Here is a 56,969-nt window from a genome sequence, read left to right on the forward strand (position 1 = left end):
GACGCCGTCCACGTGCTGGCGGGTGAGGTACTCGTCGAGGGGACCGCGGCGCTCCGACGCCTGGGCGAGCAGCAGGACGAGCTGGCGGCCGGCATCGGCCAGCGCGGCGCCGATGCCGCGGATGATCCCCGCGAAGAACGGCTCGCCGAAGACCCGCTCCTCCGACTCCGCGATCACCAGCGCGACGGCGTCGGTCCGCCGGGTGACCAGGGCGCGGGCGTTCGCGTTCGGGACGTAGCCGAGCTCGGCGATCGCGTCCTCGACGGCCTGCCGCGCACGCTCGGAGACCTTCTCGCCGCCGTTGATGACCCGCGACGCCGTACCGCGGCCGACGCCCGCGCGCGCGGCGACCTCCTCGAGGGTCGGTCGGGGGCGCGGGGTGCGGTTCATGGGCGTCAGTATGCCGTCGGCGGGGCGGCGGGAGGGGCGAAGGCGGACGAGGTGCGGAGATCGAACGACGGGCCCGGGACGTCGAGGATCTCCCGGGCCCGCCGCACGGATGGGCCCGCCGCCGAACCGCCGTTCGGGGCGGGTGCTCCCGGGCCTTCCGTCGAGACCATCGCGCGGTCCACTCCTCGGCGGAAGGTCGGTCGTGGGAGCGTTCCCACCGCTCACTCTGGATCCTGCCACGACCCCTGTCAAGCACCAGGACCGCGATGTCCGTACGGGAGGTCCGCGCGCAGCCCGAGCGCCGCGAGCACCGACGGCAGCAGCGCCTTGGCCGTGCGCTTGTAGCCGACGCCGCTCGGGTGGAACCGGTCGAGGCTGAACATCTCGTCGGGATTGGTGATGAAGAACGGCCCGACCACCTGGGCCAGCGACACCGCGTGGGCGCCGGCGCGCACCGCAGCCGCCTCCTGCGCCAGCGCGAGCTGGCGCGAGGCGCGGGACCCGAGCGCGCGCAGCGGCTGGGGCACCGGCGTGAGGGCACCGAGGTCGGGGCAGGTCCCCACCACGACGCCGGCGCCCCGCTCGCGCAGCTCGGTCACCGCCGCCTCGAGGTGCTTGACCGCGTCGACGACCGGGACCCGGTGCGTCACGTCGTTGCCGCCCACGACGATCACCGCGACGTCCGGCCGGTACGCCGGCGGCAGCAGCGCCAGCTGCTCGCCGAGCATCGACGACTCGGCGCCGACGCGCGCCGCGGTCCGCAGCCGCACCGCCCGGTGCGTCTCCTGGGCCAGGCCGCGGGCGAGCCGGCCGCCGAGGGTGTCCTTGGGCCGGTCGGCGCCGAGCCCGGCCGCGATCGAGTCACCGACGAGGAGCAGCTCGATCGGCGCGCCGTACTTCTTCTTCCAGGTCCGGTCTGCGTCCGGGGCGACCTCGCCGAACGGCTTGCCGATGAGCCCGCGCGCGTGCGCGGCCTGGCGGTGCAGGAGCATTCGGACCGCCGCGGCCCCCGCCACCGTGCCGGCCGCCGTGACCGCGATCGTGCGTCTCATGGGTCCGTTGAAGCACGGGCCGGTGAACGGTCGTCGCCCCGGCGCAGAAGCCGGGGCGACGACCGGGACAACGGGCCGTCAGCCCGCCGTCCTCACCGCGAGGCCGTCAACCCGGACCACGGCGTGGCGCGACAGGACCACGATCCGCACGGTCCCGGTCCGCGGTGCGTCGAAGCCACGCAGCGGCACGACCGCGCGCTGGCGCTCCACGGACCCGAGGTCGACGGTCCCCACCCGGTCGCGGCCGAGGTACACCGCGACCCGCCCGGAGGCCCGGGCGACGACGAGCGCCAGCCCGGTGGCGTCCTCGACCCGAGCAGTCAGCGTCGCGCCGCGGGTCGAGGTCTGCGTGAGCGTCCCCTGGAAGGCCGCGTCGCTGCTGCGGCGCTTCCAGTCCCGGCCGCCGGCGAGCGCGCGGTCGTCGCGCGGCACCGTCCAGGTCGCCACCGCGGGCGTCGGGTCCACGTCGCCGTCCGCGTCTCGCGCCGCGACGGTGAACGTGTGCGTCCCGGGCCGCAGACCGGTCAGCCCCGTGCCCGCGCCGTCGCAGTCGCGGGCCACCCCGTCGAGCTCGCAGACGTACGTCGCTCCCGTCGCCGCCCACGCGATCCGGGCGGCCCGGCTCGTGACGAACCCGGCCGGAGCCGTCACCAGCACGGTGTCGGGCGCGTCCGCGGTCGGCACCACGGTGTTCGACGGCGCGCTCACCGGGCTGCTGCCGACCTCGTTGCGCGCGGTCACCGTGAACGAGTACGCCGTGCCCGCCGTCAGCCCGTCGACCTCGGTCGACGTCGCGTCGGCACCGACGGTCACCTGCCGCCCGCTGGGCTGGACGGTGACGACGTAGTCGATGAGCTCGGCACCGTTGTCCGCCGGCGCGACCCACGACACCGAGGCCATCCGCTCCCCGGCCTCGGCGGTCACGTCGACCGGCGCGTCCGGGACCTTGGCGACCGGGCCACCGGGGCCTCCGCCGCCGCGCACCGGCACGGTCAGCGACACGGCGTACGGCGCGGCCATCAGGCGGCCGCTGTAGTCCGCGACCCCGTCGACGGTCACCGTCACCCGGCTGCCCGCCGCCAGTGCGCGGGTCGGGGTGAACACCACCCCGCGCTGGAGCGCGGCCGCGTCGTCACCGGTGGTCGCGCCGACGGCGCTCCACGCACCGGGCACCTCGACGCCCTCGGCGTCGACCACCGACAGCGAGCGCGCGGCGATGCCGCTGCGCACCAGCCGGTCGAAGGTGATCTCGAGCCGCCCGTCGCGCACGACCGATCCGGTCACGTGCGGGAAGCCCTCCTTGACCATCGACACGTCGACGTCGAGGTGGGGCGGCAGCACGCGCAGCACCCGGCTCGACGCCGGACGGTAGCCCGGCTTGGAGTAGACGACCTTCCACCAGCCCTCCGGGACGTCCCAGCCGTAGCGGCCGGCGTCGTCGGTGGTCTGCGGGTTGATCTGCCCGAACCACTCGGCGTCCCACGTCGTCCACGGACCGTCCGCGGTCGGCGCGGTCAGCAGGGTCGCGGTGACGCCCGGGACCCGGACCGACCGGGCGCCCTCGTAGACGTAGCCGCTGGGGTCGTAGATCCAGACGGGGTCGGCTACCGGCTCGGGGAGGTCGTCCTTGTCGTCATCGTCGTCGTCCTTCTCGTCGTCCTTGCAGTCGTCGTCGAACTCGATGTCGGCGGCGAGCATCTCGGTCTGCCACTCGATCTCGTGGCCGATCGCCTTGTCGAGGCCCCACGCGATCATGCCGACCGCGAGGGTGCCGAGACCCATCGTCGCCGGCGCCAGCGCGGCGGCGCCGATGTTGAGCGCCAGCAGCGCGACCTCGGCCGCCATCGCCGCGTTGGCGAGGTTCCGGGCCCGGTCGACGTACTGAGCTGCCTTCGCCGGCGAGCAGCCGCCAGCGGCGGCGACGACCTTCGACAGCGCCTCGTACTTGTCCCCGGACCCGAGGGCGGACAGGATCCCGTCGAGCCCCTGGGCGCCGGTGAAGGCGAGCTGGTAGCCCACCCGGGCGACGCCGAGCGTGACCCCCACGGCGCCGGCCCTCGCCGGCACCGCCTCCGGGCCGATCGCGTTGCGCAGCATCGTGGCGAGCGTCCGGCCCATCTCGGTGCCGTCGGCCTCGGCCCGCGCCGCCAACCCCGGGATCGCCGAGAGCGGGATCGCCGCACTGACGTTCACCGTGTTGCCCGAGCGGGTCACCTTCGCGTCGTACATCGGGGAGCCCGTCGCCCGTTCCATGCGGATGTCCTCGGCGGTGGGCGTGTACGTCGTCCGGGTGACGGTCATCGTCGCGCGCATCGAGCCGCCGGGCACCGATGGGATGCTCGACGTGAACGCGCCGACCTTCGGTCCCGATCCGGAGGGGTCGGGCTGCTGGACGTCGCTGATCTCGAAGTCGCGGAACACCGGCGGCAGGTTGTCGCGGACCTCTGCCTCCGACTGCTCCGGCTGGGTCAGGTCCAGCGGCTTCGCGATCGCCTCGTAGTCGACCCGGATCGGGCCGCTGAGGTACCGGTCCGTCATCACCGCCCGGAACATGCCGCTGGTCTGCCGGATCGCGGTGAACCGCTGCGACCCGACGATGACGGTCGCGCTGGAGACCAGGCTCGGCTCGTCGAAGGTGACCTCGACGACCGTGGCCTGCCCCGGCACGAAGACGAACGGGAACCGCGCCATGCCCCGCCGCGGGTCGAAGTCGAAGCGCCGGCCGTTCGGGAAGGCGCCGTCGCGCTGGTAGAGCGAGATCCCGATCGGCACCGGACGGGTCGCGTCGACCTCGACGACGTGCTCGGCGAAGACCCGCTGGTCCTCCACGACCGTCTCGACGGTGACCCGGTGCTCGGTGCGCCCGCGCAGCTGCTCGACGAGGGTGACGGTGGACGACCAGAACCCGCCCGGTCCGACCAGCGCCTGTCCGACGGGGACGCCGCCGTCGAGGATCGCGACGACGTGCCCGATCGGCCCACGGCCGCTGAGGGGTACGACGTGCGAGCTGGTGGCTGCGGGCCCGGTGACGGTGACGCCCTGGACGGTGACGGTCGCCGGCCGGAGCGACTCCGAGACCCGGCTGGCGGGCGGGCCGTACCGGAGCTCGACCTCACCGACCACCCGGCCGGCCAGGTCGTCGTCGGCCCGCAGCTGGTAGCGCAGCGCTCCGGTGGCACGGCCGGCCAGGGTGCCGAGCGGGACCTCGACGTACGCCCCCACGGGCGTGCCGGTGACGGGTCGACCGTCGAGGATCAGGCTGCCCGCGACCAGCGTCGTACCGGCGGGGATCCCGATCCGGGCCACGACGTTCTCCGCCGGGGTGCTCTGGTTGCGCCAGGCGGCGCGCAGCTCGACGACGCCACCGGGGAGCACGGTGTCGCGGCTCGCGGTCACGACGTTGTCGGTGCCTGCGAACTGGGTGCGCCGGCGCAGGACCACGCCCTCGACGCTGAGCTCGGTGTCGGTCGGCGCCACGCTGAACTCGCGCTGCCCGAACCGATCGCCGGCGCTCGCCTCGATCACGTAGGTTCCCGGCCCGGGCACCTTGTGGTCGACGGTCGCGCCCCAGCGGCGCTGGGACGACACCAGCTCACGCCGGCCGTCGACCAGCCGGAAGACCTCGCTGGCGATGCTGCCGAGGTCCATGGCGTCCGCGAACCCGACCCGCACGGGCACCGGCGCGCTGGCGTGCAGCTCGATGACGGGCGTCACGTCGTTGGTGAGCGTGATCTTCGCGCAGGTGCGGGCGAGCCCGGCGCTGTAGCCGTGCACGCACCACTCCACCTCCTGGCCGAAGGCACCGTCGATCGAGAAGAGGGCCGAGCCGTCCTCCGCGGTCGGCGGGGTGGTGAACCCCTGGGACTGGCCGTCGACCCGGACCGACATCCCGACGTCCACGAAGGTGCGCCAGTCCAGCGGGATCGGCCCGACCTCGGTGGGGGTGCCCGGGGCGCGGGTGAAGAACCGCATCCGGAGCTGGTAGGTCTGCGGCCCGGTCAGGGTGGCGTCACGCGTCACCGGGCCGTTGCTCAGATCCACGTCGTGCCCGGCACGCAGCCGCCCCGACGTGATCGACAGCTGCCCGGGCCGGGCGAGCCCCTCGACCGTGTACCGGCCGGAGGCGTCGGTGCGCGCCTGGAACCCGAAGCTCCGCGTGCCGTGCTCCTGGGAGAGCGTGACCTGGGCGCCGACGACCGGGCTGCCGTCCTGGTAGCGCACGGTCCCGGAGACGCTGGCCCGCGCCAACGGCTGGGCGACCAGGTCGAGCCGGTTGGCGCCGGGCTCGAGCGTGATCGGTTCCGGGCGGTTGTCCTCGAGCGTGTCCTCGGCCCGGTAGCGCACCCGCACCTGGACCTGCTGGTCCTCCTGCAGCCCGACGAAGGTGGCGCTGTTGCCGGTGTCGAGGCTCTGGGTGCCGATGACCTGGTCGGTCCGGACGTCACGCAGCTCCGCCGAGGCGTTCCAGATGGGGCCGCCGCCGGTGCGGCCGACGACGACAGTGAGGCTGGCCGGCAGCACCGGGCGCAGGGTGAGCGCCGTCGCGAGGCCGTTGCGGACCGCGACCTCGGTCCGCTCGGCAGTGACCCGCCCACGCTCGTCCATGACCCGCGCGACGAAGTCGTCCCCCTGGAGGAGGTGGTCGTAGGTGACGACGTCCGCGCCCTGGACGCCCCGCGAGGCCCACTCGCCGGTGGACTGGCTGGTCAGCTGCAGGTAGCCGCCGGGCAGCGACTCGGCCGGGGCGTCGACGGTGACCACGACTCGGCTGCTGACGCGGATCGGTCCACGGGTGCTGGCCCGCTCCAGCTGGTGGCCGTGGCCGTCGGCGACGGTGCCGACCATCTCGTCGATGCGGGCGACACCGTCGACGAGCTCGAAGCCGCCGGTGTAGGTGCCGGGCGTGGCCGACTCGGCGAGCTGGACGATCGACGTCACGGACCTCGGGGTGTCCAGGAAGCGGTGCTCGTCGTCGTACCAGGACAGGTGCCGGACCGCCACGCTCACCTGGCGTCCGGGGTCGGCGACCGCGGTGATGGTCGCGGTGCTGCCCCGCTCGGCGACGTCCGGCCGGATCGTCGGGACGGTCCAGGTCAGTGACGAGAACGTCAGCGCCGGCGTGGTCGCCCCGGCGCGCTCGGTGAACGGACGCACGGTCTCGCCCGTGCGGACGAAGACCTGGAACGTGTACGCCGTCTCGGCGGCCAGGCCGCGGAGCTGGGCGCTGGTCGCGGTGCCGGCCAGCGTCCGCTCGTCGACCTGGGTCTCCCCGAGGTAGGTGCGCACCAGGAGCTCGCTGGCGCCGGTGGCGGCCTCCCAGGTCAGGTCGACGCCGCCGGGCCGGACGGTCGACCGCAGCGGACGGAGCTCGGTCGAGTCCTCCGGCAGCGTCCGCACGGTCGCGCTCGGGCCGTCGGTCGAGAGGCTGCCGCGACCGTCCACGGCCTGGACCGTGAACGTGTACGACGTGTCGGGGGTCAGGCCGGAGAGGTCGAGCCGCCGGGTGGCGGCGTTCGTGGCGCCGACCAGCGTGGCGCCCTGGTAGACCCGGTAGCCGGTGACGGCGGCGTTGTCGGTGGCCTCGCTCCACTGGAGCCGCAGGGTGCGGGCGCCGATGCCGCCGGCCGGTGCGCCGAGGGTGGCGTCGTCCGGCCACTCGGGCGGGACGACCTCGCCGAGCGCGAGCGCGACGAAGTCCCGGTCCCCGCCGCTGTGGACCTCGGTGTCGACCTCGAGGGCGAGGATCGAGAAGTCGGACGGCGCCGAGATCTCGTTGATCCCATCGGCAGCCGGCCGCCCCGCGGCGTCGCGCGAGACCAGCTCGGCACTGTCGTCGTCGAGGTCGACGAGCCAGGCCTGGTCCCGGTCCTCCTCCGGATGCCCCCCGGGACTCAGGACCAGCAGGGACTGCCCGTCGCCGGAGATCTCGAGCTGCTCGACGCCGGCGCCCTCGGGACCGCCGGCGTCCGAGAAGAGATCGACGCGCCGGTCGGTGCCGGCGCTCCGGTCGGCCACCCGCACACCCGCGTTGAGGTAGTAGCCGCTCTCGGTGTACGTGACGTCGCCGTAGGCCACGAACCGGCCGTCGTCGCTGAGCGACGGGTGGTCGACGACGCCGTCGAACACGTCGACCCCGTCGCTGAACGGTCGCACCTCGTCCTCGGCGCCGCTGGCGAGGTCGAGGACGTGCAGGCCCCAGGCCCCGAGCTCGAACTCGCTCCATGCCAGGGTGCTGCCGTCGGCGCTGAGGCCGAGCAGCGTGCGCGACTGCGACTTGACGTCGATGACCTCGCGCGAGAGCTCCGCGCCGGTGTCGCCGAGCTCGACGACGGCGATGTCGAAGTAGACGACGTTCTCCTCGTCAGCGCCCTGCTGGGCGAGCGCGAGCCGCGAGCCGTCGGCCGAGAGCGCCAGGCTGTCGGTGGTGAAGCGCGGATCGAACATCCCGGACCACGGCCGGCGATCGGGCTGCGCGAGGCGGTGCAACGTGTTGCTGGGCCGGTCGAGCACGAACGCGTCGAGGTCGTAGTCGTCGTCGCCCTCGACCAGACCGCCCTGGGTCGTGAGGAAGGCGACCCGCTGGCCGTCCCCGCTCAGCGCGAGCATCCAGGTGTCGATCACCTCACCGTTGGGCGCGATCAGCGGCTCGTCCTCGCCGGTCACGTTGTCGTGCAGCACGATGCCGGCGAAGTCGCCCGGGGGGTCCGTGGGCGCGGCCGACGGGCCGTCGCTGCGCTCCTCCTCGCAGTCGCACCCGGCCTCGGTGTGAGCGCGCAGCGCCACGACGGTGCCGTCGGAGCTGATGACCGGGAGGCTGCTGCGGACGGCGGGACGCCCGTCGACGGACACGTCGAGCGGGACGACGTCGTACGACGCCGGGGTCGGGCGGTCGACGACGATCTCGACCTCGGCGACCCCGTCGCCGCTGGGCACGTCGACCGGGCGACCGGTGCGGATGCCGTCCGGGAAGCCGGGCGGCGGGTCGGCGACCACCCGCTGGGTGGTGCCCTGGTCGAGCAACAGGCCGAAGCGGCCCTGCCGGTCCGTGGACGCGTAGCGCACCACGTCGGGACGCGCCTCGGACCCGTACGCGCGGACGTCGGCGCCGCGGACCGGGAGCCCGTCGGCGGTGACGACCCGGCCGACGACGTTGGGGCGCGCGAAGACCAGGTCGGTCTCGAACGGCACCTCGGGCACGTCGATCGCGTAGGACGTGTCGAGGTACGACGCCTGCGGCGTCGGCGCGTAGAGGTAGACCTGGACCTCCCCGGGGGGCAGGTCGAAGCCGAAGCGGCCCTCGGCGTCGGCGCGGACGTCGGCGGACCCGTGCGCCTCGGAGTACGCCTGGACCCGCGCCCGCGGCACCGGGTCGCCGTCGGGGGTGCGCACGACGCCGGTGACGGTGGGCCCACCCAGGGACACGTCGGCGATCGCGGGCGCGCCGGGCGTGTGCTCGGCGGTGACCTCGACACCGTCCTCGACGGCGCCGACCCAGCCGTCGGCGTTGGCGTCGACCGGCGGGTCGACGGCGATCCGGAACGTGCCCGGCGCGACGCGGAAGCCGAAGCTGCCGTCGCTGCGGCTGGTCATCTGCAGGTCGGCCAGGGACTGCCCGGACATGTTGATCGCGCGCACGGTCGCGCCGGCCACGCCGGTCGTGCCGTCGGGGGCGAGCACGCGGCCCCGCAGGTTGGGCTGGGCGAGCTCGAGGTCGGCGGTCGTGACCCCGGACTCGGTGGTCTCGACCGTCCGTGCCCGGGGCACGTCGAGGGCCGGGTTCACCTCCGGCGGCGACACCCAGAGCCGGACGTCCCAGCCGGCCGGAACGGCGAGCCGGTACGTGCCGTCCGGGTAGGTCCACGCCTCCTGGTGGCCGCGGGCGGTGCTGATGACCCGCGCGCCGGCGGCCGGGCTGCCGTCGGATCGAGACACGACGCCGCGGAGGTTGCTGACCTGGAGCGCGAGGTCGAGCACCTCGTCGGCACCGCGGACCGAGACCTGCTGGAACGCGGTCGCGAGCAGCTGCGGGTCGTCGACAGGCGGTGTGGCCAGCACGCCGTAGTCGCCCTCGGCGAGATCGGCGACGGCGTACTCGCCCTCGGCGTCGGTCGTCGCGGTCGCGACGACGACGTCCCGGTCGGCGTCGCGCACGGTGACGACGACCCCAGCGACGCCGGCGCCACCGGTGGTCACGACCCGGCCGCTCAGCGGCATGCCCGGCGTACCCGCCGTCGCCGGTGCCGTGCCGGTCAGGGCCGGGAGGCCGAGCCCGAGGACCAGGGCGAGCGCGAGGGCGCGGACGAGCAGGCGGAACGAGAGCGACGGCATGATGGGTCTCCCAGGACGGTCGCGGCAGGTGGCCCGCTGACCTTCACAGGCCCGCTGTCCCAGGCACCTGAGCCGGATGTCCTGGATGTGCGGGACATCTTCACCGGCGCTGGTTCACCGGCGCTGTCGATCTCGGGGCTGCTCGCCCGTCATCGCGGTGTCAGACTCATCCGCACGACGAGAGGAACCCCCCCATGACCACGTATGTCGTCCTGCTGCCCGGCGACGAGTCCGTCTGGGAGAACGCGACCGAGGAGCACCGGTCCGCGGTCTACGCCCGGCACGGCGAGTTCTCCCGGGCGCTCGAGGAGCGCGGCCACACGATCACCGGTGGCGCCGAGCTGGAGCACTCCCGCGAGGCGAAGGTGGTGCGGCGTACGGCGTCCGGCACCGTCGTGACCGACGGGCCGTACGCCGAGACCGTCGAGCAGCTCAGCGGTTACTACGTCGTGGAGACCGACGACCTCGACGACCTGCTCGAGGTGTGCGGGATCCTCGCCGACGGCGACGGTCCGGTCGAGGTGCGCGCGTGCCTCGGCGGCGCGGACGGGCCGACGTCGTGAAGTTCGTGCTGCTGATGGCCGAGCAGGACCACTTCGACAAGTGGGACGCTGCGGACCAGGCCCTGCGCGACCGGGTGGTCGCCGACTTCCAGGCGTTCGACGCCGCGGTCGCCGAGCGCGGCTCGGTGGTCGGTGGTGACGCGCTCGGTCGTCCCGAGACCGCGCGCACCGTGCGGCCGGGCGCGGACCGGGCGGTCACCGATGGCCCGTTCGCGGAGACGGTCGAGCAGATCGGCGGGTTCTACGTCATCGACGTCGAGTCCATCGACGTCGCCGTCGAGCTCGCGGCGCTGCTGCCCCAGGAGTACACCGTCGAGGTCCGGCCCGTCCTCGAGGTCGACCTCTGACCTCGCTCGAGTCGCTCCTGCGCGAGGAGTGGGGCCGGCTGCTGGCCCTGCTCGTCGCGCAGTTCCGGCGGCTCGACCTGGCCGAGGACGGCCTGGCCGACGCGTTCGAGGCCGCCGCGCGCACCTGGGACGTCGTCCCCGACAACCCGCCGGCGTGGCTGCTGACCGCCGCGCGCCGGCGGATCGTGGACCGGCTCAGGTCCGAGGCGGTCGCGGCCCGGAAGCTGCCGCTGCTCGCGGTCGACGCGTCCCTGCAGGAGGAGGCGCAGTCGTTCATGGCGTCGTCCGGGGAACCGCTGCTCGACGAACGGCTGCGGCTGGTGCTGCTGTGCGCGCACCCCGTCCTCGCGCCGGAGTCCGCTGCGGCGCTGACGCTGCGGCTGGTGCTCGGTGTCGCGACCGAGGACGTCGCGCGGCTGTTCCTCGTCCCGACCCCGACGATGGCGGCGCGGTTGACCCGGGCGCGCAAGAAGCTGGCCGGGGCGTCGTTCGAGGTCCCCGCCGACCTGTCGTCGCGGGTGGCCGTGGTGGCCGACGTCGCCTACCTGGCGTTCACCGCCGGCTACGCGCCCGGGTCGGGTCCGGACGTCGTGCGGACCGAGGTCGCGGGCGAGGCGATCCGGCTCGCCCGGGTGCTGCGCGCGGTCGTCCCGACCACGGACGTCGAGCTCGACGCGCTGCTGGCGCTGATGCTGCTGCAGCACTCCCGCCGCGATGCGCGCGTCGTCGACGGGCGGCTGGTGCTGCTGCCGGACCAGGACCGGTCGCGGTGGCGCGTGGACGAGATCTCCGAGGCGCTGTCCCTGCTTCGGCCGTGGACCGGCGCACCGCCCTCGCCGTACCTGCTGCAGGCGCTGATCGCCGCCGAGCACGCGATCGCGCCGTCGTCGGAGGCGACCGCGTGGGACCGGATCGCGCTGCGCTACGAGGAGCTCGAGTCGCTGACCGGCTCGCCGGTCGTCCGGCTCAACCGCGCGGTCGCCGTCGCCGAGGCGTCCGGTCCGGCCGCCGGCCTGGCGCTGCTCGACGGCCTGGTGCTGCCCGGCCACCGGCTGCCCGCCACCCGCGCCGAGCTGCTGGCCCGCTGCGGCCGCCTCGACGACGCGCGCACGTCGTACGACGAGGCGATCGGCCGCTGCGCCAACCTCGCCGAGAGGGCTCACCTGGTCGAGCGCCGCGCCAGCTTGTAACGCGGGGTTATGACCTCTGGTGACCCCGAAATTTCAGGGTTACCAGAGGGCGTAACCCCGCGTTACAAGCGGGATCAGCAGCCGCCGGCGACCGCCGGGATCACCGAGATCTGGGTGCCGTCGGGGGTGGGGGTCGCCAGGTTGTCGAGGAACCGCACGTCGTCGTTGCCGACGTACACGTTGACGAAGCGGCGCAGCTCGCCACCCTCGTCGAGGATCCGGCCCTTGATGCCGCTGTAGCTCGCGTCCAGGTCGTCGAGCACCTCGGCGAGGGTGGCGCCCGAGGCGGACACCTCGGACGCGCCCTCGGTGTAGGTGCGCAGGATGGTCGGGATCCGGACCGAGACAGACATTGCAGGGCTCCTCGAGAAGGGTCAGGCCAGGCTGGTGGCGGCGAAGGCGGCGTACGTCGGCGCGATGGTCGCGACCGGGCCGACCCGGCCGGAGACGGCGTCGAGGGTCTTCAGCCCGTGGCCGGTGTTGATCACCACGGTCTCCAGCGAGGTGTCGAGCTGGCCCGTCTTCACGAGCTTCTTCAGCACCGCGACGGTGGTGCCGCCGGCGGTCTCGGTGAAGATGCCCTCGGTGCGGGCGAGCAGCACGATGCCGTCGCGGACCTCGTCGTCGGTGACGTCCTCGACCGCGCCGCCGGTCTCGCGGCAGATGTCGAGCACGTAGATGCCGTCGGCGGGGTTGCCGATGGCGAGGCTCTTGGCGATGGTGTCCGGCTTGACCGGGCGGATCGCGTCGACGCCGGCCTTGTAGGCGACCGAGACCGGGGAGCAGCCCTCGGCCTGGGCACCGAAGACGCGGTACGGCTTGTCCTCGACGAGGCCGAGCTTGATCAGCTCCTGGAACGCCTTGTGCACCTTGGTCAGCTGCGAGCCGCTCGCGACCGGGATCACGATCTGGTCGGGCAGCCGCCAGCCGAGCTGCTCGGCGATCTCGTAGCCCAGGGTCTTGGAGCCCTCGGCGTAGTACGGACGGACGTTGACATTCACGAACGCCCAGCCGTCCTCCTCGCCCGCGATCTCCGAGGCGAGCTTGTTCACGTCGTCGTAGTTGCCGTCGACGGCGACCAGGGACTCGGTGAAGATCGCGGAGTTCACCTGCTTGGGCTGCTCGAGGTTGCTCGGGATGAACACGACCGTCTTGATGCCGGCACGGGCGCCGGCCGCGGCGACGGCGTTGGCGAGGTTGCCGGTCGACGGGCAGGCGAAGACCTTCGACCCGAACTCGCGGGCAGCGCTCAGCGCGCACGCCACGACGCGGTCCTTGAAGGAGTTGGTGGGGTTGGTCGAGTCGTCCTTCACCCACAGGTTGTCGATGCCGAGCTCGGCGCCGAGGTTGTGGGCCTTGAGCAGCCGGGTGAAGCCGGGCTCGGTGTTGGGCGACGTCTCGATGTCGGCCGGCACCGGCAGCAGCGCCTTGTAGCGCCAGATGTTGCGCGGGCCGGACTCGATCTCCTCGCGGGTGACCGCGGGGAAGTCGTAGGCGATCTCCAGCGGGCCGAAGCACTCCGGACACGCGTAGTGCGGCCCGAGCTCGACCTGGTGGCCGCACTCGCGGCACGACAGGCCGGTGGCGTTGCCGAAGGCACCGGCTCGCAGGCTGGGCTTCTCGATGACAGGTGCGCTCATGGAGTCCTCCTCATCTTTCCGACGCGACCTTCGCGCCGGACGGATTTGGCACCGGGCCCGCACGCGGGTGCGTGCGGCGGTTGCCGGGACTTCACAGGGCCGTATCCCTCAGTCCCTCTGGATGAGCTGAGAAAGACTGTACGTCGCCCGTCTCACCATGTGCACATCGGTTCCGCGATGTGGGACATGAGCAAGACGGGCGACGTACGTCGTGGTCGCCGAGGGATCAGGCGGCGGCGGTCGCGGCGCTCTCCTGGACGAGGGCACCCCGGACGACGTCCAGGACGTCACCGACCACGTGCACGGTGAGCGACTCGAGCACGTCGGCGGGGACGTCGTCGAGGTCGGGCTCGTTGCGCAGCGGCACGAACACGTCGGTGAGGCCGGCCCGCTGGGCGGCGAGCAGCTTCTGCTTCAGCCCGCCGATCGGCAGCACCCGCCCGTTCAGCGTCACCTCACCGGTCATGCCCACGTCGGAGCGGACCGGGCGACCGGTGAACAGCGACGTGAGCGCGGTGACCATCGTGATGCCCGCGGACGGGCCGTCCTTGGGCGTCGCGCCGGCCGGCACGTGCACGTGCACGGCCCGGTCGAACGCCGACGGGTCGATGCCGAGCTCGGCCGCGTGGGACCGGACGAACGAGAGCGCGATCTGCGCGGACTCCTTCATCACGTCGCCGAGCTGACCGGTCAGCGTCAGACCCGCGGTGCCGTCGGCCGCCGACGCCTCGATGAAGAGCACGTCGCCGCCGAGGCCGGTGACCGCGAGACCGGTCGCGACACCCGGGACCGACGTGCGCTCCGCCGACTCGGGCGTGAAGCGCGGCCGGCCCACCAGCTCCTTGAGGTCGGGCTCGTCGATGCCGACGTGCTCGGCCCCGGTCGCGAGCCGGGTCGCGGCCTTGCGCAGCGCCTTGGCGAGCAGCCGCTCGAGCTGGCGTACGCCGGCCTCGCGGGTGTAGTTCGCCGCGAGCTCGCGCAGCGCGGCCTCGGAGACCGTGACCTCGTCGGGCGTCAGCGCGGCCCGCTCCAGCTGCCGCGGCAGCAGGAAGTCGCGGGCGATCGCGACCTTGTCGTCCTCGGTGTAGCCGTCGAGCGTGACCAGCTCCATCCGGTCCAGCAGCGCCGACGGGATCTGCTCGACGACGTTCGCGGTCGCGATGAACAGCACGTCGGACAGGTCCAGGTCGAGCTCGAGGTAGTGGTCGCGGAACGTGTGATTCTGCGCGGGGTCCAGCACCTCGAGCAGCGCCGCGGCCGGGTCTCCCCGGTAGTCGGAGCCGACCTTGTCGACCTCGTCGAGCAGCACGACCGGGTTCATCGACCCGGCCTCCTTGACCGCCCGCACGATGCGGCCGGGCAGCGCGCCGACGTAGGTACGCCGGTGGCCGCGGATCTCGGCCTCGTCCCGCACGCCGCCGAGGGCGACGCGGACGAACTTCCGGCCGAGGGCGCGCGCGACGGACTCGCCGAGCGACGTCTTGCCGACTCCCGGAGGACCGGCGAGCAGCACCACGGCGCCCGAGCCCCGGCCCCCGATCACCTGCAGGCCGCGCTCGGCGCGGCGGGCGCGGACGGCGAGGTACTCCACGATCCGCTCCTTGACCTCGTCGAGGCCGTGGTGGTCGGCGTCGAGCACGGCGCGGGCCGCGACGACGTCGTTCGAGTCCGCGGTGGTGACGTTCCAGGGCAGCTCGAGCACGGTGTCGAGCCAGGTGCGGATCCAGGCGGCGTCGGGCGCCTGCTCGCTGGAGCGCTCGAGCTTGTCGACCTCCTTGAGCGCTGCCTCGCGGACCTTCTCGGGCAGGTCGGCGGCCTCGACGCGGGCGCGGTAGTCGTCGGCGCCCTCGGGCTCGCCCTCGCCGAGCTCCTTGCGGATCGCGGCGAGCTGCTGGCGCAGCAGGTACTCGCGCTGCTGCTTCTCCATGCCCTCGCGGACGTCCTCGCCGATCTTGTCGGTGAGCTCGGCCTCGGCCAGGTAGTCGCGGGTCCAGCCGATGACGCGCAGCAGCCGCGACTCGACGTCCGGGTCCTCGAGCAGCTCGCGCTTGCGGTCGGTCGACAGGTACGGCGCGTAGCCCGCGGTGTCCGCGATCGCGCTCGGGTCGGTCAGCTGGTGGACCTGGTCGACGACCTGCCAGGCCTCGCGTCGCTGGAGCACGGCGACCACGAGCCGCTTGTACTCCTCGGCGAGCTCGCGGGCGCGCGGCGTGACCACGTCCTCGACCGGCTCGACCTCGACCCACAGGGCCGCGCCGGGACCGGTGACGCCGCTGCCGATGGCGGCCCGGGAGCCGGCCTTGAGGACCGCGGCCGGGGAGCCGCCGGAGAAGCGGCCGACGCGCTCGATGGTCGCGACCACGCCGTACGACGCATAGCGGTCGTCGAGGCGCGGGGCCACGAGGACCTTCGACTCACTGCCGGCGCGCGCTGCGTCGATCGCGGCCTGCGAGGACTCGTCCAGCTCCAGGGGCACGACCATGCCGGGGAGCACGACGACGTCGGTGACGAAGAGGACGGGGAGCTTCAGTGACATGCCTCCAGAACGTCCCGCACCGGGGCGGTGTTCCGGAGAGGGCCTCCTGTTCGCTCAGGACGAACGCGCGTCGGCGATCAGCGTCCGGAGCAGCTCGAGCACGCCGTCCGGTCCGTGCACCACGACGTCGGACAGCGGGACCAGCGCGCTCTCCTCCGCCGACGCCGAGCACACCAGCAGCGTCGGCATGCCGTCCTTGGCGAGCCGCTGCACCGCCTCGAAGGCCTCGACGTCGCCGAGGTCGTCGCCCGCGAACAGGAACCCGCCGGCGCCGGTCTCCGCGACCAGCCTCTCGACCGCCTTGCCCTTGTCCATGCCCGGTGAGCGCACCTCGATGACGTGGCGGCCGGGCTCGAGCACGAGCCCGTTGCGCTGGGCGAGCTCGCGCAGCGGCGGCAGCAGCCGCGTGAACGCGGCGTCCGGGTCCGGCAGCCGCCGCGTGTGCACGGCGTGCGCGAGCCCCTTGTCCTCGACCCACGCGTCGGCGGCGTCGGCGTTGCGCAGCGCCCGCGGCAGGTCGCGCAGGAATGTCGCCAGCCCGTGCGGCGGCCGCGGCGAGACGATCCGGTGCTGGGTCGAGCTCCAGCGCTCGTTGCCGTACTGGCCGAAGAGGTACAGCTCCTTGCCCGCGTCGCCGATCGCGTTCCCGACCTCCTCGAGACCCCCGAGGTCGAGGGCCTGGCGGGCCGGGCGGCCGGTGATCACCGCGACCGCGGCGACCACGTCCGCGAGGTCGACGAGCACCTCACCTGCGTCGGGGTGGATGTGCGCCTGCTCCGGGTCGTCGACGATCGGCGAGAGGGTGCCGTCGAAGTCGAACGCGACGACCGCGCGTCGGGCCGCGCGCACGAAGGCGGCGTACTTCTGCTGCCCGTCGGCGGAGGTGAACTCCATGTGTCCACCCAATCACCTGACCCCGGGGGCAGGTAAAGCGTCAGTCCAGCGGTGCGGTGAGGATCACGGTCAGGACCTCGGGCTTCATCGGGTCCACGGACGCTGCCGTGCGCTTGATGCCGAGGTCGAGGGCCAGCTGCTTCCCGGCCTGCTTGAGCTTCGCCGGGTAGTAGACGGTGCTGGCCGGGATGGTGCCGTACCAGTTGTCGGAGCCGACGACCTTCCAGCCCATGCCGCTGGCCCGCTCGGCCACGTCGCCGGCCAGACCGGTGATGCCGGAGTTGTTGTAGACCTCGACCTGCACGCTGCCGCGCTTGACCGCGGGCGGCTCCGGCTTGGGCTTGGGGGTCCGGGTGGGCGTCGCGCTCGGCGACTGGCTCGGCTGGGAGACCGGGGTGACCTCGCGCTCGGTCGGCTCGCCGCCGCGGGTCGCGACGAACGCGATCCCGGCCATCGCCACGGCGATCACGCTGAGCATCACCACCGGGGAGGGGTACGCCGCACCCCGCTGGTCGCGCGTCGGCATCTCAGACCTCGAAGCCGAGACGACGCGCCGAGCGCTGCCGCTGCCGGGCCGAACGCAGCCGGCGCAGCCTGCGCACCAGCAGCGGGTCGGCCTCCAGGGCCTCCGGGCGGTCGATGAGCGCGTTGAGGACCTGGTAGTACCGCGTCGACGACATGTCGAACTTCTCGCGGACCGCGGTCTCCTTGGCGCCGGCGTACTTCCACCACTGGCGCTCGAAGTCGAGGATCTCGCGGTCGCGCTCGCTCAGGCTCGGCGTGGCCTCAGAGGCTGCACCAAGTGCGTTCGCGGCGTCCATGGGAGCCATGGTAGGCGACGAACCACAACGATGTCATTCGGTTCCCGGGCGAGTCGCTACTGTCCTCGCATGAGCGACGACATCCGCTGGGGGATCCTGGCGACCGGCAAGATCGCGCACTCCTTCGCCCGGGATCTCGCGCTCGTGCCCGGAGCCCGGGTCACCGCGGTCGGCTCGCGCCGCCTCGAGAGCGCTCAGGCATTCGCGCAGCAGTACGGCGTCGCGGCCGCGCACGGCTCCTACGAGGAGCTGGTGAACGACCCGGACGTCGACGTCGTCTACATCGCCACGCCGCACGCGCTGCACCTCGAGAACGCCCGGATCGCGTTCGAGGCGGGCAAGCACGTCCTCTGCGAGAAGCCGCTCACGCTGCGCACCAGCGATGCCGAGGAGATGGTGCGGCTGGCCAGGCAGCACGACCGGTTCCTGATGGAGGCCATGTGGATGGCCTGCCACCCGGTGATCCGCGAGCTCAAGGACCGGCTCGCCACGGGGGAGTTCGGCACCCCGCGGCACGTACACGCCGAGCTCGGCTTCCGGGTCGACGCCGGACCCGACGACCGCATGTTCGACCCCGCGCTCGGCGCCTCGGCGCTGCTCGACATGGGGATCTACCCGCTGACGTTCGCGCACCTGATGCTCGGCCCGGCCGAGTCGCTGACCTCGGTCGCCGACCTCTCGGACCGTGGCATCGACCAGGACATCGCGATCGCCGCGCGCTACCCCGGCGGCGCGCTGGCGACGATGACCGCGTCGCTCACGGCGTACTCCTCGCGCAAGGCGGAGATCGCCACCCACCTCGGCCGCATCGACCTCGGCGACTTCCACCACCCGCCGAAGGCGGTGTTCGTCCCGCAGGTGCCCGGCGAGGGCAGCTGGGAGCTGGTGCCCGGCGAGCCCGTCGAGATCCTCGGCCGGGAACCGGTCATCGGGCAGGGCTACGGCAACGAGGCCGCCGAGGTCGGCCGCTGCCTGCGCGCGGGGCTGCGCGAGAGCCCGCTGGTGCCGCACGACCAGACGCTGACGCTGATGCGCCAGATGGACGAGCTGCGCGAGCAGGCCGGGGTCACGTTCCAGGACTGAACGCCTCCAGCCCGGCCGGCCCGGCCGACCACGCCGATGTCGAAGCCACCGGGCGTGGCGCGAACCTATGCTGTCGCGGTGGCCGACAGCGCGCGCGACATCGAGAACCTGCTCTACACCTACGCCGAGCGGATCGACGCCGGCGACCTGGACGGCGTCGCCGAGCTCTTCACCCACGGGCGGATCCTCGGCCAGGAGAACGGCCCGCCCGAGACGGTCTTCACCGGCCGGGACGGAGTCCGAGCGCTCTACGAGATGACGACGCGGATCTACGAGGACACCGGCACGCCGAAGACCAAGCACCTCACCACGAACGCGCGCATCGAGGTCGACGAGGACGCCGGCACCGCCACGGCGCGGACGAGCTACCTGGTCACCCAGGCCACGGACGCCCTGCCCCTGCAGGTGATCGTCACCGGGCACTATCACGACACGTTCCACCGCATCGACGGCCGGTGGTGGTTCCAGGACCGCACGATGTTCGTGGACCAGACCGGCGACCTCAGCCACCACCTGACGTTCTAGGCGACCCCTAGGAGCGCTGGAGGTAGCGCACCACGGCCTGCACGCGCCGGTGCGCGGTGTCGTCGTCGGGCGGCAGGCCGAGCTTCGCGAAGATCCGCTGGGTGTGCTTCTCGACGCCGGCGAGCGAGACCGAGAGGCCGTCGGCGATCGCCGCGTTCGACCGGCCCTCTGCCATCAGGCCGAGGACCTCCAGCTCGCGCGGCGTCAGGTCGGCGAGCGGGTCGCGGTTGCGGCCCATCAGCTGGCGCACCACCAGCGGGTCGAGCGCGGTGCCACCGGCCGCGACCGCTTCGAGCGCGCCGAGGAAGTCGTCGAGGTCGCTGACCCGGTCCTTGAGCAGGTACCCGACGCCGCCGTCGCCGGTCGCCAGCAGGTCGTCGGCGTACGAGACCTCGACGTACTGCGACAGGACCATCAGCCGCGAGTCCGGCCACGAACGGCGTACGGCGACCGCCGCGCGCAGCCCCTCGTCGGTGTTGCTCGGCGGCATCCGCACGTCGACGATCCCGATGGCGGGCCGGTGCTCGAGCATCGCCTCGACGAACGACGGACCGTCGCCCACCGAGGCGACCACGTCGTGGCCGGCCTCGGCGAGCAGCAGCTGCAGGCCCTCGCGCAGCAGCATCGAGTCGTCGGCGATCACCACTCTCACAAGGGGATCCTCGCGACGACCGTCGTGCCGGTCCACTCCGGGGAGGTGACCTCGAGCGTGCCGTCGACCGCGGCCAGGCGCTGGCGCAGGCCCGACAGTCCGAGCCCCTTGGACGCGTGGGCGCCCCCGATGCCGTCGTCGGCGACCCGGACCTCGACCACACCGCCGTCGGCGACGACCGAGACCGAGGCGGACTTCGCGGCACTGTGCTTGGCGATGTTCGTGAGCGCCTCGGCGACCACGAAGTACACCGCGGTCTCGACGTGCGGGGGCAGCACCTCGGGCACCTCGACGGTCGACGTCACCGGGACCACGCACTGGCTGAGCATCTCGTCGAGCGCCGCGGCCAGGCCCCGGTCCACCAGCAGCGGCGGCGCGATGCCGCGCGACAGCGAGCGCAGCTCGGCGACGGTCTCCCGGGTCTGGGCCAGGGCCGCATCGATCGTGGCGGCGGCCCGCTCGGGGTCCTGGTCGAGCTGCTTGCGGGCCCGGCCGAGGTCCATGCTCAGCCGCACCAACCGCTGCTGGGGCCCGTCGTGGATGTCGCGCTCGAGCCGGCGCAGCGACTCCGCCTCGGCCATCCGTGCCGCGTCCCGGCTGTCCTGCACGCGGGCGACCTCGGTCTGCAGCTCGGCGCGGCTGCAGAGCAGCACCTGCGCCAGGCTGGCGTGGATCGTGACGACCAGCCGCACCGCGTAGGGAAGCGTCAGCAGCAGGACGACGCCGAGCGCGAGGTTGAGCAGGCTCTCCGTCGTACGGCTCGACCCCAGGCCGAGCAGGGCCGCGAGTCCTTCGTCGTCGTCGCTCTCCGGGACCCAGCGCTGCCAGATCCAGTACGTCAGTCCGGTGCCCATCGCGGCCCACCACACGAGCGTGACCGCGAACGCGAGCGTGCCGGTGACGAGACCGACGATGGCCCACACGACCTCCAGCCACGACTGGGGGTCCCGCAGCGGCGTCAGCGCCCGGCGCCAGAACCCGGAGCCCGCCGGGGCGCAGACGTACGCCGGGGTCGGTGCGGTGCGACCGAGCATGCCGCGCATCCGGATCCGCTCGAGGCGGGCGAACCCGCGCGCCACCATCACCCCGACGCTGATCAGCAGCACGCCGCCGATGAAGATCGCCAGCGCGACCCCGAACGCGAGGTCGACGATCACGACGACGAACGCGACGAGCGCGATCGGGAACGCCGAGAGCGCGTAGCCGCTCTCGTAGAGCACCCGGCGGACGCCGGTCGGGCGCGCCGGGGCCGCGGTCGGCAGCGCACCGGCAGTGGGCATGGTCAGGGTCTCCGTCATGACTGAAACGCTAGGAACTACGGGGCCTCTGCACGATCCTGCCAGCCCGACAGTCCGTGTCGGGCGAGCCCGACACCTGCTGGGCTCACCGGGCTTCACTTAAGGTGGGGCTCGTGGCGAACTCTGGCTCGGCAGACCTGGTCATCGTCGCGAACCGCCTTCCCGTGGACCGCGTGACCAACCCGGACGGCAGCTCCGGCTGGCGGCGCTCGCCCGGCGGTCTGGTGACCGCGGTGGAGCCGGTGATGCGCGCGAACGACGGCATCTGGATCGGCTGGCCGGGCACCGACGAGGACGTCGAGCCGTTCCACGACCAGGGCATGGACCTGGTGCCGATCGCGCTGAGCGAGCTGGAGATCGAGGAGTTCTACGAGGGCTTCGCGAACGCCACCCTCTGGCCGCTCTACCACGACGTGGTCGCCAAGCCGGAGTTCCACCGCGAGTGGTGGGACGCCTACGTCCGGGTGAACCGCCGGTTCGCCGAGCAGGCCGCGAAGTGCGCCGCCGAGGGCGCGACGGTGTGGGTGCACGACTACCAGCTCCAGCTGGTCCCGCAGATGCTGCGCGAGCTGCGCCCGGACCTGCGCATCGGGTTCTTCCTGCACATCCCCTTCCCGCCGGCCGAGCTCTTCCAGCAGCTCCCCTGGCGTCGCCAGCTCCTCGAGGGCCTGCTCGGCGCGGACCTGGTCGGCTTCCAGCTGCCCGGCGCCGCGCAGAACTTCGTGCGGCTGGTCCGCCAGCGGGTCGGCCACAAGACCCACCGCGACCTGGTCTACCTCCCCGACGGCCGCACCGTGCGCGCCGCGGCGTTCCCGATCTCCATCGACGCCGAAGGCTTCGAGACGCTGGCCCGGTCGGAGGAGGTCGAGAAGCGCGCGACCGAGATCCGCGACGCGCTCGGCAACCCGAGCAAGGTCTTCCTCGGCGTCGACCGGCTCGACTACACGAAGGGCATCTACGCCCGGCTGCGTGCGTTCGCCGAGCTGATCGCCGACGGCGAGCTCGACGTCGAGGACGCCGTGTTCGTCCAGGTCGCGACGCCGTCGCGCGAGGAGGTCGAGCAGTACCGCATCCTGCGCGACGAGATCGACCGCCTGGTCGGCCGGATCAACGGCGACCTGGGCCGGATCGGCCGCCCGGCGATCAGCTACCTGCACTCGTCGTACCCGCGCGAGGAGATGGCGGCGCTCTACCGCTGCGCCGACGTGATGGTCGTGACGCCGTACCGCGACGGGATGAACCTGGTCGCGAAGGAGTACGTCGCCTGCCGCTTCGACAACCGCGGCGCGCTGGTGCTGTCGGAGTTCGCGGGCGCGGCCGAGGAGCTGCGCCAGGCCTGGCTGGTGAACCCCTACGACATCAACGGCATGAAGTCCGCGCTGCTCGAGGCCGGTCGCGCCGAGGACAAGGACGTCGTGCGGCGGATGAAGGCGATGCGCAAGCAGGTGATGGAGAACGACGTGGCCGCGTGGGCGGACTCGTTCCTCGCCGAGCTCGCCGCCGTGCGTCCGGACCACGGCAAGACCGTGCGGCCGGTCAAGCAGCTCTAGGAGCTCGCGCCCGTTCGGGTCGTCACAGGTTCACCAGGTGATCCCGTCGAACCCGCACTTCCCACGGCCTGCACGCCATGGGAAGTGCGGGTTCGGCGTCATACCCTGGTGAACCCGAGGCGGAAACAGTGACGAACGCGACCGTCGACCAGCGACCGCACCTGACGTAGCGTCGCGGCATGGATCTCGTGCCGAAGCCGGACCAGGTGGTCTCGGCGGCCGGCAACGTCGCGCACCTGCTGCTGTACGGCGGCCTCGCCGACCTGCGCCCGATGCCGCGCACGATGATCGACGAGGACGTGCTGCGCGAGGTCTACCACTACCGCGAGTCACCCACGGTCGGCAGCAGCGGCGACCCGGTCCTGCTGGTGACGCCCCTCGCCGCCCCGGCGATCTGCTTCGACCTGCGCCGCGGCTGCTCGTTGGTCGAGCACCTCGTCGACGCCGGCCGACCGACGTACCTGGTCGAGTACGGCAACGTGTCGTTCCGCGACCGCAACCTCGGCATCGAGCACTGGGTGGAGGAGGTCGTGCCGGCCGCGGTCCGCACGGTGTCCGAGCACGCCGGCGGTCGGCCGGTGCACGTGGTCGGCTGGAGCCTGGGCGGGATCTTCACGCTGCTCGCCGCCGCCGACTCCCCCGACCTGCCGATCGCGTCGCTGTCGGTGGTCGGCGCGCCGGTCGACGTCACGCGGGTGCCGCTCGTGGCGCCGCTGCGGCCGCTGCTCGACCTGACCCGCGGCCACGGCCTGGTGACCCGCGCCTACCGCGCCGCGGGCGGGGCGCCGACCCCGCTGGTGCGCTGGGCGTTCCAGCTCTCGTCGTTCCAGAAGCTGGTGACCAAGCCGCTGGCGATCGCCACCCGCCTCGACGACACCGACTTCCTCGCCCAGCTCGAGGCCGTCGACCGGTTCACGGCCGGGATGACGGCGTACCCGGGGCGCAGCTTCGGGCAGCTATACCACCGCTTCGCCAAGGGCAACGCGCTCGCCGGCGGGACCCTCGAGATCGACGGCCGCGAGGTGTCGCTGTCCTCGATCAGCGCACCGGTGCTGGTGTTCGCCGGCGCGAACGACGGCATCGCCCCGGTCGAGTCGGTGCGGGCGGTCGTTCCGCTGCTGACCGGCTCGCCGGAGGTGCAGTTCGAGATCGTGCCCGGCGGCCATCTCGGCATGCTGACCGGCCGGGCCGCGCGGGCCACGACCTGGCAGGCGCTCGACGAGTGGCTGGACCGGTGGAAGAGCAAGCCGAAGCCGGCCCGCAAGCGCGCACCCGCGAAGAAGGCGTCTGCCGCGGACAAGATCGGCACGAACCCGAACCGCCGCCACAAGTCTTCGAGCTCACGGGCGCTGTCCGAGCGCTAGCCTGCGCGCATGCCCGCCAGCGACCGTCTCCCCCGCAGCGTCCGGATCGGCTACGGGTCCGGGTCGGTCGCGACCGGGGCGTTCGGCACCGTGCCCGGCCTGATGCTGCTGCCGTACCTCACCGACAGCCTCGGGATCGCCGCGCTGCTGGCCGGCTTCATCGTGTTCCTGCCGAAGGCGTGGGACGTGATCCTCAACCCGATCGCGGGCCGGATCAGCGACCGCACCGAGGACCCGCGCGGACCGCGCCGACCCTGGCTGCTCAAGGCCGGGCTCGCGCTCGCGGCGACGTTCGCGCTGCTGTTCGCCGCGCCCGAGATGGCGACCTGGCTGGAGGCGCTCTGGGTGCTGGTGGTGTTCCTGGCGTGCGCGTCGGCGTACGCGTTCTTCCAGGTGCCGTACGTCGCGATGCCCGCGGAGCTGACGTCGTCGTACGACGAGCGCACCCGGCTGATGACCTGGCGGGTCGCACTGCTCGCGTTCACGATCATGCTCGCCGGTGCGACCGCGCCCGCGATCCGCGACGCGGTCGGCGGGCGCGACGGGTACCGCGTGATGGGCCTGGCGATGGCCGCGATCATCCTGGTCGGCGTTCTCAGCGCGTACGTCGGCACCCGCCGGGCGCCCGTGCACGCACCGCTGCCCGGCGCGGGGAGCCTGCGCGACCAGCTGCGGATCGTCGCGACCGCCCACGACTTCCGCTGGCTGCTGACCTGCTTCGTCATCCAGGCCCTGGCGACCGGGTGCATCCTGGCCGGCGTCGACTACCTGGCCTCCGACGTGCTCGGCAAGGACGGCGCGACCACGATCCTGTTCGTCTGCTTCGTCGGCCCGGCCCTCGTGCTGACGCCCGCATGGGCGGCCGTCGGCACCCGGATCGGCAAGAAGCGCGGCTACACCTACGCGTCGCTCATCCTGGCCGCGGGCGCGCTGCTGATCGTCTCCGCGCAGTCGGTGCCCGCGGCCGCGGTGTACCTCGCGGTCGGGCTGGTCGGCGTCGGGTACGCCGGCTGCCAGGTGTTCCCGATGGCGATGCTGCCCGACGCGGCCGCCGTGGACGCGCGGCGTACCGGCTCGAACCGCGCCGGTGTGTACACCGGCGTGTGGACCGCGGCGGAGACGCTCGGACTCGCGCTCGGGCCTGGGGTGTTCGCGCTGGTGCTCGCGATCGGCGGCTACCGGTCCTCCACCGACGGCGACGTCGCGCAGCCGGACTCGGCGCTGACCGCGATCACGCTCGGCATCTCGGTGCTGCCCGCGGTGCTGATCCTGCTGAGCCTGGTCTGGCTGCGCAGGTACACGCTCGACGCGGCCGAGGTGGATGAGACAGTTTCGGCATGACTGACGCGCTCGACCGCCTGCGGACCATGCAGGAGGCAGACCTGCCGGTGCACGGCGGCCGCACGCTCGCCTACGTCTTCGACTCCGGGCTCGACGAGGTGGACCGGGTCGGCCGCGAGGCGGTGGCGGCCTTCGCCGCCTCCAACGGCCTCGACCCCACGTCGTTCCCGAGCCTGCTGCAGATGGAGAACGACCTGATCGGCTTCGCCGCCGACCTGCTCGACGCACCCGCGGGGGCGGTCGGGACGGTCACCTCCGGCGGCACCGAGTCCTGCCTGCTCGCCGTCCAGGGTGCGCGCGACAGCCGCCCCGAGATCGACCGGCCGCGGATGGTGGTGCCGTCCACCGTGCACGCGGCGTTCCTCAAGGCCGCCAAGTACTTCCGCGTCGAGGCCGTGATCGTCCCGGTCGGACCGGACTTCCGCGCCGACCCGGCCGCGATGGTCGCCGCGATCGAGGAGGACCCGGACCGCACCGTGCTCGTCGTGGTCTCGGCGCCGTCGTACGCCCACGGCGTCATCGACCCCGTGGCCCCGGTCGCGGCAGCGGCTGCCGAGCGCGGGATCCGCTGCCACGTCGACGCCTGCATCGGCGGCTGGGTGCTGCCGTTCGCGCAGCGGATCGGCCGCACCGTGCCGCCGTGGACGTTCGCGGTCGAGGGCGTCACGTCGATCTCCGCGGACCTGCACAAGTACGGCTACGCCCCCAAGGGCACGTCCGTGCTGCTGCACCGCTCGGCCGAGCTGCGGCGGCCGCAGTACTTCGCCTACGCCGACTGGCCGGGCTACACGATGATCAACACCACCCTGCAGTCCACGAAGTCCGGCGGCCCGCTGGCCGGTGCCTGGGCGGTCGTCGAGACCCTCGGCCTCGACGGCTACGACCGGCTCGCCCGCGACGTCTTCGAGGCGACCGACCGGATCGTCGAGGCGATCGGCGCGATCCCGGCCCTCGCGGTGGTCGCGCCACCCGACTCGACGCTGGTCGCGTTCCGCACCGACGGCAGCTGCGACGCGTTCACGTTGGCCGACGAGATGGCCGCGCGCGGGTGGCACATCCAGCCGCAGATGTCGTACGCCGACCAGCCCGTCACCATCCACCTCTCGGTCAGCGCGGGCACGCTCGCGCACCTGGAGGAGTTCGTCAGCGCGCTCACCGAGGCGGTCGCGGCGGCGGTGGCCGCCGGTCCGGTCGTCGTCGACCCCGAGATCGCGGCGTTCATCGCCGCGCTGGACCCGGCCGCCCTGACCGACGACGACTTCGACGGCCTGCTGGCCGCGGCCGGTCTCGGTGGCGGCGAGGGCCTCGCGGTGCCGGAGCGGATGGCCCCGGTCAACGCGATGATCGACCTCGCGTCGCCGCGGATGCGCGAGGCGCTGCTGACGGCCTTCATGGACCGCCTGCAGCGGCCGAACCGGGGCTAGCCCGCGAGCGCGACCACGGTGTCGAGGTCGTAGGAGCCTGCATCGGTGCCGAGGCCCTGAGCCACCTGGGCGGCGGTCGCGCAGCCGAGCCGGGCGGCGGCGCGCAGGTCCCGGCCGAGGGACAGCCCGCGCAGGAAGCCGGCGGAGAAGGCATCGCCGCAGCCGGTGGTGTCCACGAGCCGGTCGGGCTCGATCGGGTACGCCGGCACCTCGATCACCTCGTCGGCGGTGACGACCAGCGCGCCCTTCGCGCCCTGGGTCACCGCGACGCAGCCGGCGCCGGCGTCGACCAGCGCGCGGGCGCCGTCGGCGAGCGACGAGGCGCCGGTGAAGCCGAACACCTGCTCGTCGTTCGGCAGCAGGTAGTCGGTGTGCGGGAGCGCGCCGGCGATCCACGCCAGCATGTCCGGGTCACCCGGCGCGAGGACGTCGAGCGACGTCGTCGCGCCGATCGAGCGGGCGTGGGCGAGCAGCTCCCCGGCCGCCTCGCCGCCGAGGAACTCCGGGCCGCCGAGGTGCAGGTGGGTGATGCCGTCCAGCGCCGCGCGGTCGAGGTCGTCGAGGGTGAACGCGCCGTTCGCGCCGATGCAGTGCCAGGCGGGGCGGTCGCCGTTGGGACGGACCGGGATCACCGACGCCGACGTCTGCTGGTCGTCCTTGCGCACGAGCCCGGACGTGTCGACGCCCTCGCGGGCGAGCAGGGCCAGCAGGGTGTCCCCGATCGGGTCACTGCCGACGGCGCCGAAGGACAGCACCTCGGCACCGATCCGGCTGAGCACGAGCGCCGTACCGCCGGCCGTACCCGCAGCCGACATCCGGATCGTCTCGACGAGCTGGCCGTCGGACCCACCCGGGATCGACTCGATCCCGATCACGTGCGTGTCGAGGACGTGCACCCCGACGGTGGCGATCTTCATTCATGCTCCTGGGTGCTTCCGTAGTTGGTGGTGAGTGCCTGGGTGATGACGTCGAGCTGCTGCGCCTCGGTGAGGGCGCGTGGGGTGCCGAGCGCGCTGGCCCGGTGGTGCAGCGTTGCGAGCCACTCGAGGAGCAGCGCGTTCTCAACCGCCTTCTCGAGCGACGGCCCGACCGCCACCGAGCCGTGGTTGGCCATCAGCGCGGCCTGGCGGCCGTCGAGGGCGGCCACGGTGGCGGCGGCGAGCTCGGGGGTGCCGAAGGTGGCGTACGGCGCGACCCGCACCGCGCCGCCGAGCGCGAGCTGCTGGTAGTGCAGCACCGGGAGCTCGTCGAGCACGCAGGCGATCGCGGTGGAGTACGGCGCATGCGTGTGCACCACGGCTGCGGCGACGGAGCCGGCGTACACGCCGAGGTGGAGACCGAGCTCCGTCGAGGGCACCAGCGCTCCTTCGAGCACCCGCCCGTCCGGCGCCACGACCGTGACGTCCTCGGGCGTGCAGGCGGCGAGGACGACGCCGGTGCCGGTGACCGCGACCCGGTCACCGTCGCGGGCCGAGACGTTGCCGGCGGTGCCGATCAGGAGACCCTCGGCCGCCAGCCGGCGGGCGGCGGCCGCCACCTCGTCGCGGATGCTCATCGGCGGATCCCCTGCAGGCCCTCGGGGGTGGCGTACCGCTCGAGGTAGGCCGCGACCAGGACCATCCCCTCCTCGACGATCTTGCGGTTGCCGGACCGGTCGTGCTCGTAGGCGAGCTGGAAGACCCGGTCGCCGACCTCGACCGCGAGCAGCGCGACGTCGGGGCGCAGGTCGGGCTGGGCGATCCCGGCCTCGACGGCGAAGTCGCGCAGCATCGTGGCGGTCCGGGCGTTGTGCTCGCGGCCGAACCGGTGCACCGCCACGTTGGTACGCCCGCGCAGGTAGATCTCGACGAACGCCGGACGCCGCCGGTAGACCTCGACGTACGCCGACATCGTGGTCCGCACGAGCGTCCACATCGAGAGCGTCTCGAGCGTGGCGAGGTCGGCGGCCACCTGCGTGTCCATCTCGTCCATGTCTCGTTGAGCGAGGGCGAGGAGGAGGTCCTCCTTGTCCGCGAAGTACTGGTAGAGCCCGGCGACGGGGACGCCGGCGGCCTCGGCGATGTCCCGGGTCGTCAGCGCCTCGACCCCGCGCTCGACCACCAGCCGGGCGGCGGCGTCGAGGAGGTCCTCGACGCGGCGCCGGCTGCGCTCCTGGCGCGGGACCCGGCGGGTCGCAGGGCTTGTCAGGGTGGCGGCCACGGGGCGATTCTAGGGCAGAAACCGAAACCTGACACAGATTCAGATACGGAGTTTCCGATGAGCCTGACGCGACGAACGGTGCTCGGCACGGGCCTCGCCCTCGGGGCCGCGCCGCTCCACGAGGCGGTGGCGGCGGGGTCCCGGCAGGGAGCGCTGCCGCGCCGGGTGGACACCGTGGTCGTCGGCGCGGGCATCTCCGGCCTGGTCGCCGCGCGCGAGCTGGCCGACCGCGGCCAGGAGGTGCTGCTGCTCGAGGCCCGCGACCGGGTGGGCGGGCGGGTCCTGAACCACCGGCTGCGCCAGGGCGGCACCATCGAGTCCGGGGGCGCGTTCATCGGCCCGACCCAGGACCACATCGCCGCGCTCGCCGAGGAGCTGGGCGTCCCGACGTTCCCGGAGTACAACGAGGGCAACAGCGTCTACATCTCGTCGCTCACGGGCCGGATCGAGTACTCCGGCACGGTTCCGCCCGACCCGACGATCCTCCCCGACGCGGCCCTCCTGCTGCAGCGCATCGACACGATGGCGGCCGAGATCGACGTCGCCGCCCCGTGGGACCACCCGGACGCCGCCACGTGGGACGCCCAGACCCTCGGCGAGTGGATCCGGGCCAACGCGATCAACGCCGAGGGCGTCGGGAACCTCATCGAGGCCTGGACCCAGCCGGGCTTCGGCGCCGACCCGAACGAGCTGTCGCTGCTCTACGTGCTCTGGTACGTCGCCTGCTCGGGCAACGAGCAGAACGCCGGCACGTTCGCCCGCAACTCCGACACCGCGAACGGCGCCCAGGAGCGCCGCTTCGTCGGCGGCTCACAGCTCATCCCGCTGCGCCTGGCGCGGCGGCTCGGCGACATCGTGACCCTGGGCGCCCCGGTGCGCCGGATCGTGCAGCGCGACGGCCACGTCGTCGTGCACAGCGAGCGTGGCGTCGTCCGCGCCCGGCGCGTGGTCGTCGCCGCTCCCCCGCCCCTGGTGCTCGACATCGACTGGTTCCCGCGGCTGCCGACCCGGCGCCAGCAGCTGCTGCGGCACCTCGACATGGGCCAGCTGATGAAGTGCGACGCGGTCTACGAGAAGCCGTTCTGGCGCGAGGCCGGTCTCAACGGCTTCGGCATCAGCGACAGCGGCGCCGCGCGCGCGGTCTTCGACAACAGCCCCGCGAACGGCGAGCCCGGAGTGCTGCTCGCGTTCGTCGGCGGGTCGACGTGGCGGCAGTACGGCGTGCTCCCGAAGGCCGCGCGTCGCCAGGCCGTGCTGGAGGGGTTCGCCGCGATGTTCGGGGAGCAGGCACTGCACCCGGTCGCGTACGTCGAGCACGACTGGACCGCGGAGCGCTGGACGACCGGAGGCCCGGTCGCGAACTACGCGCCCGGGACGATGGTGCAGTTCGGCTCGGCGATCCGGAGGCCGTTCGGCCGCGTGCACTGGGCCGGCACCGAGACCTCGACGTACTGGACCGGCTACATGGACGGCGCCGTGCGCGCCGGGCAGCGCGCGGCCATCGAGGTGAGCGAGCGATGAGGCGCCTGCTGGCCGCTCTGGCCGCGGTCGTCCTGCTCGCCCCGCCGGCCGCCGCCGAGCCCCGGGAGCGGTGGGACACGGAGGTGTTCTCGCTGGTCCCGGCGCCGGGCTACCCGGCGTACGTCCACGTGCACACCAACGGGCGCGTGTACGCCGGCACCTACGTCGCCTCGGGGAGCACGGTGCCGTCGCGGGTGTTCGAGTGGACCCGGGACGGCACGCTGCTGCGCTCGTGGCGCGTGCCCGGCCAGCCGCTCGACGAGGACCACGGCGTGCAGGTCGCGAACCAGACGCGCGACGGACGGCTCGTGCTGCTCGAGACCTCGACGCGGTCGGTCCTGACCCTCGACGTGCGGACCGGGCGGTTCCGCCGCGTCGCGACGTTCCCCGACGGCGCGGTCCCGAACTACGCGTCATGGGGACCGGGTGGCGCGTTGTACGTCACCGACTACGCCCAGGGCATCATCTGGAGGCTGCCGCGCGGCTCGCGGACGCCGGAGCCGTGGCTCGAGACTCCGGCGCTCGCAGGTGCGCTCGAGTTCGGCACGACCGGCATCCGCTACCGGCCCGGACGGCGCGACTTCCTCATCACCCAGCAGACGGTGAGCGACGGCAGCGGCCTGCCCACCAACGGCGCTCTCTACCGGCTGCCGGTCGGCGCGGACGGGGAGCCCGGCGAGCTCGAGAAGCTCTGGACCTCGCAGCCCGGAGACCTGCCGGACGGCTTCGGCATCGGCGCGTCCGGCCACGTCTACGTCGCGCTCGCGGGCCTGTCCAACCAGCTCGTCGAGCTCACCGCGGACGGCGAGGAGGTCGCGCGCTTCCCCGAGGTCCCGCTGACCGGCGACAACGGCTCCCCGATCCCGTTCGACACCCCGTGCAGCGCGACGTTCCTCGGCAAGCGGGTGCTGGTGGCGAACCAGTCCGCGATCGCCGGCGACGCGAGCCACCAGGCGATCCTCGACGTGTACGTCGGCGAGACGGGGCGGGCGCCGTACCTCCCGAGGGCGGCTCGCTTCCGGAGCTGAGCCGGGGTCAGCTGGCGTCGGGGTCCTCGGGCAGCTCCGGCATGTCCATGCCCTCGGTGATGCAGTCGGTCATCTCCTCGGACTGCACCGACTCGATGGCCTTCTCGTCGTCCTCGCTCGGCTCGTAGTCCTCGTCCTGGTCGACGATCGCCTGCAGCGCCTCGTCGGACAGGTCGGAGTCGTGGAACGCCTCGGCGACGCAGTCGGCGACCTTGGCGTCGACCTCACCGCCCAGCATGTCGCTGTCCTGCAGGCTCTCCGAGATGTCGTCGACGGACGGGCGGCCACCGTCGTCACCGCCACACGCGCTCAGCGTGAGGAGGAGGGCGGAGGACGCGGCCACGGCGGACAGGGTGCGCTGGGTGATAGTCATGTCGACACCTCTTCCCGCCGTCGCACGTCCGTAACCACGCGATCCGGTGGTCGAGACGGGTCGGCGCTCGGGCCGCCGGTCAGCGCGCAGGGGCGGAGGTCTCCTGCCGGGGCTTGACGCCAGGCCCCGGACGCGGCGCGACGTCGCGGCGACCGGGGATCCGGTGGCCGTCCTCGCAGACCAGCTCCGCGTGGACGACCGCTCCGCAGCCGCGGTGGGCGACCTCGACCGGCGGCCCCTCCGGGTCGGCGACGTACTTCGCGCCCCAGTCGGCGATCGCGACGAAGACCGGGTAGAGGTCGAAGCCCTTGGGGGTGAGCCGGTACTCGTGGCGCTCGCGCTGGCCCTCGGGGCGGTAGGGCACGCGGGCGAGGATGTCGTGCTCGACCAGCAGCGCGAGCCGGTCGCTGAGCACCTGGCGCGGGACCCCGCCGTGGGTGCGGATGTCCTCGAAGCGGCGGACCCCGTTGAACACCTCGCGCAGCACCACGAGCACCCAGCGCTCGCCGAGGACCGTCATCGCCCGCTCGACCGTGCAGTTCTCGGTCGACCAGGCCAGCGCGGGGTTCGGTGCGGTGGTGGTCACCCCTCCAGCGTAGGCCAGGCTGGGTCCGGTTGACAGACCCAGCGCGTCCGCGTCACGCTGAGTCCGTGACCCAGACCCAGCCCCACGACCTGGCCGCGATGAGCGGCTACGAGCAGCTGATGGCGATGCGCGACGGGCTGGTCCCGCCGGCGCCGATCGCCGAGACCCTCGGCATGGTCGACTTCGACGGCGAGCCCGGCGCGATCTCGGTCGAGCTCGACCCGGAGCTGCGGCACTACAACCCGCTCGGCACGGTGCACGGCGGCGTGATCTCCACGCTGCTCGACACCGCGGCCGGGTGCTCGGTGCACTCGACGCTGGCGGCGGGCGAGATGTACACCTCGCTCGACCTCACCGTGAAGTTCCTGCGCCCGGCGACCGTCGACTCGGGACGACTGCGCGCCACCGGCAAGGTCATCCAGCGCGGCCGGCGTACCGCCCTCGCCGAGGCGCAGCTGCACGACGCCTCGGGCAAGCTGGTCGCGCACGCCACGTCGAGCTGCATGATCTTCTCCTAGAGTTCCCCCGTGAGCGCGCTCGCGGGACTCGTGGACAAGGGCCTGATGGCCCCGGACTGGGCCGCGGCGCTGGCCCCGGTGGACGACCAGGTCGCCGCGATGGGCCAGTTCCTGCGCGCGGAGATCGCGGCCGGTCGCGACTACCTGCCGGCCGGGGACAAGGTGTTCCGGGCGTTCCAGCGGCCGCTGGCCGACGTTCGCGTGCTGGTCGTGGGCCAGGACCCGTACCCGACGCCGGGCAACCCGATCGGGCTGTCGTTCGCGGTCGACAAGCACGTGCGGCCGCTGCCGCCGAGCCTGGTGAACATCTACCAGGAGCTGGCGAGCGACGTCGGCGTCGTACCGCCGCCGCACGGTGACCTGACGGCGTGGGCGGACCGGGGCGTGATGCTGCTGAACCGCACGCTGACCGTGCAGCCGCGCAGCTCGGGATCGCACCACGGGAAGGGCTGGGAGCCGGTGACCCAGTGCGCGATCGAGGCGCTGGTGCGCCGCGGCGGCCCGTGCGTGGCGATCCTGTGGGGCAGCCACGCCCAGAAGCTCAAGCCGATGCTCGGCGCGATGCCGTCGGTCGAGTCGCCACACCCGTCGCCGCTGTCGGCGTACCGCGGCTTCTTCGGCTCGCGGCCGTTCAGCCGGGTCAACGAGCTGCTCGTCCGGCAGGGCGGCGAACCGGTGGACTGGGCGCTCCCGATGGAATAAAGTTGAATCCTTGACCATTGAGGGGACGTGACCGCGATGACGTCTGCGCGCCTGCCTGCGCTCTACCTCGGCCACGGCGCCCCACCACTCCTCGACGACCCACTGTGGTCGGGCCAGCTGGCGAGCTGGGCGCAGGACCTGCCCCGGCCGAAGGCGATCCTCATCGTCAGCGCGCACTGGGAGTCCGCGCCCGTGTGCCTCAGCGCCAGCCGCGCGCCGCTGGTCTACGACTTCGGCGGCTTCGACCCGAAGTACTACGCGATGACCTACGAGACGCCGGACGCCACGGCACTCGCGCACCAGGTGGCGGCGATGATGCCGTCGTCCGAGCCGGTGCACCAGCACGCCTCGCGCGGCCTCGACCACGGCGCCTGGGTGCCGCTGTCGATCATGTACCCCGAGGCCGACGTCCCCGTGCTGCAGATATCGCTGCCCACCCACGACCCGGTCCGGCTGCTGGCGCTCGGCGAGCGGCTGCGCCCGCTGCGTGACGAGGGCGTGCTGATCGTCGGCTCCGGCTTCCTCACCCACGGGCTGCCGTTCCTCACCTCCTGGCAGATCGACGCGGCGGCCCCCGGCTGGTCGTCGGAGTTCGACGCCTGGGCCGGCGAGGCGCTCGCCCGCGGCGACGTCGACGAGCTCGCGGACTACCGCGCGAAGGCCCCGGGCATGCCCTACGCCCACCCCACCGTGGAGCACTACTCCCCGCTGTTCGTGACCCTCGGCGCGGCCACCGCCGCCGACGTCCCCGGTGAGCAGGTCATCGACGGGTTCTGGATGGGGCTGTCGAAGCGGTCGCTGCAGGTGGCGTGAGCGGTGTCGGTTTCCCCGGTTCACCGGGGAAACCGACCGACGTCAGCCAGCCGTGACCTCGTCCAGCGCCGCCAGGTCCTCGGCCGACGGCACCCAGCGCAGCGCGGCGGCGTTCGCCCGCACCTGGTCCCCCGAGGTCGCACCGGAGATCACCGACGCGACGGCAGGCTGGGCGGCGAGCCCGGCGATCGCCACGTCGAGCGGTGAGAGGTCGCGCGCCGCGGCGTACTGCTCGAACGCCTCGATGCGGTCCCAGTCGGCGTTCGCGAGCCACGACGAGCGGGCCGGGTCGAGGGCGGCTCGGGAGCCGGCGGGGGCGTCCTCGCCGCGGCGGTACTTGCCCGTGAGCAGGCCGTACTCCAACGGGAAGAACGGCAGGATGCCGAGCCCGAACTGCTCGCAGGCGGGAGTCACCTCGGCCTCGACGGTGCGGTCGAGCAGGGAGTAGCGGTTCTGCACCGACACGAACGCCTCGAGCCCCGCGGTGCGCGCGGTCCAGGCGGAGTCGGCGACCTGCCAGCCGTCGAAGTTCGAGCAGCCGACATAGCGGACCTTGCCCTCGCGCACCAGGTCGGTCAGCGCCGAGAGGGTCTCCTCGATCGGGGTGACGCCGTCCGGCTGGTGCAGCTGGTACAGGTCGATGTGGTCCGTGCCGAGCCGCTGCAGCGAGGCCTCGACGGCGCGGCGGACGTAACGACGCGAGGCGCGCGCGCCGAAGTCGTTGCCGAGCGCCCCCTGCATGTCCATGCCGAACTTCGTCGCGACCACGAACTCGTCGCGCTGCCCGCGCAGCGCCTCGCCGAGCAGGCGCTCGCTCTCACCGGGAGGCGCGCCGTAGATGTCCGCGGTGTCGAGCAGGGTCACGCCGGTGTCGCGGGCCGCGGCCAGGATCTCGCGTACGCCGTCGAGGTCGACGCGCCGGCCGAACGCGTTGCAGCCGATGCCGACCGCGCTCACCATCAGTCCCGAGTCGCCCAGCGGGCGATAGGTCATGTCGCTCACGGGGCGACCCTACGGGCGGCTACCTGATGCCGGTCTTGCGCATCATCCGCAGGCCGCCGAGCATCCCCTTGACGTACTTGTCGTAGTCCTGGCCGGGCTTCGCGCCCATGACCTGCTTCTTGAGCACGGCGAGGTTCTGCACGTCGGTGTACTTGAGCAGGCCCTGGTCGCCGTGCCGGGCGCCGACGCCGGACTGCTTCACGCCCCCGGACGGCGTGCCCTTGGAGGCGAACGCCGTGGCCAGGATGTCGTTGACGTTGACGTTGCCCGACTCGATCCGCTTGCCGACCTGGCAGGCGTTCGCGACGTCGCCGCCCCACACCGAGGCGTTGAGGCCGTAGTCGGTGTCGTTGGCCAGCGCGACGGCCTCGTCGACGGTCCGGTACTTGTGCAGCGCCACGACGGGCCCGAACGTCTCGGTCACGCCGGCGAGCATGTCCTTGGTGACGCCCTCGAGGATCGTCGGCTCGAAGAACGCCGGGCCGAGGTCGGGCCGCGCCTTGCCGCCGGTCAGCACGGTCGCGCCCTTCGCGACCGCGTCGTCGACGTGCGCCTGCACCCGGTCCTTGTGGTCGGGCGAGACCAGCGAGCCCATGTCCGGCCCGAAGTCGTACGCCGCGCGCACGTCGAGGGCCTCGGTGGCTGCGACGAACCGGTCGCGGAACTCGTCGTACCGCGACTCCGGGATGTACATCCGCTCGATGTGCATGCAGATCTGGCCGGTGTTGCCGAACGCGCCGAAGATCGCGCCCTGCACGACCTCGTCGAGGTTGGCGTCCTCGAGCACGATCATCGGGTTCTTGCCGCCGAGCTCGAGGCAGGCGCCGATCAGGTTGCGCCCGGCGCGCTCGCCGACGACGCGACCGGTCGCGGTGGAGCCGGTGAACATCACGTAGTTGGCGTTGTCGATCAGCGTCGGGCCGACGTCCGGGCCCTCACCGCACACGACCTGGAAGAGCCCCTTCGGGAGCCCGGCCTCCTCGAGCATCTGGATGCCGTACAGCGGCGACAGCGCGGTCTTGTTGTCCGGCTTCAGCACGATCGCGTTGCCGGCCATCAGCGCCGAGATGGAGTCGGAGATGCCGGTCGCGAACGGGAAGTTCCAGGGCGCGATGATGCCGATGACGCCCTTGGGCTGGCGGATCTCGGTCGACGTGGTGAGCATCGGGACCGGGCCACCGCGCTTCACCGGGGCCAGCAGCTTCGGAGCGCGCTTGAGGTAGTGGCTCATCACCATGACCGGGTCGCAGGTCTCCTCGATCGCCATCCGCCGGTTCTTGCCGCTCTCGACCTGGATCAGGTCGGTCGTGGTCTCGGCGTTGTCGAGGAACAGCGCGTGCGCCCGCTTGAACACCTCGAGCCGCTGCTTGAGGGGGCGTGCCGCCCACTCGACCTGCGCGGCCCGTGCCGTCCGGAACGCCTGCTCGATGTCCTCGGGGGTCGACTGCGGCAGCTCGACCAGCACCTCGCCGGTGTAGACCTCGGTGAGCTTCCAGGTGCCACCGCTGGTGGACGGCACGCGTTGGACCAGCTTCTCGAGGAACGCGTCGGTGATCGATGCGGGTCGCTGCAGGGTCATGGGGTCAGGCCTTCCCGAGCACGAGGTCGGCGCCGCGCTCGCCGATCATGATCGCGGGCGCGTTGGTGTTGCCGCCGGTGATCGACGGCATGATCGAGGCGTCGCAGACGCGCAGCCCCTCGACGCCTCGGACCTTGAGGTCCGGCGTGACGACGGCGAGCTCGTCGACGCCCATCCGGCAGGTGCCGACGCCGTGGTAGACCGAGGTCGCGCGGTTCAGGATCGCGTCGCGCAGCTCCTGGCCCTTGAGGCTCGCGCCGGGGTGGAGCTCGCCCTTCACGGAGCCGCCGAACGCCGCGCCGGCCATGATCTCCCGGGTCATCTCGGAGCCCTCGGCCAGCACCTCGAGGTCACCCGGGTCGGCGAGGTACTGGAAGTCGATCAGCGGCGCCTGCGTCGGGTCGCTGGACGCCAGCCGCAGCGTGCCCCGGCTGCGCGGGTAGATCAGCGTCGACAGGATCGTGATCGCCGGCCGCGGGTCGACGTCGTGGCGGATCGGCTCGTCCTGGTTGGGCGAGACGTACGACCACGGCAGCAGGTGCAGCTGGAGGTCGGGGATGTCGGTCGCCTGGGACGTCTTCAGGAACGCGACGGCCTCGAAGACGGAGTTCGCCAGGAAGCTCTTGCCCGGGCGCACCAGCTCCTTGGCCACGCCCTTGGCGAAGAACGACGCCTTGCCGCGCATCTTCGACGAGGTCGCGTGGAACGTCAGCGCGTGGAACATGTGGTCGTGCAGGTTGTCACCGACCGGCAGGTCGGCGATCACGTCGATCCCGTGGTCGCGCAGGTGCTGCGCGTGCCCGATCCCCGAGAGCATCAGGATCTGCGCGGACCCCACGAACCCGGCCGAGAGGATGACCTCCTTGGCCGCCCGGACCGTGCGCCTCGAGCCGTCCTTGTCGGTGACCTCGACGCCGGTCGCCCGGCCGTTCTCGATGGTCACCTTGCGGACCAGGACCTCGGTCTGCAGCTGCAGGGTGGGGACGTCGAGGTGGTGGATGTAGCCGCGCGAGGCGGAGTACCGCAGCCCGCCGGCGGCGTTCTGCTGCATCCGGCTGACGCCCTCCTGCTCACCGGCGTTGTAGTCGTCGAGGACCTTCGCGCCCAGGGTGTCGGACGCCGCCTGGATGAACTGCAGCGAACCCTCCTGCGGCGTGCGGTTGCGGGTGACCTTGATCGGGCCGCCGGCGCCGCGGTACTCGTTCGCGCCGTCCTCGAAGTCCTCCATGCGCTTGTACGCCGCGTTGACCTCGTCGGCCGACCAGCCGGTGCAACCCTCGGCCGCCCAGGAGTCGTAGTTCGCGCGGTTGCCGCGCACGTAGACCATGCCGTTGATCGAGCTCGAGCCGCCGACGACCTTGCCGCGCGGGACCGGCATCTTGCGGTCGAGGATGTGCTTCTGCGGCGTGGAGTACAGACCCCAGTCGACCCGCTTCTTGATCTCGGGAACCGAGTGCATCGGGCCGATCATGCCCGGCTTCTTGACCAGGAACTGCTCGTCGCTCTTGCCCGCCTCGAGGACGATCACGCTCGCCCCGGACTGGGCCAGCCGGCCGGCGATCGCCGCCCCGGAGCTGCCGGACCCGACCACCACGTAGTCGGCCTCGTTCTGGTACGGCAGGTTCTTCGCCATCTGGTCAACCTCGCTGGAGACATACCGCTGGAATGTGTGCGCGGCCACAACTGTAACGCGTTCTAGTTTGCGGGCAAAGGCCCGTCTCGGAAGGATGCCGAGGGTGAAGATCCTGTCCATCCAGTCCTCGGTGGCCTACGGCCACGTCGGCAACTCCGCGGCGGTGTTCCCGCTCCAGCGGCTCGGCCACGAGGTCTGGCCGGTGCTGACCGTGCACTTCTCCAACCACACCGGGTACGGCGCCTGGCGCGGACCGCTGCTCGCGCCCGAGGACGTGCGCGAGGTGATCGCCGGGATCGGCGACCGCGGCGTGCTCGGCGAGGCGGACGCGGTGCTGTCGGGCTACCAGGGCGACCCCGCCGTCGGCGGGATCATCCTCGACACGGTCGCGCAGGTGAAGGAGCTGAACCCCGCCGCGGTCTACTGCTGCGACCCCGTGATGGGCGACGTCGGCCGCGGCATGTTCGTGCGGCCCGGGATCCCGGAGTTCATGCGCGACACCGTCGTACCCCAGGCCGACATCCTCACGCCCAACCACTTCGAGCTGGACTTCCTCGCCGGCCGCGCGACCTCGACGCTCGCCGAGATCCTCGACGCCGTCGACGAGGTGCGCGAGCGCGGCCCGCGCGACGTGCTGGTCACCAGCGTGCTCCACGGCGACGTCCCCGAGGGGCGGCTCGACGTGGTCGCGGTGTCCGACGAGGGCGCGTGGGCGGTCGAGACGCCGCTGCTGCCGATCACGCCCAACGGGTGCGGCGACGTCACCGCGGCGCTGTACCTCGCGCACCTGCTGTCCACCGGATCGGCCGAGACCGCGCTGTCGCGCACGACGTCGTCGGTGTTCGCGATCCTCGAGAAAACGATCGCGGCGGGCACCCGCGAGATCCAGCTCGTCGCCGCCCAGGACGCGATCGCACACCCACCGGAGACGTTCGCCGTACGCCGGCTGCGCTGAGAGCCGGTGACAGGAGTCGAACCCGCGACATCCTCTTTACAAGAGAGGCGCTCTACCAACTGAGCTACACCGGCAGCGCGCACATGCTACGTGGGGCCGGACGCTCAGCTCATACCGCCGTCGTGGGCGATGACGGCACCGGTGATCATCCGCGCCGCCGGGGACGCGAGCCAGACGATCGTCTCGCCGATCTCGGACGGCGCGATGGCGCCGCCGGGCAGCATCATCATCAGCCGGTCGGCGACCCGGGTGTCCAGGTCGTCGGTCAGCTTGTGGAACACCTGCTCGACGATCGGGGTGTCGACGGTGCCGGGGCAGATCGCATTGACTCGGATCCCCTCGGGCGAGAGCTCGAGCGCGAGCGCCTTGGTGAGCTGGGTGAGCCCGCCCTTGGCGGCGGCGTACGCCGTGGCGTAGGGCTGCGCGACGTTGCCGGCCACCGAGGAGACGTTGACGATCGTGCCCTTGGCGGCGCGGATGTGCGGGAGCGCGGCCTGGATGAGGAAGAACGGGCCCTTGAGGTCGACCGCGTGCACGCGGTCCCACTCGGCCTCGGTGACGGTCTCGATGCGGCCGAACTGCACGATGCCCGCGACGTTCGCGAGCACGTCGATGCGGCCGTGCTCGGCGCACCGCTCGATCGCCGCGTCGACCGCGGCCTTGTCGCCGACGTTGCACTCGACGTACGTCACGCCGTCCGGCACGGTCGGGTTGATGTCGAGGCCGTAGACGACGGCGCCCTGGTCGCGGAACAGCTCGGCGGTGGCGTAGCCGATGCCGGAGGCGGCTCCGGTGATGACGACGACGCGTCCAGTTGGTTCGGTCACAGCGCGGACGGTACCAGCGATCTAGAACACGTTCTAGGTGGTCGCGGGCGATAGTCCCTAACGTTTTGGTGGTCGACACGCCGGTGAACACGACCAAGACGTGAGGGACTATCGCTCCGGACACCCGACTTGAAGGACCGTTGAGGATTCGGCGAGGCTGGGGCCATGACCCTGCTGACGATCGGGCAGCTCGCCGAGCGCGCGGGCGTCGCGACGTCGGCGATCCGGTTCTACGAGGCCGAGGGCCTGCTGACGTCGACGCGGACGGCCGGCAACCAGCGCCGCTACGAGCAGTCCACGCTGCGCCGCATCGCGTTCATCCGTACGGCGCAGCGCGTCGGGCTCAGCCTGGAGGAGATCGGCGCGGCGCTCGCGACCCTGCCGGACGGGCGGGTGCCGACGAAGGCCGACTGGGCCCGCCTCAGCCGGAGCTGGCGGCCGCGCCTCGACGAGCAGATCGCGCGCATCGAGCAGCTGCGCGACCGACTGGACTCCTGCATCGGCTGCGGTTGCCTGAGCCTCAAGACCTGCGCGCTGAGCAACGCCGGCGACGAGATGGCGGCCTACGGGCCGGGCCCGGTGCTCCTCGAGCCCCAGCGAAGGCCGCACGGAAGGCGACCGCGATGACCCTCCTGCACGAGCCCCACCACGACGGCTCCCCGCTGTACGTCGACGACGAGACGCCGGCGACCGGCTGGCCGGTGCAGGTCCGGGTGCGGACCAGCACCGAGGACCCCGTCGACCAGGTCTGGGTGCGGACGACGTACGACGCGGAGCCGACCTACCACCCGTGCGTCGAGATCGCGCGCGACGAGCACACGGTGTGGTGGCAGGGCGACCTGCCGGTGCACAACCCGGTCACGCACTACCGCTTCCTGCTGGTCACCGGCGACCAGCAGCGCTGGCTCACCGGCGCCGGGGTGGTCGACCACGATCCCCCGGACGCGTTCGACTTCCGGATCAGCTCGCACGCGCCGGCGCCGGACTGGGCCCGCGACGCGGTCGTCTACCAGGTGTTCCCGGACCGGTTCGCCCGCTCGGGCGCCGCCGACGCCCGGGAGACCCCGCACTGGGCGGTGCCGGCCGGCTGGGACGACACAGTCGCGTTCGAGCCGCACGACCCGCGCACGCCGCTGCAGCTCTTCGGCGGCGACCTGGACGGCGTCACCGAACACCTCGACCACGTCGCCGGGATCGGGGTGACCGTCGTCTACACGACGCCGGTGTTCCCCGGCGAGAGCAACCACCGCTACAACGCCTCGACGTTCGACCGCGTCGACGACCTGCTCGGCGGTGACGAGGCGTACGTGCGGCTGGTGAGCGCCGTGCACGAGCGCGGCTGGCGGATCCTCGGCGACCTGACCACCAACCACACCGGCGACACCCACGAGTGGTTCACGAACCCGGATACGCACGACTACTACTGCTTCCGGCCCGACGGCACCTACGAGTGCTGGATGGGCCACCACACGCTGCCCAAGCTCGACCACACGAACCCGACCATGCGCGCGGCGATGCTCGAGGGCCCGGACTCCGTGGTCGCGCGCTGGCTGCGGCCGCCGTTCGACCTCGACGGCTGGCGCGTGGACGTCGCCAACATGACCGGCCGGCTCGGCGCGATCGACGTCAACCACGACGTCGCGAGGGCGGTACGCCGCACCGCGACCGCCGAGCGCGCCGACGCGTTCGTGATCGGTGAGCACAACCACGACGCCTCCACCGACCTCGACGGCGACGGCTGGCACGGCACCATGAACTACTCCGGCTTCTCCTGGCCGGTCTGGTCGTGGCTGCGCGACCCCGGGTCCCCGGCGCGCGCGTTCGGTCGCCCGGTTCCGGTGTCGCGGCGTCCGGGAGCGAGCGTCGTGCGGAGCCTGCGCGAGTGGCAGGGCCGCTACGGCTGGCGCGCGACCTCGTCGTCGTGGAACATCCTCGGCTCTCACGACAGCGCGCGCATCCGCACCCTCACCGGCTCGGGTGCGGTGCACCGGGTCGCAGCCGGCCTGCAGTTCACGCTGCCGGGGGTGCCGATGCTGTTCGCCGGCGACGAGATCGGCATGGAGGGCGTGCTCGGCGAGGACTCGCGCCGGCCGTTCCCCTGGCACCGGCGCGAGTCGTGGGACGAGGACACGCTCGCGACGTACGCCGGGCTCGCACGGGTGCGTCACGAGCACCCGGCCCTGCGACGCGGTGGCCTCCGGTGGGCGCACGTCGATGACGACGTGCTGGTGTTCCTGCGGGAGCACCCCGCCGGGTCCGTCCTGGTCGCCGCGCGGCGCGCGGCCGCGCCGGCGGTCGACCTGCCGCTCGGCGACGGCACGCTGCTGCTCACCACCGGAACCGACGGCGACTTCACCGGCACCGTCCCCGCCACGGACGGACCGGCGTTCTCCGTCTGGAGCATCTAGCCTCGAGACATGGCACTGCGCATCGTGGCCGGCCGGCCGGACCCGGCGCTCCTGGGGCTGCCGTGGCACCTGCCCCTGGAGGAGTGGACCGAGCACGTCGTGCCGCTCCCCCGCGGACTGTCGCGGCACGTCGTGCGGATCGTGCGACCCGGTACCAACACCTACGCGGTCAAGGAGACCGTCGAGGAGATCGCGTTCCGCGAGCACCGGATGCTGCGCGACCTGCAGCGGCTGGGACTGCCGGCGGTGCTCCCGCAGGGAGTGGTCACCGGGCGCGTGGACGAGCACGGCGAGGAGCTCCCGGCCGCGCTGCTGACCCAGCACCTGCAGTTCTCGCTGCCGTACCGCAGCCTCTTCGCCCACGGGCTGACCGCTGACAACGTCCCGTCGCTGGTCGACGCCATGGTGGTGCTGCTGGTCCGGCTGCACCTGGCGGACTTCTACTGGGGCGACGTGTCGCTCTCGAACGTGCTGTTCCGGCGCAGCGCGGGCGGCTTCGCGGCGTACCTCGTCGACGCCGAGACCGGCGAGCTGAAGCCGAGCCTGTCCGACCAGCTGCGCGAGCACGACCTGACCGTCGCGACCGAGAACGTCTTCGCCGAGCTGCTCGACCTCCAGGCCAGCCAGTCACTGAACTACGAGGTGCAGGCCCACGAGATCGTCGAGCTGCTCCGCGATCGGTACGACGCGCTGTGGAGCGAGCTGACCGCCGCCGAGGAGTTCTCGACCACGGAGATGTGGCGCATCGAGCGGCGCGTGGAGCGGCTCAACGACCTGGGCTTCGACGTCGACGAGCTCGACATCGTCACCGACTGGGACGGCGACCGGGTGCGGATCCAGCCCAAGGTCGTCGAGCTCGGCCACCACCGTCGCGAGCTGCAGGCGCTCACCGGCATCGACGTCGAGGACGCGCAGGCCCGGCGGATGCTCAACGACATCGCGTCGTTCGCGGCCTACTGGGACCTCGGCCGCGAGGACCGCTCCCTGGTCGCCGCCAAGTGGCTCAACCAGACCTACGAGCCGGTGCTCGCGATGATCCCCACCGACCGCAAGCTCGAGCCGGCCGAGATCTTCCACGAGATCCTCGAGCACCGGTGGTACCTGTCGGAGAACGCCGGCCACGAGGTCGACTTCCTGGAGGCAGCGCGCAGCTACATGGACACCGTGCTCCCGGCGAAGCCGGACGAGAAGGTGGCGGGCGACGAGGACTAGGGCCTGCAGACCCGGCAGGTCGTGAGCGCGCCGTTGTCCTCGCCGACGGGGTGCAGGTCGGTGCGGTGCGCGATCAGCGCGCAGTCGCGGCGGTGGATCGTGGTGCCGTCACCGGCGGTCACCGGGAGCGCCGAGACGTCCACGCCGTCGTCGCGGGTCGTCGCGGCGCGCGAGGTGACGTCGGCGAGCACGAGCAGCGTGTCCGCGAGCCGACGCGACGACTCCTTGCCGTCGGCGGCGATGCGCGCCAGCCAGGCGCCGAAGTACAGGAACCCGCCGGTGAACGTCAGGCCGAGGCCGAGCAGGCCGCCGGAGACGAGGTAGGACAGCTGGTCGTACTGGTACGGCGTGTTCGCGGCGCCGTACCAGCCGAGCACGATCACCACGAGCCCGAGCGGGAGCAGGATCGCGCCCGCCCAGAACAGCACGAGCTGGAGCAGCTGGTAGTGGTTGTCCTTCAACGGCGCGGCACCGGACTGGCTGCCGCGGCTGCTGGCCTTCGGCAGGCCGACCGTGAGCTGGTCCTGGGTGGTCATCGCAGTCATCGTCAGGCCTTTCTGAGATCGGGCAGGCCGCTGTCGAGGCCGTGGGAACAGGAGCCGGTGCCACCGAGGGCGAGGACGCCGGCCTTGCGCAACCAGGTGCCGCCGACGGCGGCGAGGGCGATGCCGGCGATGAGGAGCGCCGCCGGGATCGAGTACAGCGGAGGCAGGCCGGAGCCGGCCAGCTCGGCCGGGGGCAGGTCACCCGTGGTGGCCGGAGCGTCTCCTCCGGCAGCCGCTGCCGGAGCGGCGGCCGTCGGGGCGGAGCCGGACGACGCCACGCCGCCGGAGCCGCCCGCCGCGGCGCCGGGCTCGGTGGTGCCGGGATCGTTGTCGGGCACCTCGGTCGGGATCTCGATGCCCTGGACGGTGTCGACCTGGGTGCTGGCGACGCCCAGCGTCACGACCACGCGCGGCGCGAGCCCGGCGAGCGCCTGCAGGGTGCTCTTCAGCTCCGGCGGGTCGCTGGGCAGCGCGCCGATGATGTCGTCGATCGGCAGCGCGTCGAGCTGCTTGCGCAGCACCGAGGTGTCGATGTCGAGGACGAGCCCGGACACGTCGTTCGAGGCCTTGTCGCCCTTCACCGTCCGCTGCGGCCTGGTGAGCCCGATCTCGACCCCGAGCTGGGCGAGCGCGTCGGTGAGCTGCGCGGGCAGCTCCGGCACCTCGCCGCCCTGGCCGGCGGCGACGACGCCGTCCGGGCCGAAGGAGAACTCCTGCCCGGCCACGGTCATGCCGCCCAGCACGGTCCGCCCGGAGGTGCTGGCCTTCGCGCCGTCGCTGCTGCTGGAGCTGGTGGAGACGAGTCCCTCGAGGGTGACGATGCCGCCGAGCAGCGACACGTCGCCGAGCGCGGACCGCGCCGTCGTGACGACCTTGCCGTCGGAGACGACGTTCTGGCTCGAGGAGGTGTAGCCCTCGAGGTCGACCAGCGCCGCGAGCTCGGGCGGCAGGCCGGGCGTCGGCGTCGGCGCCGGGTCCTCCTCGGCCGCCGTGGTGAGCCCGCCGGTGATCGCCGCGCCGAACTGCTGCAGCAGGTCGGCACCCGGCAGCCCGGGAAGACCGGGTACGCCGGGAGTCTCGCCGCCGCCGTCGCCGCCCTTCTTCTCGGTGCCGTCGCCCACCTGGCCGTCGGGCGAGAAGCCTGCCTGGGCGACGGTCCTGGTCTCGCTGGCGCTGGTCCGCATGACCATGCCGGGGAACGGCTCGTCCGCCTGCTTCTCCTCGCCGGACGGCGAGCTGGAGTTCACCTGCACCGGGTAGCCGTTCTCGCCGAGCTCCTTGGGCAGGCCGAGCTGCTCGACGAACGTCTTCATGCCCTCACCGACCGGGTCGCCCGGCCACAGCCAGCTGGCGCGGCCGGCGGAGCTGCCGGAGTCGGCCTCGACGGTGGTGTAGCCGAGCTCGACCTCGAGCTGCGGGTCCGCCGGGATCGGGATCGTCGGCTCGTAGAGCTCGATCTTCACCGGCGCCGCGACGGCGACCGTGCGGTACCCGCTGAACGCCGGGTCCTCGCTGGCCCCGGCCGAGACCGGCAGCGCGGCGCCGACCAGGGCGGTAGCAGCGAGCGGGACGAGAAGTCTTTTCATGCTGCCCCTCCGAGGATGACGTCGGACATCGTGTCCATGATTTCGCTGGGCTCTCCGGTGGCGACGATGCGGCCGCCGGTCATGACCGCCGCGTAGTCGGAGACCCGGAGCGCGGTGCGGGCGAACTGCTCGATGCAGAGGATCGAGACCCCGCTCTCGGCGATCTGCGCGACGGTGTCGTAGAGCTCGTCGACGATCAGCGGCGCCAGCCCCATCGACAGCTCGTCGAGCAGCAGCAGCGCCGGGTCGGACGCGAGCGCCCGGGACATCGCGAGCATCTGCTGCTCGCCGCCGGACATGGTGCCGGCGAGCTGGTGCCGCCGGTCGTGCAGCCGCGGGAAGTAGGAGTACGCCGTGTCGAGCACGGCGTCGGCCGCGACCCCGGCGTACGACATCAGCGTGAGGTTCTCCTCGACCGTGAGGTTCGGGAACACCGAGCGGCCCTCGGGCACCGTGCACAGCCCGAGGCGGGCGAGCTCCTCGGCGGAGGCGTCCTGCACGTGCACGCCACCGAGGTGGATGTCGCCGGACGTCGGCTTCTTCTGGCCGCTGATGACCTTGACCAGGGTGCTCTTGCCGCCGCCGTTCGGGCCGAGCAGCGCCATCACCGCGCCCTTCGGGACGCTCAGGTCGACGCCGCGCAGGACCTCGATGCGGCCGTACGCCGCGTGCAGGCCGACGATCTCGAGGATGGGAACGCTCATGAGATCGCCTCCAGGACCTGGGTGTCGTCGGACTCGTCGGCGTAGCCGAGGTAGGCCTTCTGGACCGCCGGGTCGGCGCGGATCACGGCCGGCGGGCCGGACGCGATGACCTTGCCGAAGTCGAGCACGTGCAGGTCGTCGCAGACCGACATCACCAGCTCCATGTCGTGCTCGACCATGACGATCCCGCGACCCTCGGCGGCGAGCTCGGCGAGCAGCTCGCCGAAGGCCTGGGTCTCCGACTCGTCGAGGCCGGAGGACGGCTCGTCGAGGAGCAGCAGCTTCGGCTGACCGGCCAGGCAGCGGGCCAGCTCGAGCAGGCGGGCGACGCCGGTGGGGATCGAGTCCGCGCGCTCGTCGGCGTACGCCGCGATCCCGACGCGCTCGAGCAGTCCGTCCACGTCGGTGCCGACCGGCCGGACCAGGCCGGCGATCCCGCGGTGGATGTCGCGGGCGACGCGGACGTTGTCGCGCACCGTCAGCGAACCGAAGGCCTCGAGGCGCTGGAACGTGCGGCCCATCCCGCGTCGCGAGCGGCGGTGCACCGGCAGCCGGGTGATCGCGCGGCCGTCGAAGCGGACCGTCCCGTGGTTGGGCTTCTGGAGGCCCGTGATCACGTTGAAGCAGGTGGTCTTGCCCGCGCCGTTGGGCCCGATCAGGCCGGTGATCCGGCCCGCCTCGGCGGTGAACCCGGCGTGGTCGACGGCGGTCACGCCACCGAACCGGACGACGACGTCCTCAACCTCGAGCAGCGACATGAGCGCCCTCCTTGAGCGGGATGTTGGTCTCGCTGTCGTCCTCGGTGCGAGGCCGGGGCAGCGGCAGCACGGGCACGGCCGTGCGGATCCGGTCGCCGAAGCGGGAGTCGAGCCGGCGGCCGAGGCCGAAGACCAGGTTGGCCAGGCCGTTGGGGTCGCGGCCGAGGGCGACCGCACCGAAGCCGAGGATCGCGAACACCAGCCCGGCGAGCTCGGGCCGCGAGCTCTGCAGCACCGGGAGCAGCATCAGGCCGATCCCGCCGAGCGTCGCCCCGGTCACCGACGTGACGCCGCAGACCACGGCGAGCAGCAGCAGCGGCAGGCTGTTGAAGAGCTGGAAGTCGGCGGCGCCGATGGTGCCACGCAGGCCCGCGAACAGCCCGCCGGCGAGGCCGGCCATCCCGGCGGAGAGCCCGAACAGCGCGACCCGGAACCAGCGCATGTCCAGCCCGAGCGTGCCGCAGGCGGCCGGGCTGTCGCGCATGGCGATCAGCAGCCGGCCGAGCACACCGCGGCGCAGCAGCAGCAGGGCGAGCGACATCAGCACGAAGAACGCCGTCATCACCAGCACGTACCGGCCGGTCGAGGAGAACTCGTAGCCGAGGACCGTGAGCCGCTGGGCGCTCAGGGTGCCGTTGAAACCGAACGCGAAGTCGGCCTGGAAGACCAGCTTGTCCATGAGCACGCCGAACGCGAGCGTCGACAGCGCGAGGTACAGGCCGGTGAGCCGCAGCACGGGCAGCGCGACCAGCGCGCCCACCCCCGCGGCGATCAGCGCGGACATCAGCAGCCCGTAGAGGTTGGGCTCGTCGAGCTTCGCGTACGCGAGCGCACCGACGCCGGCGAACGTGAACTGGGCGAGCGAGACGTGGCCGCCGTACCCGGTGAGGAGGACCAGCGAGAGCATCACCATCGCGTACGTCGCCGCGGTCCCGACGAGCAGCAGGTCGGCGTCCGACATCGAGGCCGCGAGCAGCGCGACCAGGACGAGCAGGGCACCGCCCCAGCCGACGGACTTGGTCATCGACGGCAGCGGTGCGGTGACGATGCCCTTGACCTGCCCGATGCGCAGCTGGGCTTGCGGCATCGCGATGATCACCACGAAGAGGAACAGCGCCGGCACCACCGCGCGCAGCCCCGCGAGGCTGCCCTCGCTGGGGAGGTAGGCGACCGCGAAGGACTGGAGCACGCCGAGCCCCATCGCGCCGACGAACGTCAGCGGCAGGCTCTGCAACCGGCCCAGCATGGCGGCGGCGTAGGCGTTGATGACCAGCAGGGTGAGGTCGTAGTAGGAGAGGCCGATCACCGGCGACAGCAGGATGCCGGCGAGGGCGGCCAGCGAGATCCCGATCGCCCAGGACAGCGACGCGACGTGGTCGGGGTTGCCGCCGAACAGCCGCAGCAGCACCGGGTTGTCGACCGACGCCCGCATGGCGGTGCCGATCCGGGTGCGGTTGAGCAGCAGGTAGAGCAGCAGGGCGACGACGGCCGAGAGCGCGATCGTGATGATCTGGTGCGCGGTGACGTAGGTGTCGCCGATCTGGAGTCCCTTGTCCGGCAGGAACGGCGGCACCGTCCGCGGCTCCGGGGGCCAGATGTACTGCGCCAGGCCGATCAGGCCGACGAAGAGCCCGACGGTCACGACCAGCGAGACGCTGACCGGACCCTCGCCGAGGCCTCGCGTGACGAACCGCTGCACCAGCCAGCCGGTGCCGGGCGCGACCACGCCGAGCACGAGGAACAGCGCCAGCCAGGTGGGCATGCCCTGGCGCTGGCTGAAGTCCCAGAACGTGAAGGCCATGACCATGCCGAACGCACCGTGGGCGATGTTGAAGACCCGGGTCGTCGTGTAGGTCAGCACCAGGCCGCTCGCCGCGATGGCGTACGCCGCTCCGGTGAAGAGGCCGAGGATGGTGAAGGAGATGATCGTGGACATCGTCAGTTCCCGTTCAGGAGCGGGCCGCAGGCGAAGCCGCCAGGGGAGACCTGACGCCACTTGCCGCCGTCGAGCTGGAGCACGGATCCGCAGTTCGACGTGACCTTCGTGCCGACCTGCTGGGGGACGTGGAGGCCGTTGCCGGTCCAGCCCTTGACGCTCTTGATCGCGGCCACGAGCGACGCGCGGCTGAGCTTGCCACCGAGCTGGACCGCCTGCTCGACGAACAACCGGGCCGCGGACCAGGCGTAGAGGCCGAAGTAGTTCGGTGTGGCGCCGGGCTTCACCTGCTCGAGCCACGAGCGGTAGAGCTGCATCTCCTTGACGGAGTAGTCGTCGAAGAGCTCGGTCGTCGACCAGGCGTAGACGCCGTCGCCGTTGTCGCCGGCCTGCTCGACGAAGTTCTGGTCGTAGATGGTCGAGTCCTGGACGAACGCCTCGGGCTCGAAGCCCTGCTGCTGCATGGCATCGAGCAGCTTCACGGTGTTCTGGTACGGGCCGGTGTAGGTCACCAGCTCGATGCCCTTGTCCTTCATCTCCTGGACGTACGGCGCGTAGTTGAACTCGGAGACGTCGATGCCCTTGAAGTAGTCGACCTTCCAGCCCGCGCGGTTGTAGGCGTTGCGGAACATCTCGGCGTTGACGGCGGCCGCGCCGGCGTTGATGTAGAGGACCGCGGCATGCTGCGTGGCGCTCTTGAACTTCGAGAGGAAGTAGCGCGGCATCGACCCGTTGACGGCGCCCGGGTCGACGGCCTGCGCGGCGAAGCAGGTGGCGCAGTCGCGACGCTCGGGCGTGGTGGTGGTCGAGCGGATGTCCGGGAGGCCGCAGTCCTCGGCCGGGCCGGCGCCACCGGAGTCGAACGCCGACATCGACCCGACCGCGGCGAACGCTTCGTCGCAGGCCTTCGTGTAGGCCTGCTGGTCGGCGCCCGCGTCGGCGCGGCTGTCGAGCAGCTGCACCTCGAGCTTGCGGCCGCAGATGTCGTTGGTGGCGTTGAAGTACGCGGCGTACGCCCGCGTCGCCTCCTGCGCCGACTCGAAGATCCCGGGCACCGGGCCCGAGATGTCGGAGATGTTGGCGATCGTGATCGTCTTGTCGGTGATGCCGGTCTGGTTCTTGAAGCCGTCGCAGCTGCCGGCCTTGCCGGCGCCGGCCGCGGCGTTCGCGCCGGTGCCCTCGGTCGCGGGGCCGGCCGCGCCGCCGCTGCTCCCGGTCGTGCCGGTGCTGCCGTCCGAGCCGCCCGTCGTACCGCCCGACCCGCCGTCCGCAGTCAGGCCGGTGCCGCCGTCGACGCCGCCGGCAGCAGTGTCACCGGAGCCCCCGACCGTGGTGCCGTTGACGGCGGCGACCGTGTCGGGGTCGAGCTGGGAGCCACACCCGGCCAGGGCGACCGCGACCGCGACGGCGGCGACGGTGAGCAGTCGGACCCTACGCATGGTTCCCTCCCTGGAGACCGAACGTGATGCTCGTCTCAACGAGGTCCGCACGACTTGGTGACGCCTGTCTGGACATCCGGACGCCGATCACGAGGACGTCGTGCCGCTGCAGAGGTACTTCGTCCCGCCGACCGGGACCCAGCGACCGCCCTTGAGCTGGATGAACCGCCAGCACTCGCCGGTGCGCCGCGGACCCACGTGCTGGGGCGAGTGCATGCCGTTCGCGGTCCAGTTGTCGACCTTGCCGACGTCGGCCAGCAGGCTCTGCCGGCTGAGCCGGCCGCCCAGCGTGATCGAGCGCTCGACGAACAGCCGCGCGGCCGACCAGGAGAACAGCCCGAAGAAGCTCGGCTCAGCGCCGGGCTTCACCTGCTGGAGCCAGCTCATGTAGAGCTGCAGCTCCTTGTTGCTGCTGGCTTCCTCGAACGGCGTGAAGTTGATGAACAGCGTGGTGCCCTCGACCGCGTCACCGCCGTTCTGGACGAACTCGGTGGTGTACGCCGTCGGGTCGAGCATGAACACCTCGGGGTCGAAGCCCTGCTGCTTCATCGCGTCGGCCAGCCGGACGAACTGCGCGGACGCCCCGATCATCTGGACGTACTCGATGCCCTTGCTCTTCATCTCCTGCACGTACGGCGCGTAGTTGAACTCGGAGATGTCGATGCCCTTGACGTAGTCGAAGGTCATGCCGCGGTTCTCCATCGCGGAGACCTGGACCTCGGCGTTCTCCGCCGCGGCCCCGGCGTTGATGTAGAGCATCGCCGCGTTCTTCGCGGCGTCCGGGTGGTTCTTCTTCACGAAGTCGGGCACGGCGTTCTGGAACTCGGTGGCGACGGTCGACTGGGCGCCGTAGCAGGTGGTGCAGTCCTGGCGGTCGAACGTCACCGACGCCGAGCGGATGTCGGGCAGCCCGCAGTCCTGGGCGGTCTTGGCGCCGCCGGAGTCGAACGCCGACATCGAGCCGACCATCGCGAACGTCTCGTCGCAGCCCTTCGCGTAGGCCTGCTGGTCCGCAGCGGCGTCGGTGCGGCTGTCGTACGCCTTCAGCTCGAGCTTGCGGCCGCAGATGTCGCTGGTGGCGTTGAAGTAGGCGACGTAGGCGCGGACGGCGTCCTGGCTGGCCTCGAACAGCCCGGGCACCGGCCCGGACACGTCGGAGGCGTTGCCGATGACGACGGTCTTGTCGGTGATGCCGGTCTGGTTCTTGAAGCCGTTGCAGCTGCCGGCCTTCGCGCCGCCGGTCGCGGAGTTCGCCCCCGTGCCCTCCTGCGCCTCCCCGCTGCCGCCCCCCGTGGACGTCGAGCCTCCGGCCGTCGTCGTGCTCCCTCCGTCCCCGGTGCTGCCCGGCACCGAGCCGTCCGGGCCGGTGACGGTGCCGTCCGCCGCCACCACCTCGCCGTCCGGGCCGACGCTCGTGCCGTTGACGGCCGCGACGGTGTCGGGGTCGAGCTGGGAGCCGCACGCGGCGAGGGAGAGCGCGACCAGCGCACAGACAGGTGCCAGCACGGCACGACGGATCCGGACCACGAGGGCCTCCACGGAGCTAGAACACGTATCAGTTCTGGCTCAACGAGGAGGGCGGCCGGAGGTGACGGTCAACACACGTGGCGCGCTCCCATGGACCTCGAATCGCTCTGACGCGTTGATCCCGCCCAGACAAGTTCAGATGGGATCGCAGGCATCGTCCGTCACGGAAGGCCCGCACTGGACGAGCCCCACAGCGAGATGGATGTCGTGCTCCTTGCCGTCGTCGCCGACAAGCGTCACGTCGATACCTCGGATCTCGGTGTACGCCTCGCCGACCACCTCGAGCCCGACCACCAGACGAACGCCGGCCGCCTGCGCCGAGATCGTCGAACCCACCGCCGGTCCGAGCCCTTCCAACCAGCGCACGACCGGCGGAAACTCGTCGGTGACGTCGAACGTGGGGTTGCCCTCCTGAGTGAGCTGATAGCCGAGGACGGTCAACCCCGTGCCCCGCATCTCGACGGAAACATCCTCGATTCGACCGGCGACAGGAGCCTCCACTGTTCCCAGACCGAACGAGAAGCGTTTCCCGACGGGATACGTAATTTCCGTAACGGCATCGAGTCCGAGCGACATGATCGGGACGTCCGATTGCGGTGGAACTGCGCTATCCCCCGAGCATCCGGCGAGTACGAGAACACTCGCGAAACAGGCCGCACCCACACGAGGAAGCATTGAACGGGCCCTCACGACAGGGCCCTGACGGCTTGCGCGTGCACGCCGGTTCCGTTCAGTCCGAGCATGTGTCGACTTCCTCCCGACGACGAGACACGTGCGCAGATCCTCACAGAAGACCGCTCTCCGGATGTCCGATTGCAGTCAAGAGAGACATCGGGCGCGATGAGCACGCACCCCGAGCGTCACACTGCCCGTGCTGGTCTAGCCGGGCCCTGAGCTACTGCACGGTGAGAGGCGGATAGGTCAGCTCGACGTACGCCCCGACCTCGAAGACCCCGTTGGTCTGGATGTCGACCCACTGGATACCCGCCGGGTGGCCGTCGCGGTAGGTGATCAGGCTGATCTCGGCCTCGTGCTTGGGCTTGCTCCCCAGCGCGATGGCGTACGCCGCTCCGCCCGCGGTGCCGGTCGTGTAGCGGTACCCCGTGGAGCCGTTCTCGCCGACGGTCGGCTCTGGGCCGACCCGGTTGTGCAGGTGGCCGCCGAGCACCAGCTGCACACAGCCGCGGTTGAGCGCCTCGCGGCCGAGGTTCGCGTCGTGGACCAGCATGGTCACCAGCCCGCCCTCGACCTCGCACGCGGCATCGGCCATCCGCTCCTCGACCTCGGCGAACGACAGACCGACCTCGTCGCGCCAGCTGCCGAGGCCGCTGGAGCGCGGGTCGTCGACACCGAGCAGCGTCGTGCCCGCGGGTCCCTCGACCACCTCGCCGTCCAGCATCGTCCAGCCGTGGTCGGACATGTAGTCGCTGACGAAGTCACCGTGGTCGTGGTTGCCGGCGACGCCCCAGCGGTCGAGGCCCGCGAAGGCCGCGCTCACCGAGTCGAGGGAGAACGCCTCCCAGCTGCTGCCCGTCGAGGTGTCGTCGCCGCCGTCGAACACCGCCGTCGCGCCGGCCGCGTCGGCGATCGCGCGGGCGACGGGGTCCATGCCGATGTTGTCGTGCCGGTCGGACACGAAGACCACGACCGTGTCGCCCTCCTCAGGCACCCGCAGGTCCAGGGTGGCCGCGTGCTCCTCCGCCGCCGCGTAGAACTCCTTGCTCGTGTCGTAGGTGTCGACCGCGCTCTCGACCAGTCGGCGGGTCTGGGACGTGGTGACGTCACCGCGCACCTGGACGTCGTCGAGCTCGTCGGGGACCGGGACGTCGGGGCCGAGGAACTCCTGCAGGGACACCCAGTCACCACCGCCCACCGGAGTGGCCGGCTCGCGCCACGGCTGCCAGACCGCGATCCCGAGCACGACGGCCAGGACCACCGCGACCACCCCGGTGCGGAGCTGGAACCGGCCCGCCAGCTCCCGCCGGCGGGTCGGACCGATGAGCAGCCACACCACCACGGGCACCAGGCCGAGCACGGCGCCGCGCACCAGGGCGTCGACCGCCATCGACTCGACGGCATGACCGATCTTGGCCAGCTGGCCTTCGGGCTGGCTGGCGAGCAGGGCGTAGCGCTGGACGAGCTCGTCGGTCGACTTCGCGTCGGTCTTCCCGAGCTGGACGTCGACACCGACGACCCTGCCACTGTCCACACGCACGTCCGGGAGGATCGGCCCGGCGTCCAGCACGGCCTTGCCGGACAGGTCCGGCGAGACGACCGCGTCGTGGCTGGCCAGCTCGACGGTGCGGCTGCTGGTCAGGAACAGCACCAGCCCGACGAGGACGGCACAGAGCAGCCAGACCCCGACGTAGGTCAGGATCCGAGCAGTCCGGCGCACGGTCAGCGGCGCGCCTCGGCGATGGCGTAGAGCGCGACCGAGGCCGCCACCCCCGCGTTCAGCGACTCGAGGCGGTTCGCCATCGGGATGGACACCAGCTGGTCGCAGGTCTCCGACACCAGCCGCGAGAGACCCTCGCCCTCGGAGCCCACCACGACCACGAGCGGGCCGTCGGCCAGGTCGAGGTCCGGCAGGCTCACGTCGCCCTCGGCGGCCAGGCCGACGACCATGCAGCCGGCGTCCTGGTAGGCCTTGAGCTGACGGGTGAGGTTCACGGTCTGCGCGACCGGGATCCGGGCGGCCGCGCCGGCGCTGGTCTTCCACGCCGCGGCGGTCATGCCGGCCGCGCGCCGCTCCGGGATGACCACGCCGTGCGCGCCGAACCCGGCCGCGCTGCGGATGATCGCGCCGAGGTTGCGCGGGTCGGTGATGTGGTCGACCGCGACGATCAGCGGCTTCTCCACGTTCTTCGCGGCCAGGTCGAGGAGGTCGTCGGGGTGGGCGTACTCGTACGCCGGGATCCGCGCGACCAGGCCCTGGTGGACGCCGCCGCCGACCATCCGGTCCATCTCGGTCTTGGTGACCTCGAGCAGCTTGACGCCCTTGTCGGACGCGAGCTGGAACGCCTCGCGCAGCCGCCCGTCGCGCTCGGCGCCCTCGGCGACGTACAGCGCGTTGATCGGCACGCCCTCACGCAGCGACTCGACGACCGGGTTGCGGCCGATGATCCACTCGGCGTCACCGGTCGTGCGCCGCTTCGGCTTGGTGGCGGCTGCCTTCTCGGCGCGCTTCGCGGCCTTGTGCGCCTTGTGGTACTCGCGGTCCTTGGCCTTCGGCGTCGGACCCCGCCCCTCGAGCCCGCGCTTCACGCGGCCACCCGACCCGGCGGTCGGGTTGCCCTTGCCGGACTTCTTGATCGCGCCCTTGCGCTGGCTGTTCCCTGCCATCAGGCAATGCTCCACTTCGGTCCGTCAGGGGTGTCCTCGACCTCGATGCCGGCGGCCTGGATCCGGTCGCGGATCGCATCGGCGGTGGCGAAGTCCTTGTTCGCGCGGGCCTCGGCGCGCTGCTCGAGCAGGCCGGCCACGAGCGCGTCGACTGCGTCCGTGAGCTTCTGGTCGTCGCCGCCCGCGCTGCCCCACGCGGGGTCGGCGGGGTTGACCCCGAGCACGTCCAGCATCGCGACCACCTGGGCGGCGTACGGCGCCGGGTCGTCGGCCTTGTTCCCCTCGCGCACGGTGTCGTAGACGACCGCCACGGCGGCCGGCGTCCCGAGGTCGTCGTCCATCGCGGCAACGAACGCGTCAGGCAGCGCTCCGGCCTCGACGTCGCCGGCCCGCTCCAGGAAGCTCTCGATCCGCCGGAACCCGACGGCCGCCTCGTCGAGCGCCTCGAACGAGAACTCCACGTGGCTGCGGTAGTGCGCGGCGACGATGTAGAAGCGCAGCTCGATGCCGCGGTACTTCTGGAGGACCGACGGGATCGCCAGCGAGTTGCCCAGCGACTTGCTCATCTTCTCGCCGGCGGTGGTGATCCACGCGTTGTGCATCCAGTACGACGCGAACGGGTGGCCGGCCGCACGGGACTGGGCCTGCTCGTTCTCGTGGTGCGGGAAGCGCAGGTCGACGCCGCCGCCGTGGATGTCGAACGCGGTGCCGAGGTACTTGCCCGCCATCGCCGAGCACTCGATGTGCCAGCCCGGGCGGCCGCGGCCCCAGGGGCTCG

Annotated in this window: 49 protein-coding genes, 1 tRNA gene and 1 riboswitch (2 of these 51 cut by a window edge); of the genes, 18 read left to right on the forward strand and 32 right to left on the reverse strand. The window is 72.3% G+C overall.

Going from position 1 to position 56,969, the window contains the following annotated elements:
- The 3 genes from ABD875_RS18965 to ABD875_RS18975 all read right to left on the reverse strand — a co-directional run.
- A protein-coding gene (locus ABD875_RS18965; RefSeq protein ID WP_345181129.1) for a LacI family DNA-binding transcriptional regulator crosses the window boundary here: on the reverse strand, positions 1 to 390 show its 5' end (the start). Its footprint begins 630 nt before the window's first position; 390 of the gene's 1,020 nt are visible here — the first part of the coding sequence; it begins with the start codon at positions 388 to 390; its stop codon lies off the left edge, out of view.
- Positions 391 to 638: 248 nt separating this feature from the next.
- Complete coding sequence (locus tag ABD875_RS18970) at positions 639 to 1,442, reverse strand: SGNH/GDSL hydrolase family protein (RefSeq protein ID WP_345181131.1); 804 nt, start codon at positions 1,440 to 1,442, stop codon at positions 639 to 641.
- Between the two features lie 78 nt (positions 1,443 to 1,520).
- Complete coding sequence (locus ABD875_RS18975; RefSeq protein WP_345181134.1) at positions 1,521 to 9,770, reverse strand: carboxypeptidase regulatory-like domain-containing protein; 8,250 nt, start codon at positions 9,768 to 9,770, stop codon at positions 1,521 to 1,523.
- A 194-nt stretch (positions 9,771 to 9,964) separates the two neighbouring features.
- Between ABD875_RS18975 and ABD875_RS18980 the strand changes: the two genes are divergently transcribed.
- From ABD875_RS18980 to ABD875_RS18990, 3 genes are all read left to right on the forward strand, one after another.
- Complete coding sequence (locus ABD875_RS18980; protein WP_345181136.1) at positions 9,965 to 10,333, forward strand: YciI family protein; 369 nt, start codon at positions 9,965 to 9,967, stop codon at positions 10,331 to 10,333.
- On the forward strand, positions 10,300 to 10,680 hold the full coding sequence (locus tag ABD875_RS18985) for a YciI family protein (protein WP_345181138.1): 381 nt from the start codon (positions 10,300 to 10,302) through the stop codon (positions 10,678 to 10,680). The genes ABD875_RS18980 and ABD875_RS18985 overlap by 34 nt, the downstream gene beginning before the upstream one ends.
- A 185-nt stretch (positions 10,681 to 10,865) precedes the next feature.
- Complete coding sequence (locus ABD875_RS18990) at positions 10,866 to 11,870, forward strand: RNA polymerase sigma factor (RefSeq protein ID WP_345181140.1); 1,005 nt, start codon at positions 10,866 to 10,868, stop codon at positions 11,868 to 11,870.
- Between the two features lie 74 nt (positions 11,871 to 11,944).
- On the opposite strand, the gene ABD875_RS18995 is transcribed toward ABD875_RS18990, so the two are convergent.
- The 6 genes from ABD875_RS18995 to ABD875_RS19020 all read right to left on the reverse strand — a co-directional run bounded on the left by ABD875_RS18995 (position 11,945) and on the right by ABD875_RS19020 (position 17,761).
- Positions 11,945 to 12,223, reverse strand: coding sequence for a MoaD/ThiS family protein (locus ABD875_RS18995; protein WP_345181142.1), 279 nt, complete (start codon positions 12,221 to 12,223; stop codon positions 11,945 to 11,947).
- Positions 12,224 to 12,244: 21 nt separating this feature from the next.
- Positions 12,245 to 13,510, reverse strand: coding sequence for a threonine synthase (thrC, locus tag ABD875_RS19000; RefSeq protein ID WP_345181144.1), 1,266 nt, complete (start codon positions 13,508 to 13,510; stop codon positions 12,245 to 12,247).
- Between the two features lie 7 nt (positions 13,511 to 13,517).
- Positions 13,518 to 13,638: riboswitch (SAM riboswitch) on the reverse strand.
- 98 nt (positions 13,639 to 13,736) lie between these two features.
- On the reverse strand, positions 13,737 to 16,046 hold the full coding sequence (gene lon / locus ABD875_RS19005) for an endopeptidase La (RefSeq protein ID WP_345181146.1): 2,310 nt from the start codon (positions 16,044 to 16,046) through the stop codon (positions 13,737 to 13,739).
- A gap of 54 nt (positions 16,047 to 16,100) precedes the next feature.
- On the reverse strand, positions 16,101 to 16,940 hold the full coding sequence (gene otsB / locus ABD875_RS19010; RefSeq protein ID WP_345181148.1) for a trehalose-phosphatase: 840 nt from the start codon (positions 16,938 to 16,940) through the stop codon (positions 16,101 to 16,103).
- A 40-nt stretch (positions 16,941 to 16,980) separates the two neighbouring features.
- Positions 16,981 to 17,466, reverse strand: coding sequence for a LytR C-terminal domain-containing protein (locus tag ABD875_RS19015; RefSeq protein ID WP_345181150.1), 486 nt, complete (start codon positions 17,464 to 17,466; stop codon positions 16,981 to 16,983).
- A gap of 1 nt (position 17,467) precedes the next feature.
- Positions 17,468 to 17,761 (reverse strand): DUF3263 domain-containing protein, encoded by a 294-nt coding sequence (locus tag ABD875_RS19020; RefSeq protein WP_345181152.1) that lies wholly within the window; start codon positions 17,759 to 17,761, stop codon positions 17,468 to 17,470.
- 69 nt (positions 17,762 to 17,830) lie between these two features.
- On the opposite strand from ABD875_RS19020, the gene ABD875_RS19025 reads away from it, so the two are divergent.
- Entirely contained in the window at positions 17,831 to 18,844 is a 1,014-nt protein-coding gene (locus ABD875_RS19025) for a Gfo/Idh/MocA family protein (RefSeq protein WP_345181153.1), read from the forward strand.
- A gap of 78 nt (positions 18,845 to 18,922) precedes the next feature.
- On the forward strand, positions 18,923 to 19,369 hold the full coding sequence (locus ABD875_RS19030; protein ID WP_345181155.1) for a nuclear transport factor 2 family protein: 447 nt from the start codon (positions 18,923 to 18,925) through the stop codon (positions 19,367 to 19,369).
- Positions 19,370 to 19,376: 7 nt separating this feature from the next.
- Here the strand turns inward: ABD875_RS19030 and ABD875_RS19035 are convergent, their stop codons facing one another.
- Both ABD875_RS19035 and ABD875_RS19040 read right to left on the reverse strand, forming a co-directional pair.
- Entirely contained in the window at positions 19,377 to 20,021 is a 645-nt protein-coding gene (locus ABD875_RS19035) for a LuxR C-terminal-related transcriptional regulator (protein WP_345181157.1), read from the reverse strand.
- A complete protein-coding gene (locus tag ABD875_RS19040; RefSeq protein WP_345181159.1) occupies positions 20,018 to 21,319 on the reverse strand; it encodes a sensor histidine kinase in 1,302 nt (433 codons plus the stop codon). Before ABD875_RS19040 ends, ABD875_RS19035 begins: the two co-directional genes overlap by 4 nt.
- A 113-nt stretch (positions 21,320 to 21,432) precedes the next feature.
- Here ABD875_RS19040 and ABD875_RS19045 point away from each other — a divergent pair, with 113 nt between their 5' ends.
- The 4 genes from ABD875_RS19045 to ABD875_RS19060 all read left to right on the forward strand — a co-directional run bounded on the left by ABD875_RS19045 (position 21,433) and on the right by ABD875_RS19060 (position 26,998).
- A complete protein-coding gene (locus ABD875_RS19045) occupies positions 21,433 to 22,869 on the forward strand; it encodes an alpha,alpha-trehalose-phosphate synthase (UDP-forming) (RefSeq protein WP_345181161.1) in 1,437 nt (478 codons plus the stop codon).
- 179 nt (positions 22,870 to 23,048) lie between these two features.
- Positions 23,049 to 24,233, forward strand: a complete 1,185-nt coding sequence (locus ABD875_RS19050; RefSeq protein WP_345181162.1) for an alpha/beta fold hydrolase — start codon at positions 23,049 to 23,051, stop codon at positions 24,231 to 24,233.
- Positions 24,234 to 24,242: 9 nt separating this feature from the next.
- Positions 24,243 to 25,574: an MFS transporter gene (locus tag ABD875_RS19055; RefSeq protein WP_345181164.1), complete on the forward strand. Its 1,332-nt coding sequence runs from the start codon at positions 24,243 to 24,245 to the stop codon at positions 25,572 to 25,574.
- Entirely contained in the window at positions 25,571 to 26,998 is a 1,428-nt protein-coding gene (locus ABD875_RS19060) for a pyridoxal phosphate-dependent decarboxylase family protein (RefSeq protein WP_345181166.1), read from the forward strand. The genes ABD875_RS19055 and ABD875_RS19060 overlap by 4 nt, the downstream gene beginning before the upstream one ends.
- Here the strand turns inward: ABD875_RS19060 and ABD875_RS19065 are convergent.
- Genes ABD875_RS19065 through ABD875_RS19075 form a run of 3 tightly spaced genes read right to left on the reverse strand, consistent with a single transcriptional unit; the run spans position 26,995 to position 29,197 of the window.
- The gene (locus ABD875_RS19065) at positions 26,995 to 27,915 is read right to left on the reverse strand and encodes a carbohydrate kinase family protein (RefSeq protein WP_345181168.1); all 921 of its coding nucleotides are present in this window, start codon (positions 27,913 to 27,915) and stop codon (positions 26,995 to 26,997) included. The genes ABD875_RS19060 and ABD875_RS19065 overlap by 4 nt on opposite strands.
- The gene (locus ABD875_RS19070) at positions 27,912 to 28,553 is read right to left on the reverse strand and encodes a class II aldolase/adducin family protein (protein WP_345181170.1); all 642 of its coding nucleotides are present in this window, start codon (positions 28,551 to 28,553) and stop codon (positions 27,912 to 27,914) included. The genes ABD875_RS19065 and ABD875_RS19070 overlap by 4 nt, the downstream gene beginning before the upstream one ends.
- Positions 28,550 to 29,197, reverse strand: coding sequence for a TetR/AcrR family transcriptional regulator (locus ABD875_RS19075; RefSeq protein WP_345181172.1), 648 nt, complete (start codon positions 29,195 to 29,197; stop codon positions 28,550 to 28,552). Before ABD875_RS19075 ends, ABD875_RS19070 begins: the two co-directional genes overlap by 4 nt.
- 57 nt (positions 29,198 to 29,254) lie before the next feature.
- Here ABD875_RS19075 and ABD875_RS19080 point away from each other — a divergent pair, with 57 nt between their 5' ends.
- Entirely contained in the window at positions 29,255 to 30,718 is a 1,464-nt protein-coding gene (locus tag ABD875_RS19080; RefSeq protein ID WP_345181174.1) for a flavin monoamine oxidase family protein, read from the forward strand.
- Complete coding sequence (locus ABD875_RS19085; protein WP_345181176.1) at positions 30,715 to 31,746, forward strand: SMP-30/gluconolactonase/LRE family protein; 1,032 nt, start codon at positions 30,715 to 30,717, stop codon at positions 31,744 to 31,746. Before ABD875_RS19080 ends, ABD875_RS19085 begins: the two co-directional genes overlap by 4 nt.
- 7 nt (positions 31,747 to 31,753) lie before the next feature.
- On the opposite strand, the gene ABD875_RS19090 is transcribed toward ABD875_RS19085, so the two are convergent.
- Positions 31,754 to 32,119: a hypothetical protein gene (locus ABD875_RS19090; protein ID WP_345181178.1), complete on the reverse strand. Its 366-nt coding sequence runs from the start codon at positions 32,117 to 32,119 to the stop codon at positions 31,754 to 31,756.
- Positions 32,120 to 32,198: 79 nt separating this feature from the next.
- Positions 32,199 to 32,705: a winged helix-turn-helix transcriptional regulator gene (locus ABD875_RS19095; protein WP_345181180.1), complete on the reverse strand. Its 507-nt coding sequence runs from the start codon at positions 32,703 to 32,705 to the stop codon at positions 32,199 to 32,201.
- Between ABD875_RS19095 and ABD875_RS19100 the strand changes: the two genes are divergently transcribed.
- From ABD875_RS19100 to ABD875_RS19110, 3 genes are read left to right on the forward strand one after another with little or no spacing between them, the layout of a single operon-like run.
- Positions 32,690 to 33,223 carry a PaaI family thioesterase gene (locus ABD875_RS19100; protein WP_345181182.1) on the forward strand — a complete coding sequence of 178 codons (534 nt, stop codon included), beginning with the start codon at positions 32,690 to 32,692 and terminating at the stop codon, positions 33,221 to 33,223. The genes ABD875_RS19095 and ABD875_RS19100 overlap by 16 nt on opposite strands.
- Before the next feature lie 45 nt (positions 33,224 to 33,268).
- Positions 33,269 to 33,925: a uracil-DNA glycosylase gene (locus tag ABD875_RS19105; RefSeq protein WP_345181420.1), complete on the forward strand. Its 657-nt coding sequence runs from the start codon at positions 33,269 to 33,271 to the stop codon at positions 33,923 to 33,925.
- A gap of 36 nt (positions 33,926 to 33,961) precedes the next feature.
- Positions 33,962 to 34,738 carry a dioxygenase family protein gene (locus ABD875_RS19110; RefSeq protein WP_345181184.1) on the forward strand — a complete coding sequence of 259 codons (777 nt, stop codon included), beginning with the start codon at positions 33,962 to 33,964 and terminating at the stop codon, positions 34,736 to 34,738.
- Between the two features lie 42 nt (positions 34,739 to 34,780).
- On the opposite strand, the gene ABD875_RS19115 is transcribed toward ABD875_RS19110, so the two are convergent.
- Genes ABD875_RS19115 through ABD875_RS19125 form a run of 3 tightly spaced genes read right to left on the reverse strand, consistent with a single transcriptional unit; the run spans position 34,781 to position 38,952 of the window.
- A complete protein-coding gene (locus tag ABD875_RS19115) occupies positions 34,781 to 35,731 on the reverse strand; it encodes an aldo/keto reductase (protein ID WP_345181423.1) in 951 nt (316 codons plus the stop codon).
- Between the two features lie 28 nt (positions 35,732 to 35,759).
- Complete coding sequence (locus ABD875_RS19120) at positions 35,760 to 37,319, reverse strand: succinic semialdehyde dehydrogenase (protein ID WP_345181186.1); 1,560 nt, start codon at positions 37,317 to 37,319, stop codon at positions 35,760 to 35,762.
- Positions 37,320 to 37,323: 4 nt separating this feature from the next.
- A complete protein-coding gene (locus ABD875_RS19125; RefSeq protein ID WP_345181187.1) occupies positions 37,324 to 38,952 on the reverse strand; it encodes a GMC family oxidoreductase in 1,629 nt (542 codons plus the stop codon).
- 103 nt (positions 38,953 to 39,055) lie between these two features.
- On the opposite strand from ABD875_RS19125, the gene pdxY reads away from it, so the two are divergent.
- Positions 39,056 to 39,907 (forward strand): pyridoxal kinase PdxY, encoded by an 852-nt coding sequence (gene pdxY / locus ABD875_RS19130; protein WP_345181188.1) that lies wholly within the window; start codon positions 39,056 to 39,058, stop codon positions 39,905 to 39,907.
- Between the two features lies 1 nt (position 39,908).
- Here the strand turns inward: pdxY and ABD875_RS19135 are convergent.
- Positions 39,909 to 39,981 (reverse strand) — tRNA-Thr (locus tag ABD875_RS19135).
- Between the two features lie 30 nt (positions 39,982 to 40,011).
- Positions 40,012 to 40,734 carry an SDR family NAD(P)-dependent oxidoreductase gene (locus ABD875_RS19140; protein WP_345181190.1) on the reverse strand — a complete coding sequence of 241 codons (723 nt, stop codon included), beginning with the start codon at positions 40,732 to 40,734 and terminating at the stop codon, positions 40,012 to 40,014.
- 165 nt (positions 40,735 to 40,899) lie between these two features.
- On the opposite strand from ABD875_RS19140, the gene soxR reads away from it, so the two are divergent.
- From soxR to ABD875_RS19155, 3 genes are read left to right on the forward strand one after another with little or no spacing between them, the layout of a single operon-like run.
- The gene (gene soxR / locus ABD875_RS19145; protein WP_345181192.1) at positions 40,900 to 41,361 is read left to right on the forward strand and encodes a redox-sensitive transcriptional activator SoxR; all 462 of its coding nucleotides are present in this window, start codon (positions 40,900 to 40,902) and stop codon (positions 41,359 to 41,361) included.
- Positions 41,358 to 43,142, forward strand: a complete 1,785-nt coding sequence (locus tag ABD875_RS19150; protein WP_345181194.1) for a glycoside hydrolase family 13 protein — start codon at positions 41,358 to 41,360, stop codon at positions 43,140 to 43,142. The genes soxR and ABD875_RS19150 overlap by 4 nt, the downstream gene beginning before the upstream one ends.
- 9 nt (positions 43,143 to 43,151) lie before the next feature.
- A complete protein-coding gene (locus ABD875_RS19155) occupies positions 43,152 to 44,354 on the forward strand; it encodes a DUF4032 domain-containing protein (protein WP_345181196.1) in 1,203 nt (400 codons plus the stop codon).
- Here ABD875_RS19155 and ABD875_RS19160 read toward each other — a convergent pair.
- The 11 genes from ABD875_RS19160 to cysS all read right to left on the reverse strand — a co-directional run.
- The gene (locus ABD875_RS19160; RefSeq protein ID WP_345181198.1) at positions 44,351 to 44,890 is read right to left on the reverse strand and encodes a hypothetical protein; all 540 of its coding nucleotides are present in this window, start codon (positions 44,888 to 44,890) and stop codon (positions 44,351 to 44,353) included. The two genes, ABD875_RS19155 and ABD875_RS19160, sit on opposite strands and share 4 nt — an antisense overlap.
- A gap of 11 nt (positions 44,891 to 44,901) precedes the next feature.
- Positions 44,902 to 46,485, reverse strand: a complete 1,584-nt coding sequence (locus tag ABD875_RS19165) for a choice-of-anchor P family protein (protein ID WP_345181199.1) — start codon at positions 46,483 to 46,485, stop codon at positions 44,902 to 44,904.
- Complete coding sequence (locus ABD875_RS19170) at positions 46,482 to 47,189, reverse strand: ABC transporter ATP-binding protein (RefSeq protein ID WP_345181201.1); 708 nt, start codon at positions 47,187 to 47,189, stop codon at positions 46,482 to 46,484. The genes ABD875_RS19165 and ABD875_RS19170 overlap by 4 nt, the downstream gene beginning before the upstream one ends.
- Positions 47,186 to 47,947: an ABC transporter ATP-binding protein gene (locus ABD875_RS19175; RefSeq protein ID WP_345181203.1), complete on the reverse strand. Its 762-nt coding sequence runs from the start codon at positions 47,945 to 47,947 to the stop codon at positions 47,186 to 47,188. The genes ABD875_RS19170 and ABD875_RS19175 overlap by 4 nt, the downstream gene beginning before the upstream one ends.
- Positions 47,928 to 49,883 (reverse strand): branched-chain amino acid ABC transporter permease, encoded by a 1,956-nt coding sequence (locus tag ABD875_RS19180; protein ID WP_345181205.1) that lies wholly within the window; start codon positions 49,881 to 49,883, stop codon positions 47,928 to 47,930. The genes ABD875_RS19175 and ABD875_RS19180 overlap by 20 nt, the downstream gene beginning before the upstream one ends.
- 2 nt (positions 49,884 to 49,885) lie before the next feature.
- Entirely contained in the window at positions 49,886 to 51,322 is a 1,437-nt protein-coding gene (locus ABD875_RS19185) for an ABC transporter substrate-binding protein (RefSeq protein ID WP_345181207.1), read from the reverse strand.
- A gap of 87 nt (positions 51,323 to 51,409) precedes the next feature.
- Complete coding sequence (locus ABD875_RS19190; RefSeq protein ID WP_345181209.1) at positions 51,410 to 52,861, reverse strand: ABC transporter substrate-binding protein; 1,452 nt, start codon at positions 52,859 to 52,861, stop codon at positions 51,410 to 51,412.
- Positions 52,862 to 52,984: 123 nt separating this feature from the next.
- Positions 52,985 to 53,425, reverse strand: a complete 441-nt coding sequence (locus tag ABD875_RS19195) for a hypothetical protein (protein WP_345181211.1) — start codon at positions 53,423 to 53,425, stop codon at positions 52,985 to 52,987.
- A 319-nt stretch (positions 53,426 to 53,744) separates the two neighbouring features.
- Positions 53,745 to 55,244, reverse strand: a complete 1,500-nt coding sequence (locus tag ABD875_RS19200) for a metallophosphoesterase (protein WP_345181213.1) — start codon at positions 55,242 to 55,244, stop codon at positions 53,745 to 53,747.
- A gap of 2 nt (positions 55,245 to 55,246) precedes the next feature.
- The gene (rlmB, locus tag ABD875_RS19205) at positions 55,247 to 56,191 is read right to left on the reverse strand and encodes a 23S rRNA (guanosine(2251)-2'-O)-methyltransferase RlmB (protein WP_345181215.1); all 945 of its coding nucleotides are present in this window, start codon (positions 56,189 to 56,191) and stop codon (positions 55,247 to 55,249) included.
- On the reverse strand, positions 56,191 to 56,969 hold the 3' portion of the coding sequence (gene cysS, locus ABD875_RS19210) for a cysteine--tRNA ligase (RefSeq protein WP_345181217.1). It continues 598 nt past the right edge of the window; the window shows 779 of its 1,377 coding nt (coding positions 599-1,377); its start codon lies off the right edge, out of view — the gene reads right to left on this strand; it ends in the stop codon at positions 56,191 to 56,193. Before cysS ends, rlmB begins: the two co-directional genes overlap by 1 nt.

It is taken from the genome of Nocardioides caricicola (assembly GCF_039541135.1).
In the GTDB taxonomy this organism is placed as follows: Bacteria; Actinomycetota; Actinomycetes; order Propionibacteriales; family Nocardioidaceae; genus Nocardioides; species Nocardioides caricicola.

Bases quoted from the DNA above. Each gene is read 5' to 3' on its own strand.
- ABD875_RS18970 (WP_345181131.1), bottom strand. From the start codon at position 1,442: ATGAGACGCACGATCGCGGTCACGGCGGCCGGCACGGTGGCGGGGGCC.
- ABD875_RS18975 (WP_345181134.1), bottom strand. From the start codon at position 9,770: ATGCCGTCGCTCTCGTTCCGCCTGCTCGTCCGCGCCCTCGCGCTCGCC.
- ABD875_RS18980 (WP_345181136.1), top strand. From the start codon at position 9,965: ATGACCACGTATGTCGTCCTGCTGCCCGGCGACGAGTCCGTCTGGGAG.
- ABD875_RS18995 (WP_345181142.1), bottom strand. From the start codon at position 12,223: ATGTCTGTCTCGGTCCGGATCCCGACCATCCTGCGCACCTACACCGAG.
- thrC (WP_345181144.1), bottom strand. From the start codon at position 13,510: ATGAGCGCACCTGTCATCGAGAAGCCCAGCCTGCGAGCCGGTGCCTTC.
- lon (WP_345181146.1), bottom strand. From the start codon at position 16,046: ATGTCACTGAAGCTCCCCGTCCTCTTCGTCACCGACGTCGTCGTGCTC.
- otsB (WP_345181148.1), bottom strand. From the start codon at position 16,940: ATGGAGTTCACCTCCGCCGACGGGCAGCAGAAGTACGCCGCCTTCGTG.
- ABD875_RS19015 (WP_345181150.1), bottom strand. From the start codon at position 17,466: ATGCCGACGCGCGACCAGCGGGGTGCGGCGTACCCCTCCCCGGTGGTG.
- ABD875_RS19020 (WP_345181152.1), bottom strand. From the start codon at position 17,761: ATGGACGCCGCGAACGCACTTGGTGCAGCCTCTGAGGCCACGCCGAGC.
- ABD875_RS19025 (WP_345181153.1), top strand. From the start codon at position 17,831: ATGAGCGACGACATCCGCTGGGGGATCCTGGCGACCGGCAAGATCGCG.
- ABD875_RS19040 (WP_345181159.1), bottom strand. From the start codon at position 21,319: ATGACGGAGACCCTGACCATGCCCACTGCCGGTGCGCTGCCGACCGCG.
- ABD875_RS19050 (WP_345181162.1), top strand. From the start codon at position 23,049: ATGGATCTCGTGCCGAAGCCGGACCAGGTGGTCTCGGCGGCCGGCAAC.
- ABD875_RS19055 (WP_345181164.1), top strand. From the start codon at position 24,243: ATGCCCGCCAGCGACCGTCTCCCCCGCAGCGTCCGGATCGGCTACGGG.
- ABD875_RS19060 (WP_345181166.1), top strand. From the start codon at position 25,571: ATGACTGACGCGCTCGACCGCCTGCGGACCATGCAGGAGGCAGACCTG.
- ABD875_RS19065 (WP_345181168.1), bottom strand. From the start codon at position 27,915: ATGAAGATCGCCACCGTCGGGGTGCACGTCCTCGACACGCACGTGATC.
- ABD875_RS19070 (WP_345181170.1), bottom strand. From the start codon at position 28,553: ATGAGCATCCGCGACGAGGTGGCGGCCGCCGCCCGCCGGCTGGCGGCC.
- ABD875_RS19080 (WP_345181174.1), top strand. From the start codon at position 29,255: ATGAGCCTGACGCGACGAACGGTGCTCGGCACGGGCCTCGCCCTCGGG.
- ABD875_RS19085 (WP_345181176.1), top strand. From the start codon at position 30,715: ATGAGGCGCCTGCTGGCCGCTCTGGCCGCGGTCGTCCTGCTCGCCCCG.
- ABD875_RS19090 (WP_345181178.1), bottom strand. From the start codon at position 32,119: ATGACTATCACCCAGCGCACCCTGTCCGCCGTGGCCGCGTCCTCCGCC.
- ABD875_RS19105 (WP_345181420.1), top strand. From the start codon at position 33,269: ATGGCCCCGGACTGGGCCGCGGCGCTGGCCCCGGTGGACGACCAGGTC.
- ABD875_RS19110 (WP_345181184.1), top strand. From the start codon at position 33,962: ATGACGTCTGCGCGCCTGCCTGCGCTCTACCTCGGCCACGGCGCCCCA.
- ABD875_RS19115 (WP_345181423.1), bottom strand. From the start codon at position 35,731: ATGACCTATCGCCCGCTGGGCGACTCGGGACTGATGGTGAGCGCGGTC.
- ABD875_RS19120 (WP_345181186.1), bottom strand. From the start codon at position 37,319: ATGACCCTGCAGCGACCCGCATCGATCACCGACGCGTTCCTCGAGAAG.
- ABD875_RS19125 (WP_345181187.1), bottom strand. From the start codon at position 38,952: ATGGCGAAGAACCTGCCGTACCAGAACGAGGCCGACTACGTGGTGGTC.
- soxR (WP_345181192.1), top strand. From the start codon at position 40,900: ATGACCCTGCTGACGATCGGGCAGCTCGCCGAGCGCGCGGGCGTCGCG.
- ABD875_RS19150 (WP_345181194.1), top strand. From the start codon at position 41,358: ATGACCCTCCTGCACGAGCCCCACCACGACGGCTCCCCGCTGTACGTC.
- ABD875_RS19155 (WP_345181196.1), top strand. From the start codon at position 43,152: ATGGCACTGCGCATCGTGGCCGGCCGGCCGGACCCGGCGCTCCTGGGG.
- ABD875_RS19160 (WP_345181198.1), bottom strand. From the start codon at position 44,890: ATGACCACCCAGGACCAGCTCACGGTCGGCCTGCCGAAGGCCAGCAGC.
- ABD875_RS19165 (WP_345181199.1), bottom strand. From the start codon at position 46,485: ATGAAAAGACTTCTCGTCCCGCTCGCTGCTACCGCCCTGGTCGGCGCC.
- ABD875_RS19170 (WP_345181201.1), bottom strand. From the start codon at position 47,189: ATGAGCGTTCCCATCCTCGAGATCGTCGGCCTGCACGCGGCGTACGGC.
- ABD875_RS19175 (WP_345181203.1), bottom strand. From the start codon at position 47,947: ATGTCGCTGCTCGAGGTTGAGGACGTCGTCGTCCGGTTCGGTGGCGTG.
- ABD875_RS19180 (WP_345181205.1), bottom strand. From the start codon at position 49,883: ATGTCCACGATCATCTCCTTCACCATCCTCGGCCTCTTCACCGGAGCG.
- ABD875_RS19185 (WP_345181207.1), bottom strand. From the start codon at position 51,322: ATGCGTAGGGTCCGACTGCTCACCGTCGCCGCCGTCGCGGTCGCGGTC.
- ABD875_RS19195 (WP_345181211.1), bottom strand. From the start codon at position 53,425: ATGTCGCTCGGACTCGATGCCGTTACGGAAATTACGTATCCCGTCGGG.
- rlmB (WP_345181215.1), bottom strand. From the start codon at position 56,191: ATGGCAGGGAACAGCCAGCGCAAGGGCGCGATCAAGAAGTCCGGCAAG.